At 51.1% G+C, this 57671-nt stretch carries 56 protein-coding genes (1 of these 56 running past the window's edge); 24 read left to right on the top strand and 32 right to left on the bottom strand.

Annotated features, from left to right (window positions below; all coding sequences use genetic code 11):
* The first annotated feature begins 153 nt into the window (after positions 1–153).
* A complete protein-coding gene (locus tag OGY18_RS01660; protein ID WP_286551419.1) occupies positions 154–1788 on the top strand; it encodes a DUF6056 family protein in 1635 nt (544 codons plus the stop codon).
* Between the two features lie 322 nt (positions 1789–2110).
* On the opposite strand, the gene OGY18_RS01665 is transcribed toward OGY18_RS01660, so the two are convergent.
* Positions 2111–2362: a site-specific integrase gene (locus OGY18_RS01665; RefSeq protein WP_286551420.1), complete on the bottom strand. Its 252-nt coding sequence runs from the start codon at positions 2360–2362 to the stop codon at positions 2111–2113.
* Between the two features lie 163 nt (positions 2363–2525).
* On the opposite strand from OGY18_RS01665, the gene yniD reads away from it, so the two are divergent.
* On the top strand, positions 2526–2633 hold the full coding sequence (yniD, locus tag OGY18_RS01670; RefSeq protein WP_202580517.1) for a small membrane protein YniD: 108 nt from the start codon (positions 2526–2528) through the stop codon (positions 2631–2633).
* 163 nt (positions 2634–2796) lie between these two features.
* Here yniD and OGY18_RS01675 read toward each other — a convergent pair whose 3' ends face one another.
* The gene (locus tag OGY18_RS01675) at positions 2797–3555 is read right to left on the bottom strand and encodes a DUF481 domain-containing protein (RefSeq protein ID WP_003832568.1); all 759 of its coding nucleotides are present in this window, start codon (positions 3553–3555) and stop codon (positions 2797–2799) included.
* A 287-nt stretch (positions 3556–3842) separates the two neighbouring features.
* Here OGY18_RS01675 and pfkB point away from each other — a divergent pair, with 287 nt between their 5' ends.
* Positions 3843–4772, top strand: a complete 930-nt coding sequence (gene pfkB, locus OGY18_RS01680) for a 6-phosphofructokinase II (protein ID WP_003832567.1) — start codon at positions 3843–3845, stop codon at positions 4770–4772.
* 270 nt (positions 4773–5042) lie between these two features.
* A complete protein-coding gene (locus OGY18_RS01685) occupies positions 5043–5903 on the top strand; it encodes a fructosamine kinase family protein (RefSeq protein WP_164562895.1) in 861 nt (286 codons plus the stop codon).
* 64 nt (positions 5904–5967) lie between these two features.
* Here OGY18_RS01685 and OGY18_RS01690 read toward each other — a convergent pair whose 3' ends face one another.
* The gene (locus OGY18_RS01690; RefSeq protein ID WP_286551425.1) at positions 5968–6504 is read right to left on the bottom strand and encodes a YniB family protein; all 537 of its coding nucleotides are present in this window, start codon (positions 6502–6504) and stop codon (positions 5968–5970) included.
* Between the two features lie 166 nt (positions 6505–6670).
* On the opposite strand from OGY18_RS01690, the gene hxpB reads away from it, so the two are divergent.
* From hxpB to tcyP, 4 genes are all read left to right on the top strand, one after another.
* Positions 6671–7339: a hexitol phosphatase HxpB gene (gene hxpB / locus OGY18_RS01695; RefSeq protein ID WP_286551427.1), complete on the top strand. Its 669-nt coding sequence runs from the start codon at positions 6671–6673 to the stop codon at positions 7337–7339.
* Positions 7340–7493: 154 nt separating this feature from the next.
* Positions 7494–8255: a 2-dehydro-3-deoxy-D-gluconate 5-dehydrogenase KduD gene (gene kduD, locus OGY18_RS01700; protein ID WP_286551430.1), complete on the top strand. Its 762-nt coding sequence runs from the start codon at positions 7494–7496 to the stop codon at positions 8253–8255.
* An 83-nt stretch (positions 8256–8338) separates the two neighbouring features.
* Positions 8339–8938, top strand: coding sequence for a metal-dependent hydrolase (locus tag OGY18_RS01705; RefSeq protein WP_286551432.1), 600 nt, complete (start codon positions 8339–8341; stop codon positions 8936–8938).
* Positions 8939–9073: 135 nt separating this feature from the next.
* A complete protein-coding gene (gene tcyP, locus OGY18_RS01710) occupies positions 9074–10465 on the top strand; it encodes a cystine/sulfocysteine:cation symporter (protein ID WP_003832558.1) in 1392 nt (463 codons plus the stop codon).
* Between the two features lie 65 nt (positions 10466–10530).
* On the opposite strand, the gene cedA is transcribed toward tcyP, so the two are convergent.
* The gene (gene cedA / locus OGY18_RS01715; RefSeq protein ID WP_072025560.1) at positions 10531–10794 is read right to left on the bottom strand and encodes a cell division activator CedA; all 264 of its coding nucleotides are present in this window, start codon (positions 10792–10794) and stop codon (positions 10531–10533) included.
* 192 nt (positions 10795–10986) lie between these two features.
* On the opposite strand from cedA, the gene katE reads away from it, so the two are divergent.
* Positions 10987–13245 carry a catalase HPII gene (katE, locus tag OGY18_RS01720; RefSeq protein ID WP_284961713.1) on the top strand — a complete coding sequence of 753 codons (2259 nt, stop codon included), beginning with the start codon at positions 10987–10989 and terminating at the stop codon, positions 13243–13245.
* 36 nt (positions 13246–13281) lie between these two features.
* On the opposite strand, the gene chbG is transcribed toward katE, so the two are convergent.
* The 7 genes from chbG to osmE all read right to left on the bottom strand — a co-directional run bounded on the left by chbG (position 13282) and on the right by osmE (position 19194).
* A complete protein-coding gene (gene chbG, locus OGY18_RS01725; protein ID WP_148362066.1) occupies positions 13282–14040 on the bottom strand; it encodes a chitin disaccharide deacetylase in 759 nt (252 codons plus the stop codon).
* A 12-nt stretch (positions 14041–14052) separates the two neighbouring features.
* A complete protein-coding gene (locus OGY18_RS01730; protein ID WP_032943151.1) occupies positions 14053–15408 on the bottom strand; it encodes a 6-phospho-beta-glucosidase in 1356 nt (451 codons plus the stop codon).
* Between the two features lie 124 nt (positions 15409–15532).
* Positions 15533–16375, bottom strand: coding sequence for a transcriptional regulator ChbR (gene chbR / locus OGY18_RS01735; RefSeq protein WP_085951046.1), 843 nt, complete (start codon positions 16373–16375; stop codon positions 15533–15535).
* A gap of 10 nt (positions 16376–16385) precedes the next feature.
* The gene (chbA, locus tag OGY18_RS01740; RefSeq protein ID WP_003832549.1) at positions 16386–16733 is read right to left on the bottom strand and encodes a PTS N,N'-diacetylchitobiose transporter subunit IIA; all 348 of its coding nucleotides are present in this window, start codon (positions 16731–16733) and stop codon (positions 16386–16388) included.
* A 54-nt stretch (positions 16734–16787) separates the two neighbouring features.
* On the bottom strand, positions 16788–18146 hold the full coding sequence (gene chbC, locus OGY18_RS01745) for a PTS N,N'-diacetylchitobiose transporter subunit IIC (RefSeq protein ID WP_003030619.1): 1359 nt from the start codon (positions 18144–18146) through the stop codon (positions 16788–16790).
* Positions 18147–18233: 87 nt separating this feature from the next.
* Positions 18234–18554 (bottom strand): PTS N,N'-diacetylchitobiose transporter subunit IIB, encoded by a 321-nt coding sequence (gene chbB, locus OGY18_RS01750; protein ID WP_003832547.1) that lies wholly within the window; start codon positions 18552–18554, stop codon positions 18234–18236.
* Between the two features lie 298 nt (positions 18555–18852).
* Positions 18853–19194 carry an osmotically-inducible lipoprotein OsmE gene (gene osmE / locus OGY18_RS01755; protein ID WP_003030621.1) on the bottom strand — a complete coding sequence of 114 codons (342 nt, stop codon included), beginning with the start codon at positions 19192–19194 and terminating at the stop codon, positions 18853–18855.
* A 210-nt stretch (positions 19195–19404) separates the two neighbouring features.
* Here osmE and nadE point away from each other — a divergent pair, with 210 nt between their 5' ends.
* Together nadE and cho are read left to right on the top strand one after the other, a co-directional pair.
* Positions 19405–20235 carry an NAD(+) synthase gene (nadE, locus tag OGY18_RS01760; RefSeq protein ID WP_286551441.1) on the top strand — a complete coding sequence of 277 codons (831 nt, stop codon included), beginning with the start codon at positions 19405–19407 and terminating at the stop codon, positions 20233–20235.
* A gap of 131 nt (positions 20236–20366) precedes the next feature.
* Positions 20367–21254: an excinuclease Cho gene (gene cho, locus OGY18_RS01765; RefSeq protein WP_149384634.1), complete on the top strand. Its 888-nt coding sequence runs from the start codon at positions 20367–20369 to the stop codon at positions 21252–21254.
* On the opposite strand, the gene ves is transcribed toward cho, so the two are convergent.
* The 7 genes from ves to astC all read right to left on the bottom strand — a co-directional run bounded on the left by ves (position 21214) and on the right by astC (position 29002).
* A complete protein-coding gene (ves, locus tag OGY18_RS01770) occupies positions 21214–21789 on the bottom strand; it encodes an environmental stress-induced protein Ves (protein ID WP_148362680.1) in 576 nt (191 codons plus the stop codon). The genes cho and ves overlap by 41 nt on opposite strands.
* Positions 21790–22142: 353 nt before the next feature.
* Positions 22143–22628 (bottom strand): ATP-independent periplasmic protein-refolding chaperone Spy, encoded by a 486-nt coding sequence (spy, locus tag OGY18_RS01775; RefSeq protein WP_003832537.1) that lies wholly within the window; start codon positions 22626–22628, stop codon positions 22143–22145.
* Positions 22629–22977: 349 nt separating this feature from the next.
* Positions 22978–23943, bottom strand: a complete 966-nt coding sequence (gene astE, locus OGY18_RS01780) for a succinylglutamate desuccinylase (protein WP_286551445.1) — start codon at positions 23941–23943, stop codon at positions 22978–22980.
* Positions 23936–25279 (bottom strand): N-succinylarginine dihydrolase, encoded by a 1344-nt coding sequence (gene astB, locus OGY18_RS01785; protein ID WP_149384632.1) that lies wholly within the window; start codon positions 25277–25279, stop codon positions 23936–23938. The genes astE and astB overlap by 8 nt, the downstream gene beginning before the upstream one ends.
* Positions 25276–26754 carry a succinylglutamate-semialdehyde dehydrogenase gene (gene astD, locus OGY18_RS01790; protein WP_286551449.1) on the bottom strand — a complete coding sequence of 493 codons (1479 nt, stop codon included), beginning with the start codon at positions 26752–26754 and terminating at the stop codon, positions 25276–25278. Before astD ends, astB begins: the two co-directional genes overlap by 4 nt.
* Complete coding sequence (astA, locus tag OGY18_RS01795; RefSeq protein WP_286551452.1) at positions 26751–27785, bottom strand: arginine N-succinyltransferase; 1035 nt, start codon at positions 27783–27785, stop codon at positions 26751–26753. Before astA ends, astD begins: the two co-directional genes overlap by 4 nt.
* Positions 27782–29002, bottom strand: coding sequence for a succinylornithine/acetylornithine transaminase (astC, locus tag OGY18_RS01800; protein WP_149280856.1), 1221 nt, complete (start codon positions 29000–29002; stop codon positions 27782–27784). The genes astA and astC overlap by 4 nt, the downstream gene beginning before the upstream one ends.
* 444 nt (positions 29003–29446) lie before the next feature.
* Between astC and xthA the strand changes: the two genes are divergently transcribed.
* The 7 genes from xthA to OGY18_RS01835 all read left to right on the top strand — a co-directional run bounded on the left by xthA (position 29447) and on the right by OGY18_RS01835 (position 36578).
* Positions 29447–30253 (top strand): exodeoxyribonuclease III, encoded by an 807-nt coding sequence (gene xthA, locus OGY18_RS01805; protein ID WP_003030642.1) that lies wholly within the window; start codon positions 29447–29449, stop codon positions 30251–30253.
* Positions 30254–30476: 223 nt separating this feature from the next.
* Positions 30477–31133, top strand: coding sequence for a TVP38/TMEM64 family protein (locus OGY18_RS01810; RefSeq protein WP_170974252.1), 657 nt, complete (start codon positions 30477–30479; stop codon positions 31131–31133).
* Positions 31130–31840: a TVP38/TMEM64 family protein gene (locus OGY18_RS01815; protein ID WP_286551454.1), complete on the top strand. Its 711-nt coding sequence runs from the start codon at positions 31130–31132 to the stop codon at positions 31838–31840. The genes OGY18_RS01810 and OGY18_RS01815 overlap by 4 nt, the downstream gene beginning before the upstream one ends.
* 32 nt (positions 31841–31872) lie before the next feature.
* Positions 31873–33042: an ABC transporter substrate-binding protein gene (locus OGY18_RS01820; protein ID WP_286551455.1), complete on the top strand. Its 1170-nt coding sequence runs from the start codon at positions 31873–31875 to the stop codon at positions 33040–33042.
* On the top strand, positions 33015–34550 hold the full coding sequence (locus tag OGY18_RS01825) for an ABC transporter permease family protein (protein ID WP_286551457.1): 1536 nt from the start codon (positions 33015–33017) through the stop codon (positions 34548–34550). The genes OGY18_RS01820 and OGY18_RS01825 overlap by 28 nt, the downstream gene beginning before the upstream one ends.
* Positions 34550–35182, top strand: coding sequence for an ATP-binding cassette domain-containing protein (locus tag OGY18_RS01830; RefSeq protein ID WP_286551459.1), 633 nt, complete (start codon positions 34550–34552; stop codon positions 35180–35182). The genes OGY18_RS01825 and OGY18_RS01830 overlap by 1 nt, the downstream gene beginning before the upstream one ends.
* An 88-nt stretch (positions 35183–35270) precedes the next feature.
* Positions 35271–36578 (top strand): sulfurtransferase, encoded by a 1308-nt coding sequence (locus OGY18_RS01835; protein WP_286551460.1) that lies wholly within the window; start codon positions 35271–35273, stop codon positions 36576–36578.
* Positions 36579–36678: 100 nt separating this feature from the next.
* Here OGY18_RS01835 and OGY18_RS01840 read toward each other — a convergent pair whose 3' ends face one another.
* Entirely contained in the window at positions 36679–37302 is a 624-nt protein-coding gene (locus OGY18_RS01840; RefSeq protein WP_286551478.1) for a CDP-alcohol phosphatidyltransferase family protein, read from the bottom strand.
* Positions 37295–37864 (bottom strand): carboxymuconolactone decarboxylase family protein, encoded by a 570-nt coding sequence (locus tag OGY18_RS01845; protein WP_003832506.1) that lies wholly within the window; start codon positions 37862–37864, stop codon positions 37295–37297. Before OGY18_RS01845 ends, OGY18_RS01840 begins: the two co-directional genes overlap by 8 nt.
* Before the next feature lie 79 nt (positions 37865–37943).
* On the opposite strand from OGY18_RS01845, the gene OGY18_RS01850 reads away from it, so the two are divergent.
* Positions 37944–38357, top strand: a complete 414-nt coding sequence (locus tag OGY18_RS01850; protein ID WP_126956334.1) for a pyrimidine (deoxy)nucleoside triphosphate diphosphatase — start codon at positions 37944–37946, stop codon at positions 38355–38357.
* Here OGY18_RS01850 and OGY18_RS01855 read toward each other — a convergent pair.
* On the bottom strand, positions 38317–38577 hold the full coding sequence (locus OGY18_RS01855) for a YnjH family protein (protein ID WP_197971219.1): 261 nt from the start codon (positions 38575–38577) through the stop codon (positions 38317–38319). The two genes, OGY18_RS01850 and OGY18_RS01855, sit on opposite strands and share 41 nt — an antisense overlap.
* Positions 38578–38829: 252 nt before the next feature.
* Here OGY18_RS01855 and gdhA point away from each other — a divergent pair, with 252 nt between their 5' ends.
* On the top strand, positions 38830–40173 hold the full coding sequence (gene gdhA / locus OGY18_RS01860) for an NADP-specific glutamate dehydrogenase (protein WP_148362077.1): 1344 nt from the start codon (positions 38830–38832) through the stop codon (positions 40171–40173).
* Positions 40174–40261: 88 nt separating this feature from the next.
* On the opposite strand, the gene topB is transcribed toward gdhA, so the two are convergent.
* The 3 genes from topB to OGY18_RS01875 all read right to left on the bottom strand — a co-directional run bounded on the left by topB (position 40262) and on the right by OGY18_RS01875 (position 43924).
* Positions 40262–42208 carry a DNA topoisomerase III gene (gene topB, locus OGY18_RS01865; RefSeq protein ID WP_191233334.1) on the bottom strand — a complete coding sequence of 649 codons (1947 nt, stop codon included), beginning with the start codon at positions 42206–42208 and terminating at the stop codon, positions 40262–40264.
* Between the two features lie 4 nt (positions 42209–42212).
* Positions 42213–43256 carry a selenide, water dikinase SelD gene (gene selD, locus OGY18_RS01870; RefSeq protein WP_003832497.1) on the bottom strand — a complete coding sequence of 348 codons (1044 nt, stop codon included), beginning with the start codon at positions 43254–43256 and terminating at the stop codon, positions 42213–42215.
* 116 nt (positions 43257–43372) lie between these two features.
* The gene (locus OGY18_RS01875) at positions 43373–43924 is read right to left on the bottom strand and encodes an NAD(P)H nitroreductase (protein WP_148362079.1); all 552 of its coding nucleotides are present in this window, start codon (positions 43922–43924) and stop codon (positions 43373–43375) included.
* Between the two features lie 175 nt (positions 43925–44099).
* On the opposite strand from OGY18_RS01875, the gene sppA reads away from it, so the two are divergent.
* The 3 genes from sppA to pncA are packed head-to-tail and all read left to right on the top strand — an operon-like array spanning position 44100 to position 47681.
* The gene (sppA, locus tag OGY18_RS01880; RefSeq protein WP_149384624.1) at positions 44100–45956 is read left to right on the top strand and encodes a signal peptide peptidase SppA; all 1857 of its coding nucleotides are present in this window, start codon (positions 44100–44102) and stop codon (positions 45954–45956) included.
* A gap of 55 nt (positions 45957–46011) precedes the next feature.
* Positions 46012–47028: an asparaginase gene (gene ansA, locus OGY18_RS01885; RefSeq protein WP_003832492.1), complete on the top strand. Its 1017-nt coding sequence runs from the start codon at positions 46012–46014 to the stop codon at positions 47026–47028.
* 14 nt (positions 47029–47042) lie between these two features.
* Positions 47043–47681 (top strand): bifunctional nicotinamidase/pyrazinamidase, encoded by a 639-nt coding sequence (gene pncA, locus OGY18_RS01890; RefSeq protein ID WP_148362081.1) that lies wholly within the window; start codon positions 47043–47045, stop codon positions 47679–47681.
* Positions 47682–47718: 37 nt separating this feature from the next.
* Here the strand turns inward: pncA and OGY18_RS01895 are convergent, their stop codons facing one another.
* The 8 genes from OGY18_RS01895 to OGY18_RS01930 form a co-directional block, all read right to left on the bottom strand.
* On the bottom strand, positions 47719–49077 hold the full coding sequence (locus OGY18_RS01895; RefSeq protein ID WP_063941481.1) for an MFS transporter: 1359 nt from the start codon (positions 49075–49077) through the stop codon (positions 47719–47721).
* A 140-nt stretch (positions 49078–49217) separates the two neighbouring features.
* On the bottom strand, positions 49218–49976 hold the full coding sequence (locus tag OGY18_RS01900; RefSeq protein WP_032943120.1) for a DeoR/GlpR family DNA-binding transcription regulator: 759 nt from the start codon (positions 49974–49976) through the stop codon (positions 49218–49220).
* A 136-nt stretch (positions 49977–50112) separates the two neighbouring features.
* Positions 50113–51096: an NADH-dependent methylglyoxal reductase gene (gene ydjG / locus OGY18_RS01905; protein ID WP_003832488.1), complete on the bottom strand. Its 984-nt coding sequence runs from the start codon at positions 51094–51096 to the stop codon at positions 50113–50115.
* 9 nt (positions 51097–51105) lie between these two features.
* Positions 51106–52053 (bottom strand): carbohydrate kinase family protein, encoded by a 948-nt coding sequence (locus OGY18_RS01910; protein ID WP_286551469.1) that lies wholly within the window; start codon positions 52051–52053, stop codon positions 51106–51108.
* A 4-nt stretch (positions 52054–52057) separates the two neighbouring features.
* Positions 52058–52894 carry a ketose-bisphosphate aldolase gene (locus tag OGY18_RS01915; protein WP_003832486.1) on the bottom strand — a complete coding sequence of 279 codons (837 nt, stop codon included), beginning with the start codon at positions 52892–52894 and terminating at the stop codon, positions 52058–52060.
* Positions 52895–52918: 24 nt separating this feature from the next.
* Positions 52919–53962, bottom strand: coding sequence for an NAD(P)-dependent alcohol dehydrogenase (locus tag OGY18_RS01920; RefSeq protein ID WP_286551472.1), 1044 nt, complete (start codon positions 53960–53962; stop codon positions 52919–52921).
* Positions 53963–53979: 17 nt separating this feature from the next.
* A complete protein-coding gene (locus OGY18_RS01925) occupies positions 53980–55359 on the bottom strand; it encodes an MFS transporter (protein WP_286551474.1) in 1380 nt (459 codons plus the stop codon).
* Between the two features lie 26 nt (positions 55360–55385).
* Entirely contained in the window at positions 55386–56462 is a 1077-nt protein-coding gene (locus tag OGY18_RS01930; RefSeq protein WP_003832481.1) for a zinc-binding dehydrogenase, read from the bottom strand.
* A gap of 296 nt (positions 56463–56758) precedes the next feature.
* Here OGY18_RS01930 and chiD point away from each other — a divergent pair, with 296 nt between their 5' ends.
* Positions 56759–57671, top strand: the 5' portion of a protein-coding gene (gene chiD, locus OGY18_RS01935) for a chitinase ChiD (protein WP_126318376.1). 341 nt of this gene lie beyond the right edge of the window; 913 of the gene's 1254 nt are visible here — the first part of the coding sequence; it begins with the start codon at positions 56759–56761; its stop codon lies off the right edge, out of view.

Genomic DNA, 57671 nt, shown 5'->3' on the forward strand with positions numbered 1-57671 from the left:
TGGCTCATGATGTCCCTCTGGGATGCGCTCCGGATGAATATGATGATCTCATATCAGGAACTTGTTCGCACCTTCCCTAGGTGAATATATTGGTAGGATTTATGTTGAATCAAAAAACAGACCACGATACTTTATAAAATCAAAGGAATTGAAATGAGTCGTAAAATTTATTGCTTACTTACATCTTTAGTAATATTTGTATTGGTATTAATACCAACTTTGCACACACCAATGTTATCTGATGATTATTACTACATATCAATTGCAAATTTGCATGATCAGATTGCTCACTACAAGGAATGGAGTGGTAGAATTTTAACAAATATGTTTAGTTCATACATGATGTATTATGTTCCCCATGCCTTGTATGAATTTTTAACTGCAATGGCGTTAGCTGCCACCCTTTGTTTTACTGCATGTATTCCGAATGCATTACTTAAAAACAAATTAAAATTCCATCCGTTATCTGCTTTAGGTTTATTTGTATTATACTGGATAGCAAACCCTTCGTTAGGGGAGACGACTTTTTGGTTTGTTGGTGCCGCAAACTATCTTTGGACAACGTTTTATGTTTCATTATTCATCCTAACAATAGCATTGCAAAAACCAAAATTAACATGGTGGAAATTGCCCTTTGCATTATTATTAGGTTTTGCAGCGGGCTGTTCAAATGAAAACACCAGTATTGTAACGCTATTGTTGACAATATCTTTTATTATATACAAGAAGAATCTGTCAGCTATTTACCCATACCTGACAGGGTTGATTATCGGTATTGGTGTGTTGCTGCTTGGCCCTGGGACCGCTAGCCGCTCCCTGTATTTTAGTGACTGGCACAATATGACATTGTTTGGAAAGGTTGAATTACAACTTTTCACTCGCATGCCTGAGTCAATGTCTGTATTTTGGCAGATTTACATTGTAATTATAATTTTTGCTTTATTGATAGGTTTAAATAGTGCATCTAGTAAGAAACATATTTCTTTTAGTGCTATTTTTTTCGTTTCAGCAATTCTGTGCAATGCAGCTTTTATTGCCTCTCCGTTCATGCCACCACGTGCATATAGCGGAGCATTATTTATGTTCTTAATATCTGTATCATTTTTGATAAATGCCGTCTTAGATAATAAGAAAACAATTTATGACTACATTGGGCTATCCATTATTGGAATATTCATCCTTGTATATTTCATACCTTCATATTACATAATGACTAACGCTATTATAGGCACATGGAATCAGGAAAAAATTAGATTATCTATGATTCATGAGCAAGTAAGTCGCGGAGTGAAAGAAATCTCTATTCCAGATCTATACATGCCCAAACTGATTAAATCCACCGATGCTTACCCTGCATATAAACATCCTGCAAGAAACGACTTTTTCCATGTAAACTCAATAAATGAAGAGCAAACGGGATTCGATTACTCATCAATTGATAAACAAAAAGCATTTATCGTCGATAGTTCTATTTATAAAGGAATAATACTTGATAAAGTTTACTTTTATACAGAACATTTATATGGCTCGGAAAAAATAGTCCTGAAACTATCTGGAGATATAAATAAAGAATTATCGAATGGGAAGGCAATATATATTCACTTGGTTATGAATGATGGTAGGTTCGTAAATAAAGACACCGCAATGAAAGCCATTCTTATAGGCGATAGTTATTATACATATACGAACACAACAGATATCGACTTTAGTAAAATAAAAAAAATAGAACTGGGGATGTATGATGCTAAAACTGGCTCACCATTCTCAAAGTCAGTAATTAAAATATAAAACTATATTTTAATGGAGTATATTTTTACGACAAACTGACGCACATAAGAAAATGTAGATGCATTATAGCCTGAAATAATGCATCTACTCAACGCTATATAAACACAACTAAATTTATTTAGTTAAAATCATGCTATCAAATTATATCTGAGTTGAAGATGTATTATTGCGCACCATTACAGTACCATCCATGTTCAAATAAACAGGAACATGATCGGGATTCCCCCACGCACAAAGCGTTTACGCATTTTCGAGCTCTCTTTCGGTATTACCTACTCCCTAGCCTTCAGGGCAAAGTCCCTCTTTCCTTGCCAGCCTCAGTTCAGCACCAGCGACTGTCGGTAAGCGCTACAATGCGGATCAGCATTTTGTTTTGCCATGACATCTTCGTTTTATCGATAGCATTCCAGAGCGCATCTATCTCGTCGTCATTCAGGAATCTCTCCTCGTCATCCGGGCAGATACCGATATCATTAATTTCGGCTAACATTAACGCATTTGAAGTTATAGGTTTTCGCCGCAATGCATAGCGGATCACCAGTTTCATCTTCACCAGAATGTTACCGACCTGCACCAGGAAACTACCTTTCGTTATGTGCAGGAATATCGGCTCCTCCTATGCTCAAACTATAGGGCAGGATCGTCTACCGGGGTGGGGTCAGTCCACTATAGGGCGGGAGCGTCTACCGAGGTGGGTTCAGTCCACAAAGTCATCTAACCTGAGCAGGAAAAAAACAATGCCCACAAATCGCTTTGCGAAGAAACACTGGAAGATGGTTGTGATTCTGCTCGTTATTTGTACGGCCATGTTGATGCTGCGCTGGGCTGCGATGATCTGGGGCTAAATGACGCTCACCCACTGTTCCGGTTTCGTTTATTTATCGATTAATCGAATTTGTCTGAAAATAGCGTGTTATGGCCAGGTAAAAAATAAAACGCAAATTAAATATTAAATAACCTTAACTTTAATAGATAAAAACCGGGCCAATTATTTGACCCGATTTGTCATTACATCCGGTAGCCGAGTGAAACAGTAGTACGACGATCGGTATGCTCCGGCGCTGTTGCCGGCGGTTCAGAGTTCCAGGTCACGTTGTAAGCCACCTTTAACCCAAAGTGCTCGTTGATGGCAACGTTCAGGGCAGTTTCAGAGTTGAGCGTGGTATCGTCAGCGCCGAATACCGACACACCCTGAGTAAACTTGGTGTTGTCCGTCATCTGCCATGCATAGGCCCCGGACGCATAGCCCAACGGCTGCGTTTCGGTGGTGCCATCCGTGTGCTCGTCATAGCGCACGCCAGGACCGAATTCGAAACGGAAGCTGTGCACAGGTCCGTTGAGGAACTGGCGACCATAACCCGCGGTCAGCACGTCACGCTCGCGGTAGCCGTTGTAGCGGTCGGTCAACCAGCTTGCCTGTCCAAAGAGATAGTCATAGTCGGTCATGTTGTAACGACTACGGCCACCTACGGCATATTTCTCCGATGAACGCTCATCATTTGAGGAGGTATTGCTGGCATTTCCCCACAGAGACCATGCGGTCGTTTGGCCGTACCAGGTCATGGTGGTATCTGCGGTTAAAGAAGAACTTTTCGTGTTGCCTGACTGGGCGAGATATCCCGCGTTCAGGTTACCTTCAAAGGGTTTTTTCGCGCTGGAAGGGTCATCCATGACAGTAAAAACGGAATCATCGGCTACAGCATGCATTGACGCAAGCAGGCCTCCCGTCAGCAGTAATGCTGCGGGCACTGTCTTCAAAAGCTTCATTTATTAAGAGTCCGTACAACAAAAAAAGAGACCATTACGGTCTCGGAAACTTTCATATGGATCAATGACAAAAGACCCCTGAAAGGTAACAAATTATAAAAAGACTCGAATAACATAGCAATAAATTCTTATTTCGTTTTTTGAATAAGAGCGTTCCTAAACCTTTATTTTATTTATATATCTTTATGACGATAATTTTAAATAAAGATATGAAAAATCATGTTGTTAATTACTTCACTTTCGGGAGGTTAAGTGCCAGACTGAGTTCAGCCTAACAGGAGGTAAAGATGGTACGTATCTATACGTTAACACTTGCGCCCTCTCTCGATAGCGCAACAATCACCCCGCAAATTTACCCGGAAGGTAAGCTTCGTTGTACCTCGCCGGTTTTTGAACCCGGCGGCGGCGGTATCAACGTCGCTCGCGCAATTGCCCATCTTGGCGGAACCGCAACGGCGATTTTCCCCGCGGGGGGTGCAACCGGAGAGCATCTTGTTGCATTGCTCGCCGACGAAAATGTTCCCGTATCTACCGTCGAAGCCAAAGACTGGACCCGACAAAATCTTCATGTCCACGTGGAGTCCAGCGGTGAACAATATCGTTTTGTCATGCCAGGCGCTGCGCTGACCGATGACGAGTTCTACCAACTTCAGGATCAGGTGCTGGAAATTGAGTCTGGTGCGCTGCTGGTCATCAGCGGCAGTTTGCCGCCCGGCGTACAGCTTGAGAAGTTGACCCGGCTCATTACCACCGCACAAAAACAGGGGATCCGCTGTATTGTCGACAGCTCAGGCGAAGCACTGACGGCGGCGTTAGCCATCGGCAATATCGAACTGGTCAAACCCAACCTCAAAGAACTGAGTGCGCTGGTAAACCGCGAACTCACTCAACCCGATGATGTGCGCAAGGCCGCGCAGGAAATCGTACAGAGTGGGAAAGCGCACCGCGTTGTGGTCTCGCTTGGGCCGCAAGGGGCGCTGGGCGTAGATCGCGATACCTGCGTTCAGATGGTTCCGCCACCGGTGAAAAGTCAAAGTACCGTAGGTGCAGGCGACAGTATGGTCGGGGCCATGACGCTTAAACTGGCAGAGAACGCGCCTTTTGAGGATATTGTCCGTTACGGTGTCGCCGCGGGCAGTGCAGCAACGCTGAATCAGGGTACTCGCCTGTGCTCTTTGGACGACACGCAAAAAATATATTCGTATCTCGCTCAGTAATGACACCGTCCCTCTTTTGAAGAAAAAGGGGGATTCTCGCGTAAAACTGTCAGCATGGGTGTTATGCGACTATGATAAAAAATCACGTGATTACAAAGAAGTGAATCATGTGCAGTCAGGTGTCTCCACAACGGTGCGAGGTGAAGAAGAACGACAAACATTAAGTGCCTTTCCAGCGATGACGCGTCCGTGGTGTGCGTCAGTTCGTGTTTTTTAACCGCATTCTTGCGCTAACCTTATGATCTGGCAGACAACATGGGGAGAGACATCATGTGGCAGGCTATCAGTCGTCTTTTAAGCGAGCAATTAGGTGAAGGCGAAATCGAACTGCGTAATGAACTGCCCGGCGGAGAGATCCACGCCGCATGGCATTTACGCTATGCGGGGCGAGATTTTTTCGTCAAATGCGATGAAAGAGAGCTGTTAACCGGCTTTACGGCAGAAGCCGATCAGCTGGAGCTACTTTCCCGCAGTCAAACTGTATCGGTACCGAAAGTCTGGGCAGTAGGTGCAGACAGAGATTACAGCTTTCTGGTGATGGATTTCCTCCCTCCCCGTCCGCTTGATGCGCATAACGCATTTATCCTCGGTCAACAGCTTGCGCATTTGCACGAATGGAGCGACCAGCCTCAGTTTGGTCTCGACTTCGATAACGCGCTCTCTACCACGCCGCAGCCAAATACCTGGCAACGTCGCTGGTCAACCTTTTTCGCCGAGCAGCGTATAGGCTGGCAGCTGGAACTCGCCGCTGAAAAAGGCATAGCGTTTGGCAATATTGACGCCATTGTCGAACATGTCCAGCAACGTCTCTCTTCTCATCAGCCGCAGCCGTCTCTCCTGCACGGTGATTTGTGGTCCGGTAACTGCGCCCTCGGTCCTGACGGTCCGTACATCTTTGACCCTGCCTGCTACTGGGGGGACAGAGAGTGTGACCTGGCAATGCTGCCGTTACATACCGATCAGCCGCCGCAAATTTATGACGGTTACCAGTCTGTCTCGCCACTACCGCTGGACTTTCTCGACAGGCAGCCAATCTACCAGCTCTATACGCTGCTGAATCGAGCAATTCTCTTCGGAGGACAGCATCTGGTTGTGGCGCAGAAAGCGCTGGATAGATTACTGGCGGCTTAACGACGTACCGCGTTGCTTATCAGGCCTGTCGTTTCGCAACGTGGCAGGCCCGATAGCGCGGCACTTACAAAAAGCCCAGCAATGAGAAGAAGAAGTAGCCGATCACCAGAACGATCACCGGCAAAATATAAAGCGGGAAAATTTGTAAGAAGATCGTATGGTGCGGTACCACAATTCGCGACTCAAGTTGCTCGCGAGATAACCCGTCACTGCCTTTCGCCTGTTCCAGAATCAGCTGATCCTCAACGCCTTCGCGTAAGAAACGCGCCTGGCGGCTCATTCTGGCGCCTGAATCCTGCAACGCCAGGCCGACAAAAATCAGAATAAAAATCAGCCAAAAAACGAGATTCAGTCCACTTTGAAAATCAGGCGTTGGCGAGTTATACCAGAACACGTTAAGAAAAGGTGTGTTCACCCGCATCATGTCGATCATCACATGAGCAAAATCGAGCATGACCGCGTTAATCCCTTCCTGCTTTTCGCTGTGCGCGTACATAAACTTCAGTACTGAAACCAGCGTTGAAATTAGCGCGGGAATGAAAACCACCCATCCCACCAGCCTTTTCAAGATGGCAATGCGTCCAGCTTGTTGATACGTCATGAGTTCCCCTTGATTAAGACGTGTCATTTTGGCCTAAGTTTACCCGTTGATTACCGTTTTCGCCTGATCTTTAAAGGCGGTATACTGCTGAATTAGCCGTAATGAACGCTCAGAGTCCGTCCAGGCTGGCTCTAATCCCTTTTATCACCGTAAAGGAGAGGTTGTAATGTCAACCCCGCGTCAAATTCTTGCTGCAATTTTCGATATGGATGGGTTACTGGTCGATTCTGAACCGCTTTGGGATCAGGCTGAACTGGATGTGATAGCAAGTTTAGGCGTTGATATCTCCCGCCGCCATGAACTTCCCGATACCCTTGGCTTACGCATCGACATGGTGGTTGATTTGTGGTTTGCGCAGCAACCCTGGAAAGGCCCCTCACGTCAGGAAGTCACCGAGCGCATCATTACCCGGGCTATTGCGTTGGTTGAAGAGACAAAACCGCTGCTGCCAGGCGTTCGTGAAGCTGTAGCACTGTGCAAATCTCAGGGAATCAAAGTAGGACTGGCATCCGCTTCTCCGCTGCATATGCTGGAAAAAGTGCTGACCATGTTTGATCTGCGCGATGACTTCGACGCACTGGCTTCTGCAGAAAAACTGCCTTACAGCAAACCGCACCCACAGGTTTACCTCGATTGTGCGGCAAAACTGGGCATTGACCCGTTAAACTGCGTAGCACTGGAAGACTCAGTGAACGGCATGATTGCCTCGAAAGCTGCTCGTATGCGTTCCATCGTCGTACCAGCGCATGAGAATCAGGACGATCCTCGCTTCGTGCTTGCCGACGTCAAACTAACCTCGCTCACCGAACTTACTGCCGCACATCTGCGCGGCTAATCCTGTAACGGGCAATGATCGTATTGCCCGCTTTTTCATTTTTCATCCTTGCATTTTTTAAAACGCTGTTTCATTTTAAATTGTATTTCTGTTTAACCTCTCCTATCCTTGCCCTATAGCGCAAGCGTTAATGACATAAATAGTTGAGGTAAACATGATTCAGGAAGCTTTTCGTCTCGAAGGTAAAGTCGCCATCGTCACTGGATGTGACACCGGCCTCGGGCAGGGTATGGCAGTGGCGCTGGCTGAAGCGGGCTGCGATGTAGTCGGCGTGAATCGTAAAATACCGCATGAAACCTCAGAGAAAATTAACGCCCTCGGTCGACGCTTTATGGCCATTCAGGCCGACCTCAGTCAACAAGATGCTCTCACCAGCATCGTGACAAAAACGGTGTCGGCGTTTGGCCGGGTCGATATTCTGGTCAACAATGCAGGAACTATACGCCGTCAGGATGCGCTGGACTTCAGTGAAAAAGATTGGGATGACGTGATGAATCTGAATCTCAAATCCGTTTTCTTTCTGTCGCAGGCTGTGGCGCGTCAGTTTCTGGCTCAGGGCAATGGCGGAAAAATCATTAACATTGCCTCGATGCTCTCTTTTCAGGGCGGTATCCGTGTACCTTCCTATACCGCATCAAAAAGCGGTGTTCTGGGCATCACCCGCCTGCTCGCCAATGAATGGGCGGCCAAGGGAATTAATGTCAACGCCATCGCGCCCGGCTATATGGCGACCAACAACACCCAGCAACTGCGCGCGGACAGCGAGCGCAATCAGGAGATTATCGATCGTATTCCCGCAGGACGCTGGGGCACGCCAAATGACCTGAAAGGCCCGGTCGTTTTCCTTGCAAGTCCCGCCTCTGACTATATTCATAGCTATACGCTGGCCGTGGATGGCGGTTGGTTGGCACGCTAAACCCGCACTTGTGACATAGGGTTACAACGTCACCTCTTCCGCCTACTGTATAAAACCCCTATACTGTATGAATTGACAGTTTATTGGGTTTTATCATGACGGCGGAAGGCCACCTTCTTTTTTCTATTGCCTGTGCGGTATTTGCCAAGAATGCCGAACTAACGCCCGTTCTTGCGCAGGGTGACTGGTGGCATATTGTTCCTTCAGCCATTTTAACGTGCCTGCTGCCGGATATCGATCATCCCAAATCTCTGCTGGGGCAGCGTCTGAAGTGGATATCAAAACCCATTGCCCGGGCATTTGGTCATCGCGGGTTTACACATAGCCTGCTGGCGGTTTTTGCCCTGCTGGCCACGTTCTACCTGAAAGTCCCGGATACCTGGATAATACCGGCCGATGCCTTACAAGGTATGGTACTCGGCTATCTTAGTCACATTCTGGCCGACATGCTGACCCCAGCAGGCGTTCCCCTGCTTTGGCCCTGCCGCTGGCGTTTTCGTCTGCCTATCCTCGTGCCGCAAAAAGGCAATCAACTGGAGCGGTTTCTGTGCATGGCACTGTTCGCATGGGCAATCTGGATGCCGCAAACCATACAAGAGAACAGCGCGGTACGCTGGTCTTCGCAGATGATTAATACGCTACAAATGCAGTTTAATCATTTCATAACGCATCAGATTGACTAATAAATCAGCCAAAAAGTCATTTTAGGTATAAACAATTCCATTTGAATATAAGAGGCAAGTCACAGTTCTGCTAATCTTGCGCCAACAGAATCACCTTTAAACGGTGATACGTATAATAAGATCAGGAGAACGGGGATGAACTTTCCATTAATCGCGAACATTATCGTGTTCGTAGTGCTGCTGTTCGTGCTGGCGCAAGCCCGTCACAAACAGTGGAGTCTGGCCAAAAAAGTACTGGTCGGTCTGGTCATGGGTGTCGTGTTCGGCCTTGCCCTGCACACCATTTATGGCTCCGACAGCCAGGTTCTTAAAGATTCCGTACAGTGGTTCAACATTGTCGGCAACGGTTATGTCCAACTGCTGCAGATGATTGTTATGCCGCTGGTATTTGCGTCTATTCTCAGCGCCGTTGCACGTCTGCATAACGCCTCTCAGTTAGGTAAAATCAGCTTCCTGACCATCGGAACGCTGCTGTTTACCACGCTGATTGCCGCGCTGGTAGGGGTTCTGGTGACCAACCTGTTCGGCCTGACCGCCGAAGGTCTGGTGCAAGGTGGTGCCGAAACCGCACGTCTGAACGCGATTGAAACCAACTATGTTGGCAAAGTGGCTGACCTCAGCGTTCCGCAACTGGTGCTGTCGTTTATTCCGAAAAACCCGTTTGCCGATCTGACTGGCGCGAACCCGACGTCGATTATCAGCGTGGTTATCTTCGCCGCATTCCTCGGTGTAGCCGCACTGAAACTGCTGAAAGATGATGCACCAAAAGGCGAGCGCGTTCTGGTCGCTATCGATACCCTGCAAAGCTGGGTGATGAAACTGGTTCGTCTGGTGATGCAGTTGACGCCGTACGGTGTTCTGGCGCTGATGACCAAAGTGGTTGCAGGTTCCAACCTGCAGGACATCATCAAGCTGGGTAGCTTCGTCGTGGCTTCTTATCTCGGTCTGGGCATTATGTTCGTGGTTCACGGGATCCTGCTGGGTATTAACGGCGTTAGCCCGCTGAAATACTTCCGCAAGGTGTGGCCGGTGCTGACTTTCGCCTTCACCAGCCGTTCCAGCGCAGCCTCAATTCCGCTGAACGTTGAAGCGCAGACCCGTCGTCTGGGCGTACCTGAATCCATCGCCTCATTTGCCGCCTCTTTTGGCGCCACAATTGGTCAGAACGGTTGTGCGGGCCTGTACCCGGCAATGCTGGCAGTAATGGTTGCACCGACCGTCGGTATCAATCCACTGGACCCAATGTGGATTGCCACGCTGGTTGGTATCGTGACCGTGAGCTCAGCAGGGGTTGCGGGTGTCGGTGGCGGTGCAACGTTTGCCGCGCTGATCGTCCTGCCTGCTATGGGTCTGCCGGTCACGCTGGTTGCGCTGCTGATCTCCGTTGAGCCGCTGATCGATATGGGTCGTACCGCGCTGAACGTAAGCGGTTCCATGACTGCCGGTACGCTGACCAGCCAATGGCTCAAGCAGACTGATAAAACGATTCTGGACAGCGACGATAACGCCGAACTGGCGCATCGCTAAGTCTGTCAGCTAAAAAAAACAAAAAACCGCCGGAGTGTCATGCTCCGGCGGTTTTTTTATATCCATTAATCGCTTAGTTCATTTTCCTGGCGAACCTGATTAGCCCAGCGTTGCGCTGATTCCGGGACCGTAAATGCAGGCGAACGTTGAAACGCCTCCCCCATTAAGACAAAAGCGACATATTTTCCGCGCAGTATCCATACGTCACGAAACGCATCCATTTTAACCGCATGCTCTGGTGGCGCGGGCTCCACGCGGGGAACATAGCTGATAACCGGACGATTTTGTTGGCGAAGAGGTTTCATAATCAGTTGCTTCACTAAAGACAAATTCTAAAAATCAGAAAACCGCTATCTTAGCCGATTTTGCCGCCTTGCGTCCTGCCTTGCGTGCGCTGTTTGCCTGGTTCATCGCGCTTTACGTCATCGGCCTGTACCTGCGCCGCTGAGTGAGTGGTCTATAGTTAAAGCTTTTGACAACAACAACGACCCTTTCAGCAATGAAACCAGGAGACGAGTTTAATGTCACAGAATGATAAGCATCCACTCCATCACTCAGCGCCGGTTCATGATGCCAGCGAATCCCAGCCAGGACTTGACTCACTGGCACCCACAGACGGTTCACATCGGTCAACACCTGAACCCACACCGCCAGGTATGCAGCCCACTACGTCCGGCAGTTTAAAAGCGCCAGATATCAAAAGTGACAAACTCAATGCACTGGACAGTTTTCGTAAAGGAAGCGAAGATTTTGCTCTGACAACTAATCAGGGTGTGCGAATCGCAGACGATCAAAACTCTCTGCGCGCAGGTAATCGCGGGCCAACCCTGCTGGAAGACTTTATCCTGCGGGAAAAGATTACCCATTTTGATCATGAACGCATCCCGGAGCGGATCGTACATGCCCGAGGTTCTGCCGCTCATGGTTACTTTCAGTCCTATGCCAACCTGAGTGCGACGACGAAAGCGGACTTTCTAAGTGATGAAAATAAAATCACCCCGGTTTTTGTCCGATTCTCTACCGTTCAGGGCGGCGCAGGCTCTGCGGATACGGTCAGGGATATACGGGGATTTGCGACCAAGTTTTACACTGAAGAGGGCATTTTCGACCTGGTGGGAAACAATACTCCCATCTTCTTTATTCAGGATGCCCATAAATTCCCGGATTTCGTCCATGCGGTTAAACCGGAGCCGCATTGGGCTATCCCGCAGGGCCAAAGCGCCCATGACACCTTCTGGGATTATGTCTCATTACAGCCTGAAACGTTGCACAACGTCATATGGGCAATGTCCGATCGGGCTATTCCGCGCAGCTATCGCACGATGGAAGGCTTCGGTATTCACACATTTCGGTTGATTAATGCGCAAGGGAAAGCCACCTTTGTCCGTTTCCACTGGAAACCGCTGGCAGGCAAAGCCTCGCTGGTATGGGATGAAGCGCAAAAACTTACCGGTCGGGATCCTGACTTTCATCGCCGCGATCTGTGGGAAGCTATCGAAGCGGGCGATTATCCGGAATATGAACTGGGACTACAGCTGATTCCCGAAGAAGATGAATTTAAGTTCGATTTTGACCTGCTCGACCCGACCAAGCTGATCCCGGAAGAGCTGGTTCCGGTGCAACGCGTCGGTAAAATGGTGCTGAACCGCAATCCTGATAATTTCTTCGCCGAAAATGAACAAGTCGCTTTTCATCCCGGACATATCGTCCCTGGCATCGATTTTACTAACGATCCCCTGCTGCAGGGTCGCTTGTTCTCCTATACCGATACCCAAATCAGTCGCCTGGGCGGGCCCAATTTCCATGAAATCCCGATTAATCGCCCGACCTGTCCGTACCATAATTTCCAGCGTGACGGCATGCATCGAATGGACATCGATACCAATCCAGCCAACTATGAACCGAATTCCATCAATGATAACTGGCCGCGTGAAACGCCGCCGGGGCCAAAACGCGGTGGATTTGAGTCGTATCAGGAACGGATTGAAGGAAACAAAATCCGCGAACGTAGCCCCTCTTTTGGCGAATACTATGCGCACCCTCGCCTGTTCTGGCTAAGTCAGACGCCAATTGAACAGCAGCATATTATCGGCGGATTCAGTTTCGAACTCAGTAAGGTTACGCGCCCCTATATTCGGGAAAGAGTGGTCGAACAGTTAGCTCATATTGATACTGCCCTCGCCGAGGCGGTTGCCGATAAACTCGGTTTTAAGCTAACCAAGGAACAGGCCAGCATTGCGCCACCGCCCAACGTCAACGGTTTGAAAAATGCACCGTCACTCAGTTTATATGCAGGTGCGCAAGGTGAGATTAAGGGCCGCGTGGTCGCCATCCTACTTAATGACCAGGTGAAATCGAGCGACCTGCTCGCCATCATGCAAGCCCTACAGGCCAAAGGCGTTCATGCCAAATTGCTCTATTCCCGAATGGGTAAGGTAGTTGCCGATGATGGATCTGCCCTGACGATCGCCGGTACTTTTGCGGGTTCGCCATCCCTGACGGTCGATGCGGTTATCGTTCCATGCGGTAATCTCGCGGACATCATTAAGAACGGTGATGCCCGATATTATTTACTCGAAGCGTATAAGCACTTAAAACCTATCGCCCTGGCCGGCGATGCTCGTCAGTTTAAAGCAACGTTGAATATCAAAAATGAAGGAGAAGAAGGTGTGGTGGAAGCGGACAGTGCAGACGCACAGTTTATGGATACCCTGTTGACGCTGATGACCGCACACCGCGTCTGGTCACGTGCCGGAAAAATAGAAACGATTCCCGCCTAAAAAAATGCGGCGCATTAAGCGCCGCAAACTCAGGAATTACACGTTCAGAAAACTGCCAAGACGATAACCGCGCTCCGCAATTGCATATTTCAGTGACGAAGACGTCAGCACGTCGAGCTCAGTTAAGCGGGGGTAACAGTAGGCACTTTGACGAATAATGTCATCGATAAAGGCCGGATGACACATCACTTCCAGCGAAGACTCTCCCCGGTCGACTGACGCATCCAGCGTCTGTAAAAACAGAGCCTCGGAAATCGCTTCGCCGTAAAACTCGCTGCTGAATCCCTGGGAGGTACGTAACGTTTCCGGAAAATCAGACGCCTGAAACACGGTCTGACGATCGATACGCAATGCAATCCCCTTCTGGGCAGCAAACCCGGCTACGATAGGGAAAATCTGCGGGAACATATGCACATGGTGATGGCTATCCAGATGCGTCGGCTCCCGCCCGAACAGGTCAATAAAACGCTGATACTGCGCGGCCAGTTCCTGAGAAATTTCATCCAGCGGCAAAGTATCCTCCTCTGCCATCTGCCAGATCCATTTCCCCAGTAATCCGTCACGGGTAAGGCCCGGCATTGCCGTCAACGGCCTACCCAGCGTCAGAACAAAATGCATTCCGACGGCGAGTGCAGGTATGTCGCGACTCAGCTGTACCGCATGGTCAATCGCCGCACCGTTAACCAATGCCGTTGTCGAGGTGACAACGCCATTACGACAGGCTTCAACAATGCCGTAGTTTTGTCCTTTACTCAGGCCAAAATCATCCGCATTCACAATCAGTACGCGTTCCATAGCCGACCTCAGTTAGTGTTGTTCGCTTTTGAGTTTCTCAATGCACCCGGCGAAGTTTGGCAACCATTTTTCATGCGCCAGGATTAGCTCACGCGCCAGAATCTCGGCATCGCTGTCAGAATGAACCAGCGGACTCAGGTTTAATGCCAGCAGCACATCATTCAGCTCGCCGCTCAATGCCGCATTGCTCGCCGCAACCTCAAAGCCTTTAATGGTGTAGATAAGGCCAAGCACTTTCTCGTCAAAATGGGTAATACGTGGGTGCGGCGTAGCACCGTTACGTCCCAGCGTGCAGGTCATCTCAACCGCCCAGTCCGCAGGAATGTTATCAACGTGTCCATGATGTGGAATGTTGACGTAGTGCTCGGTCTGTTTGTCGTTGTAGATGGCGTTGATCACTTCACAGGCCGCATCGGAGTAATACGCGCCACCGCGCTGCTCCAGCTCTTTCGGCTTAACGTTTAACTCAGGATTTTTGTAGAGGTCAAACAATTGTTTTTCTACTTTTTGTACTACCTGGGCACGTGCGCCGCCCTTATAGTACTCGCCCATTTCGATCGCCAGCATCTCTTTTGGCTTGAAGTAGTACAGCAAATACGAGCACGGCAGCAGCTTCAGCGAACGAATCAACCCTTCGCTGAACGGCAGGTCGAAAATGTTCTTCACGGTGGAAGCTTTCAGTTGTCCAGAAGCCACGCCGTCCAGCAGTTCATCAAAGCGCGATGTACCGTTCACCAGCACGTCTTTAATAAAGACCATGTGGTTCAGACCGAACAGATCGATGGATAAGTCATCACTCTCTTTCAGCGCCAACACATCGCTAATAAACATTTTCATGCCGACAGGAATATTACACACACCGATGAATTTCTTGAAATTCGTGTGACGATAGACCGCTTCAGTCACCATCCCTGCCGGGTTAGTAAAGTTAATCACCCAGGCATTCGGGCACAGTTCTTCCACATCTTTAATAATATCAAAGATAACCGGAATGGTACGCAGACCTTTGAACAGCCCACCCGCACCGTTGGTTTCCTGTCCCAGATAACCGTGGCTCAGCGGAATGCGTTCATCCTTTTCACGGGCTTTCAGTTGCCCTACGCGCAGTTGGGTGGTAACGAAATCAGCATCTTTCAGTGCTTCACGGCGGTCCAGCGTTTTAAACAACTTCATCGGTACGCCGGCTTTGTCGATCATGCGCTGGCAAAGGTCAAAAATAATGTCCAGCTTCTCTTTTCCACCGTCGACATCAACCAGCCACAACTCAGAAACCGGTAATTCATGATAGCGCTTAATAAAGCCTTCAAGTAATTCAGGGGTGTAGCTGCTCCCGCCACCGATAGTGACGACTTTTAATTTCTGGCTCATACTTTCTCCCTTCAGTGTAAAAACACTGACGTGTATTATGCTCAACCCGTTTGTCAGGTATAGCGTGGCTGTCCCGACGCTATTTTGGGCAAGCTATAAAAAATGTGTTATTGGCAAATAATATCTACTGATTAAATTCAGTTAATTTCTTACGGTAGCTATTCGGTGTAAACGACGTCAGCTTTTTAAACGTTTTAATAAACAGGCTTGGACTACTGTAGCCAGACTCGTAAGCAATATCCGTTACAGAATAGTTCGTCATTTCCAGCTGTTTTTTAGCAAAGTTAATGCGGATTTCATTAATAATCTGCATCGGCGTTTTGCTGTAATAACGCTGGGTAGCGCGGGTCAGATACTCCTGGGATTTCGCGGACAGGTGTACCATATTTTCCAGCGCATTCTCGCTAAACTGCCGTTTGTCGTGCATGGTCTCGACGGTGGTTTTAAGCCACTGCGGAATATCATCCAGCACCTGCTCTTCGCGATGATGGCGTAACCGATTTATAATATAGAAGGTGACCACTTCTACAAATTCATCCAGCCCGCTCTCACGAAAGTTCAGTGATGCAATAACCGTTTCAATGTAGGTAAGAAACGAGTTATTCGCCCGGTAGACCTGCGATGCAACGAAACAAAATGGCAGCAGCGGGTGATAGTGCTGTTCAAAAAAACGTTTACTGATGCCAACGTTAAGGATCCTTGTCGCACCAAAATCATAAAAACTCTGGTGGTGCGATCCCAACGGGATAAAAACAAAGTCTCCACGTTCGAGCAGGACGCGTTTACCGTTGATTTCCTGATAATAGCGCCCGGTTAAAACCAGGGTAAATTCATAGTAGTCATGCTGATGCAGCCCGCTGATGCTCTCAGTTTTGTTATAGATGAACACATGGAAATTTTTGCCATTAAACAGCTGCTGTTCATAAACGGTTTTGATTTCCGGTGCGTTAATCTGTAGCTGCATTATGCACTCCTCGCTATTTCAGCTTTTCGTGAAGCTCAATCAGTTCAGTCACCAGCTCACGCGCCAGCATTGATGTCATCAGGTGGTCCTGTGCGTGGACCAGCACCAGGCTAACTTTCATTTTACCTTCGCCCTGATCGCCTTCAATCAATTTCGTTTGCACGAGGTGCGCTTCGTTCAGCGCCAGACGAGACTGGTCCATCATGGTCTTAGCTGACTCGAAATCACCCTGCTTGGCCATTTTGAGTGCGCCGTACGCCAGGCTACGCGCCTGACCGGAGTTGATGATGAGGCCCATCACCACTTCTTCAAGTTCTTCTGCTTCTGACTGCGTGTCGACGATGTTCTCGATATCCAACATACTTTTTTCCTCTGGTTCAGTCCGGCATGACCGTAAAGCCATGCCGGATTAAATTTAGAATTTTAATGCGTTAGCGATATCTTCTTCGCTTTCTTCTTGGTCAATAACGTTCTGCGCTTTGTTGGCTACCACCACGAACGGCAGGTAAACCAGCGTTGCGATACCGAGGTTGAACAGCGCGACCAGCAGAGCAGCGACGCTACCGTTGGTGTTAAAGAACGCGCCCAAACCGGTTGGCATAGTCCACGGTGCAATGTTGGTAATCGGTGGAATAATGCCTGAGTAGTAAGCTGCCAGCGTAATCGCCGCCAGAATCGGTTGCACCAGAATGAACGGGATAAACATCACCGGGTTCATGATGATCGGCAGACCGAACAGGATAGGTTCGTTAATCTGGAACAGACCTGATGGCAGTGCCAGCTTAGCAACCTGACGATAGTCAGGACGACGCGATGCCAGGAAGATAGCGATAATCAGACCCAGCGTTGCCCCACTACCCCCAAGGAAAATATAGGAGTCGAGCATCGGCTTCGCCCAGACGTGGAACGTCTTACCGGCTTCCAGCGCGGCATCTACGGAACCAAACTGTTGGTAGATAGAGATGTTTTCCAGCGCCCATGGCGTCATGATACCGCTGTCCAGCGCAGTCAGCGCCAGTGAACCGTGAATACCGAAGAACCACAGCAGCGGAACAAAAATCACGTAGGCCCAGCCCACCACGCTACCCAACGACGCCAGCGGAGTTGAAATGGAATCCATAATGATCTGGTGGAAGTTCGTACCCCAGGTGTTCAATGCCCAGGCGATGATCCCCATAATGGAGAGGATAAGGAAGCCAGGAATCAGCGCAGAGAAAGAGCGCGATACGGATGTCGGTACGCTATCAGGTAATTTAATGACCCAATTGCGACGAACCACAAAGGTGAACATTTCCGCGACCGCAAGGCCGATAATAATACCGGAAATAATATTGGCACCGCCGAGCCAGTTTGCGCCAACGGCATAGGCTTCACCCACGCTATAAGGCGTTACGGTCATAAACGCGGCGACGGATAACAACCCGGCTGCCAGTGAGTCGACTTTACGTTCTTCTGCCAGCGCCATGCCGATAAAGAACGGTGCCATCAATGACATGATACCCAACGTACCGTTATAGACGTTTCCACCAATGCCTTTCAAGCTATTCAAAGTTTCAATAGTTGAAGCATCAAGTCGAATGCCCATTGAATAAAAAAACGACCCCTCCCCAAAGCTCAGGAAAACGTTATTGATTAATACAAACATGGCCCCTGCGAGGGTTAACGGCATTAAACGAATAAAACCGTTCTTGATTGCATTAACGTGCGGCTGCTTTCCAATTTTTACAGCAAAAGGAAGGAGTACCTTTTCAAGTGAAGCAATAGCGTTACTCATAGAAAAATACCCTTAAATACCGCAATTAATAATTGCGGTGAATGTTAATGAAATAACTCTTTGACGGGAAAAATTAAAATAAAATAATTAATTTGCTGCGGCTTTTTTAATTGCTGCAACAGCAGCCTTAAGCACGCCTAAACCATCGACTTTGCCATACAGCAGCGAGTCAATCACTTCCACAGGCTTGTTGGGTAACAAACGCTGAATTTCGGGCAACATATAAGCAATTTGTGGACCTAATAACACGACATCGGCGACAGGACCTTTTTCTCCGGCCAGCGTTTCAGGAAATGCTTCAATAATAACCGGTACTTCGTATTTTTCGGCCTGAGCACGCATCTTCGAAACCAACAATGAAGTCGACATGCCCGCAGAACAAAACAGATAAATGTGTTTCTTTTCCATTAAAACGATCCTCATGTGCGATTATCTGTCAACCAGACACTCCGCAAGCCATAACCTGCATCCATGCTCTGGGTAACTTGCGTCAGCTAAATTACTTTTTTAGGTGGCTGAAATGAGTATACGGGATTGCACCGGTGGATGGTATTTCCTTGACCAACTAAATTGTCTCTCCTTGACCTGTCGTTATGACCCCCCTCACATTTCGGGCAAATAATTCGCGGCAATAAATAAGATCGTTCGGCACAAAAAAACCGGCACAATGGCCGGTTCTTCTGAATGCTCAGGCAATAAGCAGTTGTTACTTCTTCGCCGCCTGCGGGTCAGTGTCGTACTCTGCGCAGGTCTGGTAACCGGAGTTAATCACATGTCCGGTGTCGTCTAAAGCAACAAAATAGGTTTCAGCTTTACCATCTCGTTGACCCAGGATGTAGGTCTGGCATGTCCCTCGCGCATGAATCATGCTGACTTCAGAAGAAGGTTTACCGGCAATCTGCGCCACCTGCGCCCGGCTCATCCCTTTCTTCACATCTTTCACCACGGGCTGAACAAATTGGTCTTTAGTACGATCGTAGGCCGTACACCCTGCCAGCATAGTCAAAACAGCCGCTGCACTCAGAATTCCTGTTAGGTTCTTGTTCATATTCCGTCCTCTTGTATTTCAGCGTGTTATATAAGCCTGGAGCACAACAACACATTTTTCAAGCAATCAGATGATACTTAGGTCGTTTCGGAAAATTCTATTAAAACAAAATGATGTTAGATCAGGCCTGCATCCCTTGTCGTTTGGGTCCCAACGCGTTAGCTTTAACACATCATTTTTTTGATCATTTCATTTTTCGGAGGGGGTTAAATGACTCTGCAGCAAGAGATAATCCAGGCGCTTGGCGCAAAACCGCAAATTAATGCAGAAGAGGAAATTCGCCGCAGCGTGGATTTCTTGAAATCCTACCTGCAAACGTACCCTTTTCTGAAATCACTGGTATTAGGGATAAGCGGCGGACAGGACTCAACGCTCGCGGGAAAACTTTGCCAGATGGCTATTTCCGAGCTTCGCGAAGAAACGGGGAATGACGCGTTGCAGTTTATTGCCGTACGTCTGCCGTATGGCGTTCAGGCTGATGAACAGGACTGCCAGGATGCCATCGCCTTTATCCAACCTGACCGCGTGCTCACAGTAAATATTAAGGGTGCGGTACTGGCCAGTGAACAGGCCCTGCGTGATGCGGGTATTGAACTGAGCGATTTTGTCCGTGGCAATGAAAAAGCCCGTGAACGTATGAAGGCCCAGTACAGTATCGCCGGAATGACCAGCGGTGTTGTCGTGGGTACCGATCATGCAGCAGAAGCCATCACCGGATTTTTCACCAAATACGGCGATGGCGGTACTGACATTAACCCTATTTTCCGTCTGAACAAGCGTCAGGGTAAGCAGCTGCTTGCCGCGCTGGGTTGCCCGGAGCATTTATATAAGAAAGCGCCAACCGCCGACCTCGAAGACGATCGCCCTTCTCTGCCGGATGAAGCCGCATTAGGCGTCACCTATGACAACATCGACGATTACCTCGAAGGAAAAACGCTGGCTGCCGACGTCGCGAAAAAAATTGAAGGCTGGTATCTGAAGACCGAGCACAAACGTCGCACACCGATTACGGTGTTTGATGACTTCTGGAAAAAAGCGTAATTCTTTTAGTCGCATATTGCCGGATAGCACTGGGATCACCGCTGTCCGGCCCCTCCTCCTGGCCTGATGCCGCTTTTTTAATCGGTTTCAAACTGCTATACTGGATGAATAACCAGCATCCGGAGTGAGAAGTGGTACGGCGTCAATCAGCCCCACGCCTGACATTTGAGGCAGCGGCAATCTATGAATATCCTGAACACCTGCGTCCATTTTTGAGTGCGCTTCCCACCGCACCAGGCGTCTATCTGTTTCACAGTGAAAGCGACACTATGCCGCTCTACATTGGTAAAAGTGTCAATATTCGCAGCCGCGTGCTGGCACACCTGCGTACCGCGGACGAAGCGGCAATGCTGCGTCAGGCCAAACGCATTAGCTGGATTTGTACGGCGGGAGAAATTGGTGCCCTGCTGCTGGAAGCGCGGTTGATCAAAGAACAACAGCCGTTGTTTAACAAACGACTGCGGCGCAATCGTCAGCTTTGCGCCTTGCAGCTTACCGACCGAACTGTTCAGGTTGTCTACGCACGAGATATTGATTTCTCCAATGCACCCAATCTGTTTGGCCTGTTTGCCAATCGTCGCGCAGCGCTACAAGCGTTGCAAAGCCTCGCGGATGAACAACAGCTGTGCTACGGCCTGTTGGGGCTGGAACCCCTGAGTCGCGGGCGCGCCTGTTTTCGCTCCGCGCTTAAACGCTGCGCCGGAGCGTGCTGCGGGAAAGAGAGTCATGAAGCCCATCATTTGCGTCTGTTAGCGGCGCTGGAAAGAGTGAGAGTGATTTGCTGGCCATGGAGCAATGCCATTGCGCTGCAGGAAACCGGCGCTGAAATGACACAGTACCATATCATCAACAACTGGCTGTGGCTGGGAGCTGTTTCAACGCTGGATGAAGCGACTACCCTGGCGCGTATGCCAGCAGGCTTTGACCATGATGGCTACAAAATTCTCTGCCGGCCTGTTCTGTCTGGTCAATATGACATTATTGAACTGCATCCGGAGAATGCCCCGGCATCCAGTTAATCTCGCTGAACAGCAATTTTCCCTCGCGTTCCAGCAGTCGTAATGTGTGTTTGCCGTCATGCCAGCTCGCACCCTGGTCGGCCGTCAGCAGTTTATCGCCCAGTTGCCATGCACCACTGATAACAAACACCACGCCGCCGCGTGAACCAAAGGTCGTAAAGGTGCGATCGGCCACTCTGACTTTTGCCTGGCAAACATCTCGTCGGGTCATGATATTAAAATCCATCGACATCTGCCCTTCCGTCAGCTTTGCTTTTACCACCTTGTCGCCGGCAAAGGTAAAAGGTTGATGCTGTTTCAGGGTATGCGAAAAGATGTTCGTTTCTTCCAGGGTCACTTCTCCACCTTCCAGCAGAGTAATCACACGTTCTACGCCGGGAAAAAGAGAAAACTCACCGTTTGCTGCAATGGAGGCGATACTCGCCCGCCAGTGAAAATCTCGTGTTGCTGGTGGAAAACAGCAAATCTCACGCGTTTCTCCCGCACCATTCCGCCAGAGGTTAACCGGCATTTTGCGGATATCAAAGTATTCCATCATCCCTCCAGAAAGGAGCAGCATGGCAGCCTGCCGTAAACAGACAGCCATAAATCATCATTATTATGTTCACCCTGCAGATTATTGTTATCGGCAGCAGAGTTGATTTGCCTTAGCGATGAACCCGGCATTTTGCAAAAAAGAATAACGCGCTGATCCAGGTAGAATTTTCGCGGGCTTCAGGAGAATAGCGTGTCGTGCGTCCGGTGCAATAGGCAGAAATGAAAAAACCGCCGATCCTGCCCACATCGTTATACGTGTTGTGGACAAGAGCGGCGGTCTTGAGTTTGGTTTCACACTGTGCGGCAATCAGCGCGACACAGTGTGAATGATTTAGTGTAGACGCTGATCGATTACTCGGCAGCTTCCGGCATTTTACCTTTCTGCGCTGCACGTTCTGTCAGACGCTTCTCAAAATTGGCATTAAACTGCTTTTTCTGTTCCGGGGTCAGAATGTTGTAAATTTTGTTCTGAGTTTCCATATGCGCCAGCATGTTGGCTTTGCGCTGTTCTTCCATCTTCGCAATCTGCGCTTCGGCTTTCGCTTTATCGAAGCTATCGCTGGCGATGATGTCGTGCATTGCACGGCGTTCTTCCAGCGGCGGACGTTTCATCTGATCGCGCTGGCCTTTCATGATTTCGCGGATCTGCTGTTTCTGCGCATCGGTCAGGTTCAGGTCTTTGAACATCATGTCGTGATGCGGGGCGAACTTGCCGTTGTGATGCATCATCGGTTTAGCATCCGCTGGTGCAGCGGTTGTAGTGTCAGCAGCATGAGCCAGGTTCGCAGCACCCAGCGCCAGAGTAGAGGCAACAAACAGAGCAGTCAGTTTACGCATAATTTCTATCCTTTCTTTCAGTTATTTTTACGACACTCATGCGACTCTTATGCAATGTGATGTCGTGTTGACGAGATTAACTTTACCGGCTTAAGCGTCAATTAATCAGAGCAACGGTAAAACAGTGAAAGTGTAAAAAACAAACTTTCATCAATTATGAAGAAAAAAAGAATAAATTGCGGAGAGTTGCAATAAAAAATTACAACAGGATGATTTTTAACGGATTATGAAGAACTATACCTGAACCCTGTTTATTAAGAAAGCAATTCACCAGGAATAATCCGTAATAAATAAAAACAGCACGCAAAAATAAGCCCTAAAGGATAATCCTGCAGGGCGAATATATTGATCACAACTTTTCGAGCATCAATCCGGCACGTAAACCACAGGCCACGTTAGGGTTGGGAAAGAGAACGTATTCAACATCATGGGTGACGATAAAACGTTCATCTCCGTCCTGCGCCAGCAAGGTGCCTTCTTTAAAGGGGGTAAAGTTTAGCGTCTGGTTATCCATGTGGAGAATGAAATCATCGCTACGACGCGTGATTTGCGACACCACGCGATAACGCAGCGGGGATATTTCTCTCGTCGACACCCGTTCACCCCGCAGCAGTTTCTTCAGTGCGTCTGCCGTTTGTGCAAACTGGGTGAGATCGTTTTGTCCAAACGGCAGCGCTTTACCCAGTTCCAACGTACAGGCCAACGCACCAAAATGTTCCCCGCTAAAATGGGTGAACGTGCCGCCAGGCGTCTGATGGAAAACCAGCGCTTCCAGTCCCGCGTCTCCCAGCCATTCAAGGAAATCCTCGTCCCAGGCAACGTTGCGTTGTGGCAATACGCCAAAGCGCAGATGTTGTGAACCGCGAATCGCGGTGTGCAGATCCAGATGCCAGCGCACAGGCTCCTTTGCGCGCGAATAAAAATCTTCCAGACACAGCTCAAGCCCATGGGCTCGGTGCGTTTCTTCACTTGCGGTAAAAATCTGCCACCGACCGCCAAACATACGATTCAGGTCGCTATGACAATATCGTTTTCCCGCAGCCAGCGCCTGCGGGTTTCCCAGAATCACCAGCAGCCGCCATGTCAGTGTCAGCTCGCCGCTAAACAGCCTGGAAAGCAATGAATCGAGTATCTCTACCGGCGCGGTTTCATTGCCATGGATCCCCGCAGACAGCACCAGAGAATGTTCAACGGGTGCAAGCGGCGTCAGTTCCAGAATTCCGTGACCGATCCACTGCCAGTCAAAACCATGAGTGGTTCCTTGCGTTTTCTCTGGAGTGGCGCCTGCGAGCGTGATCGCCAGAAAGTTATCCATGGCGCATCCCCTCCTGCTGGAAAGGATACACTGAGCCGAGGTTGAGCAATTGCGTCAGCGTATCCAGCGCTTCACGCCCCTCGCGCAACAGCTGTGGGTCGGCAAGGTCGGCAGCGGTAAGACGATCGCGATAGTAACGGTCAACCCAGTTATTCAACGTGTTAAACAGCGTGTCGTTCATGATAACCGCCGGATTCACCGCCTGCTGTTCCTGCGGGGTGAGCACCACTCTCAGGCGCAAGCATGCCGGACCACCGCCGTTGGACATACTTTCACGCAGATCGAATACCCGCAGGTCATCGATCGGATTATCTTCCTCGAGAAGCCGGTTCAAATACCGCCACACGCCAGCATGCTCCCGACACTCCTGCGGCAGGACCAGCATCATCGAACCGTCACTACGACTCAGCAACTGACTGTTAAACAGATAAGTGGTCACGGCATCCTGCACCGACACTTCCGCTGTCGGGACTTCCAGCGGGGTAAAACCTACCACCTGGCTGCGCAACTGCTCTAACAATGCCTGCTGTCTGACAAACGCCTGCTGATGACAAAACAGCACCTGGCGATTCGACACCGCAATCACATCGTTATGGAACACACCAAGATCGATAACGTCCGGGTTTTGCTGAGCAAAAATGCGCTGATGTGGGTTGACCTGATTCAGTCGCGCGACCGCCTCGCTGGCCTCACGGGATTGCCTTGCCGGATAGCGCTTCGGTTGGGATGCATTGCCTTCTTCACGACCGTAAACAAACAGCTGTACGCCGGGGTCACCGTAATCTCCACCCAGGCGGTTATGGTTTGCCGCCCCTTCATCGCCAAATAGCGCAACCTGGGGTAACGCACCGTGGACCGCAAAGCTATTCTCATCACGGAAAATCGCCCGTAACAATGCTTCGGTAGTAGGCGCTTCCAGTGAACGGTGGAACTTATTATTCAGATTCGCCACCGTCAGATGCACTTTCCCGTCCAGCGAGTCTGCCGAAGGGCAAACCGTCGCCGCATTCGCTACCCACATAGGCGATGCGGAGCTGGCACTGGAGAGCCAGTGAGGCGCCTGACGCGCCACTTTATCCAGCACCTGTTCGTCACTGCCGCTAAAACCCAACTGACGCAGAACCGGAATATAAGGCCGCTCGTGGGGCGGGATCACCGCCTGAGGAAATCCTGCATCCGCCAGTGCTTTCATCTTTAGCAGACCTTGCTTTGCCGCCAGACGCGGGTTCGACACCTGAAAACGATGTTTGGTTGAGGCCTCATTACCAAATGACAATCCAGCATAGTGGTGAGTTAGCCCCACCAGACCATCAAAATTTACCTCACGGACTTTCATAGCTTATCCTCGCGAGAAAAATCCAGTCCGGGGCTAAGCGCCGTTGGCAGCGTTAGGGCCGGGGATTCCAGACTTGCCATCGGCCAGGCGCAATAATCTGCGGCATACCACGCGCTGGCGCGATGGTTCCCGGAAGCGCCTACACCGCCAAACGGTGCGGTACTCGCAGCGCCGGTTAACGGCTTATTCCAGTTGACGATCCCTGCCCGCGCCTCCAACAGTAGCTGTTCGAACTGGCCGCGATCGGGCGAAACTAACCCACACGACAATCCAAAGCGAGTGTTGTTCGCCATACGAATCGCATCATCAAAGCTGTCATAACGCCAGACGCCGAGCAGCGGACCGAAAACCTCCTCATCAGGTACGTTCCCCGCCCCGGTCAGTTCGATGATTCCAGGGGTCAGCAGTGACGTTCCGGCATTTACCAGACGTGGCGCTAACAGCGTACGGCCGCCCAACGACGCCAGACGCTGCCAGGCATCATAGACGTGTTGCGCTGCTTGTTCGGAAATTAGTCCACCCATAAATGGCTGCGGTTGTGCATCCCAGTTGCCGGGCATTAAACGCTGACTAACCTCCACCAGACGCGTCAGGAACGCATCACCCTGCGCGCCTTTTTTTACGAGCAGGCGGCGGGCACAGGTACAGCGCTGTCCGGCGGTGACAAATGCGGACTGAATGGTCAGATGCACTGCGGCATCAATATCTTCCGGATTCTCAATAATCAGCGGGTTGTTGCCCCCCATCTCCAGGGCAAGGATTTTTTCCGGCTGGCCGGATAACTGCTTATGCAGCTGATAACCGGTATTCGCACTGCCGGTAAACAGCAGGCCATCGAGGTCTTCCAGCGCACTCAGCGCCTGCCCCGTTTCACGTCCGCCCTGCACCAGATTCAGCACGCCCGGCGGCAACCCCGCCTGCTCCCACAGTTTTGATACTGCTTCACCGGTCCACGGCGTCAACTCGCTGGGTTTGAAAATCAACGTATTGCCTGCCAGCAATGCCGGAACAATATGACCATTGGGTAAATGACCGGGGAAGTTATACGGACCAAAAACCGCCAGCACGCCGTGTGGGCGATGGCGCAACGTTGCCGCACCATCCGGTAGTTCACTGTGCTGCTCACCGGTACGGGCATGGTAAGCTTTGACGGAGATGGCGATTTTATTGATCATCGCCGTCAGTTCAGTCGCGGCTTCCCAATGAGGTTTTCCGGTTTCCTTGGCGATAATCTGAGTTAGCTCGGCTTTATTGCTTTCCAGCAATAAAGCAAACTTTTCAACAATAGTCTGGCGTGCGCTGAAAGGCTGTTTAGCCCAACCGGCAAAGGCTGCGCGTGCGGCCTGACACGCTTGCGTCACCTGCGTTGCATCTGCATCATTACCGTGCCACAGCACATCACCGCTTACCGGGTTGGTTTTCACCCGACGCTCGCCCAGCCCCGTCACCCAGTCACCGTTTATCCATAGTGTCATACTGTTTTCTCCTCTGCACAAAGACGTACAAAACGTACATGGTCGCCAGCGTGGCATTTCAGGGCGTCCAGTTGCGCCGCCGTCAGCACCAGACGTTGGGTATCCGGGTCTGCGCGAACCAGCATGACGCGGAAGTTTTGATAGTTTTCATTGGCAACCAGACAGGCCGGATAATCACCGGTTGCTGGCTGACCTTCCGCCACTTCCACCAGCCTGCTTTTACGAATAGCCCGAACCCGGTCGATATCGCATTCCAGCGTTGGCCCACCGTCGAAAATATCGACATAGTTGCGGTAGCGAAATCCTTCTTTCTCCAGCACCGCCCGCGCTGGGGCAGTTTGCGGATGCACCTGACCAATCACGCCTTGCGCTTCATCAGACAGAAAATGGGTATAAATAGGATGCTTGGGCATCAGTTCAGCAATAAAGGCTTTCTGCCCTGTCCCGCAGAGAAAATCCGCCCGGCTGAACTCCATTGAGAAAAAGCGTTTACCGAGGCTTTGCCAGAACGGCGAGTAACCGTGCTCATCAATCACGCCGCGCATTTCGGCCACGACTTTCTCATTAAATCGGTCGCGAAAGGCCGCCATAAACATAAAGCGCGATTTTGACAGCAAATAGCCGTTGCCTTCTTTTCGCCAGTCCGGATCGAGAAACAGAGTACAAAGCTCGCTGCTACCTGTGTGATCGTTACTCAGAAACAACGTCGGCAGCGCGTTATAGACATTCAGCTCTTTCGAGGCGTGGACAAGGGTACCAACCCGGTAGTTGTACCAGGGATCGTTAAGCCCTACCGCCACCTCAATGGCGCAAATCCCGGCCACGGTTCCGCTGGTACTGTCTTCAAGCACAAACACATATCCCTGCTCACTTTTTGGCAACTCACCGCGCCAGGTTTGGAGTGAACGTTCGATACGCGCCATCAGCGTAGCTTCATTCGCCGGTAGCGAGGTCAACCCGCCGCCGGTCTTACTGGCAAGCTGCATCAACGCGGTGATATCCGCGCGTTCAATGGGACGAATCACCATCATGATGAACCCCCTGCTTTAATGCGTTCGCAGGCCAGCGCAAAGCGATCCAGTCCGGTGGCGACTTCTTCTTCGCTGACGTTGAGCGCTGGCGCAAAACGCACCACGTTAGCGCCAGCGATCAGTACCATCACCCCGGCAACAGCCGCTTCTTGCGAGATGAGTTTCGCTTTCCCGGCAAATTCCGCGTTCAGCACGCAGCCGATCAGCAGTCCGAGTCCACGAATTTCACTAAACAGTCCAAAACGTTCGTTAATGGCGTTTATACGCTCCACAAACCAGTCGTGGCGCTGTTTTACTCCGTTGAGCACTTCTGGTGTATTCACAATTTCCAGCAATTTACCTGCCACCGCCGTCGCCAGCGGGTTTCCGCCGTACGTTGTACCATGTGTACCAACCGTCATCACACTGGCGCAACGCTCTGTCGCCAGCAGTGCGCCGATGGGGAAACCACCGCCCAGCGCTTTTGCTGTCGTCAGCAGATCCGGCGTCACGCCGTAGTGCATATAGGCATACAGCTCCCCGGTACGGCCAACGCCGGTCTGAACTTCATCAAAAATCAGCAGCGCATTATGGCGATCGCATAACTCACGTAGCCCCTGCAAAAAGGCTTTTGTTGCCGGTACCACACCGCCTTCACCCTGCACAGGCTCCACGATAACCGCACAAGTAGTGTCATCAATCAGTTGGCTGGCAGAATCGAGATCGTTGTATACGGCATGACGGATATCCGGCGGCAGCGGCGCGAAATCCTGTGAGTAGGCAGGTTGTCCTCCGGCGCTGACGGTAAACAGCGTGCGGCCATGGAAAGCATTTTTAAACGCTACAATCCCGCTCTTCTGGCTGCCAAAACGATCGTGGGCATATTTACGCGCCAGTTTTAGTGCCGCTTCGTTGGCTTCTGCGCCGGAGTTACAGAAGAAAATGCGCTCGGCGAAGGTGGCGTCAATCAGCTTTTTCGCCAGACGCAGTACCGGCTCGTTGGTGTAGCCATTTCCCGTATGCCAGAATTTGCTCGCCTGGTCGTTTAATGCCTCGCGCAATGCCGGGTGGGCGTGACCCAGCGCGTTAACCGCAATGCCTCCCGCGAAATCGATATACTCTTTACCCTGTTGATCCCACAGACGTGAACCTTCACCCCGCACCGGAATAAAAGGGGCCGGAGCATATACGGGCATCATCCATTCATCAAATTTTTCACGCGTAATTGACAGAGACATAGCGACCTCAACGGTAAATAAAAGGTTATTTATATGTTAATAAATATAGTGTTTGCGGTGTAAATGTAGATTGCAGGGTTCGTGCCAGCCAGCGAAAAAAGTGCATAAACGGAGGTCGATGACGGAATATCAACAGGTTACAACGTGGCGATATTCACTGCATGTGCATATAAAGTGAATATGTTTGCGCATCAGGCGACTAAACAGAGGAAAAAACGCAGTTTTATTCAGTCGCCAAATATAATTCTGGAATTGTGATCGTATACGAAATTTTTCGGAAATTATTGCTCCATTCCGACGCGCTTCGCGCCAAAACGGTGCAGTTTTTGCTCCATCGTTAACACCATTAGCAATCATTGTTGGAATCAGGTGACAAGAAGCAGTCAGCCTGCAGAAATTCTGCTACCATCCTTGCACTATTCATCTTGCAAAGTGGCAGCGACTATGAAATTTGTCTCTTTTAATATCAACGGCCTGCGTGCCCGTCCCCATCAACTGGCAGCCATTGTCGAAAAACACCAACCGGATGTTATTGGCTTACAGGAGACAAAAGTCCACGACGATATGTTCCCTCTCGAAGAGGTAGCAAAGCTCGGTTACAACGTCTTTTATCACGGCCAGAAAGGTCATTACGGCGTGGCGCTGTTAACGAAAGAAACGCCAATTGCGGTACGTCGTGGCTTCCCGGGCGATGACGAAGAAGCGCAGCGTCGTATCATCATGGCAGAAATTCCGTCCCCTCTGGGCAGCATCACGGTGATCAACGGCTATTTCCCGCAGGGCGAAAGCCGTGACCATGAAACCAAATTCCCGGCCAAAGCCGCGTTTTATCAGAACCTGCAAAACTATCTGGAGACTGAACTGAAGCGCGACAATCCGGTATTGATCATGGGCGATATGAATATTAGCCCAACCGATCTCGATATCGGCATTGGCGAAGAAAACCGTAAACGCTGGCTGCGTACCGGTAAATGTTCCTTCCTGCCGGAGGAGCGTGAGTGGATGGAACGCCTGCTGGGCTGGGGTCTGGTGGATACTTACCGTCACGCAAATCCTGAAAAGAATGACCAGTTCTCGTGGTTCGACTATCGCTCAAAAGGCTTTGACGATAACCGTGGCCTGCGTATCGATCTGCTGCTGGCGAGCAACCCATTGGCGGAACGCTGCGAAGAAACCGGCATCGACTATGAAATTCGCAGCATGGAAAAACCGTCCGACCATGCGCCTGTATGGGCTAAATTCCGCGTCTGACCTTCTGCGTCTTTTTACTCTCCAGGCCCGGTCTGGAGAGTCTGTTTATTCTGTGCAAAATCAATAAAGTGACGGTAATACATTGTTACGGCCGGGAATTTATTATATCTTCGCGCGCGCTTTTCGCTGATGAAAATGCTCCATTGCACTCGGTTTTACAGGAGACCCCCCATGAAAAAGAAGTTCGCATAAAGCAGAATACCGGCTGCTGATTGTCGCGGTCCTGTTCTGCGTTCTGGCGGGAGTTTTCCATCATTATGGTCTGACCGACCTGATAACCAATTTCCATCATTTACAAGACGTCATCCGCCAAAGCGGTATGTTCGGCTATACGCTTTATATCCTGCTGTTTATTGTTGCTGCGCTGTGTCTGATCCCAGGCAGCATCCTGGTGATCGTCGGCGGTGTGCTGTTTGGCCCCGTGGCTGGGACGCTTATCTCGTTAGTGGCAGCAACCGTGGCCTCGGCGCTGTCGTTTTTGCTGGCTCGCTGGCTTGGACGGGATCTACTACTGAAATATGTTGGGCACACGGCGACGTTTCAGGCTATCGAAAAAGGCATTGCCCATAGCGGAGTAGACTTTCTGATCCTGACCCGGCTCGTGCCGCTGTTCCCCTATAATATTCAAAATTACGCCTATGGGCTGACGGCCATTCCGTTCTGGTCATTTACCGTAATATCGGCACTTACCACCTTACCCGGCATCTTTATCTATACGCTGATGTCGCATGAACTCGCCAGCGAAGGCATTACCCTGGTATTCATCGGTAAGCTCAGCGTAGCAGGGCTGGCGTTATTCGCCCTCGTTCAGGCAGCCAAAGCCTGGGCCCGATATAAGCATATCGATCCGTCAGCCAACCATGAGTGTACAGGTAAATGATAAAACGGAATAAAGCGCGGCTGGCTCGCTATTACCGGGTGGGTTTGATTGCTCTGCTACTGCTCGGGCTAATGGCATGGGCATGGATACCTGGCGTGAGTGATTTTCTCCACGGCAGCCTGGCAGCATTTACCACACTCGATCAGCATGCTCTGGAAAACTTTATTCGTTCTTATGGAACCCAGGCGGCGGTGGTGTCGTTCTTCCTGATGATCTTACAGGCCATCGTTGCACCGCTTCCTGCGTTTGTGATCACGTTTGCCAATGCCTCGCTGTTTGGCGCATTTTGGGGCGGCGTACTATCCTGGAGCAGCGCAATGGCAGGTGCGGCGCTGTGCTTTTTTATTGCCCGCATTTTAGGTCGCGGTGCGGTAGAAAAGCTGACCGGAAAAACGGTGCTGAACAATATGGACGCTTTTTTCGAGCGCTATGGTAAGCACACTATTCTGGTCTGCCGCCTGTTACCTTTTGTGCCGTTCGACCCGGTAAGCTACGCGGCAGGCCTGACCTCAATTCGTTTTCGCCATTTTTTCATCGCCACCGGCATCGGACAGTTACCCGCCACTATCGTCTACTCATGGGCGGGAAGCCTGTTAACCGGCGGCACATTTTGGTTTGTGACGGGTCTGTTTGTCCTGTTTGCCCTAAGCGTGGTGATATCGGTGACGAGAAGCCTTTATCTTGAGCGCCAACGGAAAAAAAGCTGAGACCTTCCCCCATTTTTAACCATGGAGATATTATGCGTTACTGCTTATTGTGTCTGAGTTTGTTGCTCTGCCCGCTGGCGACGTTTGCCCAGGACGCCAGCTGGCAACAAATCAAAAATGACGCCCGTGGTCAAACGGTGTGGTTCAACGCCTGGGGTGGCGACAATGCAGTTAACCAGTATCTCGACTGGGTTAGCGGCGAGATGAAAACGCACTACGACATTAACCTGAAAATCGTGCGCCTGGCAGACGCTGCCGATGCCGTAAAACGCATCCAGACGGAAGCGGCATCCGGGCGAAAAACCGGCGGCTCTGTCGATTTACTGTGGGTTAACGGCGAAAACTTCCGTACGCTAAAAGAAGCCGGGCTACTGCAAACCCAGTGGGCGCAAACGCTGCCTAACTGGCGCTATGTTGATACACAAAAACCGGTGACCGAAGATTTCTCCGTTCAAACAGAGGGGGCTGAATCACCGTGGGGCGGTGCCCAACTCACTTTTATTGCCCGGCGCGATCTTACCGCGCAGCCGCCACAATCTCCGCAGGCACTGTTTAAATTCGCGCAGGCGCACCCTGGCACGGTGACCTATCCACGCCCGCCCGACTTTACTGGAACGGCTTTTCTTGAGCAGTTGCTAATTTCGCTCACCACCAAACCACAGGCATTGAAAGTTGCGCCAGATACAGCGATATTCGCCGAAGTTACCGCGCCATTGTGGCAGTATCTTGATACTTTGCATCCTGTACTTTGGCGTGAAGGCAAAGATTTTCCGCCCACGCCAGCACGAATGGATGCACTGCTCAATAGCGGTACCCTGCGTTTATCATTGACCTTTAACCCGGCCCACGCGCAGCAAAAAGTGGCGAGCGGCGAATTGCCTAAAAGCAGCTACAGTTTTGGTTTCTCACAGGGCATGCTCGGCAACGTGCACTTTGTTGCCATTCCGGCGAATGCCCACGCCAGTGCCGGAGCAAAAGTCGTGGCAAACTTCCTGCTTTCTCCTGAAGCACAACTGCGCAAAGCTGACCCGGCTGTCTGGGGAGATCCTTCGGTGCTTGATCCACAAAAATTGCCTGACGAACAGCGTGATGCGCTGCTGGCGCGGATCCCACAGGGGCTCCCTGCCGTGTTGCCAGAACCGCATGCAGCCTGGGTAAACGCTCTGGAACAAGAATGGTTACGCCGCTACGGTACGCATTAATTCTGCTACTCTGGGCCATCATGGCGGCAGTTTATCTGCCGTTGGCGCCAGCGGCATGGTCTCTGATAACACCGGCGCTTAGTACCACACACTGGCTGGCGCTCTTTGCCGATCCTCAACTCCCGCAGGCGTTACTGGCAACACTGGTTTCCGTCGGCCTCGCGGCTGGGGGCGCGCTGATCATCGCGCTGCTGGCGATCCTCGCCGTGTGGCCCGGCGCAGGCTGGGTACGTCTGTATACGCGTCTTCCTTGGCTGCTGGCAATTCCGCACGTTGCCTTCGCCACCAGCGTGCTGTTGGTTTTTGCTGAAGGCGGCATACTTTGGCAATGGCTCCCGTTCCTCAGCCCACAGCCGGACCGCTACGGCATTGGACTTGGCGTAACGCTGGCGGTGAAAGAGAGCGCTTTTTTGTTATGGATTCTCTCGGCCCTACTGAGTGAGAAACAACTTTCTCAGCAGGTTATCGTATTGGATTCGCTGGGTTACAGCCGACTGCAATGCCTGAACTGGCTGGTTCTGCCCGCTATCGGCCCGGCATTAGGTAAAGCTATGCTGGCGATTGTTGCCTGGTCACTCTCCGTTGTTGATGTGGCAATCGTTCTTGGCCCCGGCAATCCGCCAACGCTTGCCGTATTGAGCTGGCAGTGGCTCAGTCAGGGCGACGTCGAACAGCAGGCGAAAGGCGCACTTGCCAGTCTGTTACTGGTGCTGTTGCTCCTTGTTATCGCGCTGGTGGGTTATCTGCTCTGGCGTGCCTGGCGACATACTATTCCGGCAGTAAACGGTGAACGCCAGCATTTTTCATCTATGACAATCGCACGCCCGCTGGTACAGATTTTGCCCGTCAGCGGTGTGGTATGCGCGCTGGTACTGGCGCTTATCGCCAGCTATTCCTCGCTAAACAACGAGGCGCTCAGCAATAGCCTGCAACTGGGGCTCCTTTCCAGCGTGCTGGCGCTACTGATACTTTTTGCCTGGCTGGAATGGGGTCCACAAACCGGACACCGCTGGGTCTGGCTACCGCTCATTTTGCCTGCGCTACCGCTGGTAACCGGACAATATCTGCTGGCGTTAGATGCCGAACAAGATGGACTGATGACGACCATTATCTGGGGCCACCTGCTGTGGGTGATGCCCTGGATGCTATTTGTGCTTAAACCGGCTTGGCAGCGCATTGACCCACGATTAATTTTGATTGCGCAAACCCTGGGCTGGACGCGGGGGCGGATATTCTGGCTGGTGAAATGCCCGCAGCTGGCGCGCCCGGCATTGATTGCCTTCGCGGTTGGCTTCTCGGTCAGTATCGCCCAGTATATGCCAACGCTGTGGCTAGGTGCCGGACGCTATTCCACGCTGACCACCGAAGCGGTGGCATTAAGCAGCGGCGGTAGCAGTGCGATTCTGGCAACACAAGCGTTGTGGCAGCTTCTTCTACCACTGCTCGTTTTCGCACTCACGGCGTTTCTTGCCGCGTGGATCGGCCGCTTTCGACAAGGACTCCGCTAATGCTTACCGTACGAGGCGTTTCGTTGTACCAGGGCGCGAAAGCGCTGGTGAAGGACGTTAATTTTCAGGTTAACAAAAGTGACATTGTCACTATTATGGGACCTTCCGGCAGCGGGAAGTCTTCGCTGTTTTCGTGGATGATCGGGGCGTTGTCTCCTCATTTTCAGGCCTCCGGCGAACTGTGGCTCAATGACCGACGCATCGACACGTTACCTACCGCGCAGCGCCAGATTGGCATTTTGTTCCAGGATGCGCTGCTGTTTGACCATTTCAGCGTTGGGCAGAATTTACTGCTGGCCCTACCCGCCAGCCTGCAAGGTCCCACCAGACGCCATGAGGTTGAATGCGCTCTCGCACGCGCTGACCTGGCAGGTTTTTATTCGCGCGATCCGGCGTCACTCTCCGGCGGACAACGCTCGCGTGTCGCCCTGCTCCGCGCGCTCCTGGCACAGCCCCAGACACTGTTACTTGATGAACCCTTTAGCAGGCTGGATGCGTCGCTACGCGATACCTTTCGCCAATGGGTCTTCACCGAGGTGCGTAAGCTGGGGATCCCGGTGGTACAGGTGACCCATGACGCGCAGGACGTCCCGCCAGCAGGCCGCGTATTTCAGATGGAAAACTGGGCGTGAATGTGGCGATATGCTGCGTTAACGCAAGGTTTTTACGTAACTGACGGCACAGAATGTCGTCTTCTTTTTTTCAACGTCGGGCTATTCGATGAAACGTGTTTCTCAAATGACCGCGCTGGCACTGGCTTTAGGGCTCGCTTGCGCTTCTTCCTGGGCTGCTGAAACAGCACAGACGCTCACCCTCAACCAGTTACAGCAAAAGCAAGGCGCGGCGATCGATACCCGTCAGAGCGCTTTTTACAACGGTTGGCCGCAATCGCTCAATGGTCCTTCAGGACACGAACCTTCCGCACTGAATCTGTCTGCCGCCTGGCTCGACAAGATGAATGATGAACAACTCAGCGCCTGGGTTAAGTCACATCAACTTAAGACCGACGCTCCGGTGGCGCTGTATGGCCGTGATAACGACATGCAGGCCGTTAAATCCCGTCTGCAAAAAGTTGGCTTTAACCATATCTCAACCCTCAGCGATGCGCTGACAGATCCTGTGCGTCTGCAACGTCTGCCGCACTTCGAACAGTTGGTTTACCCACAGTGGCTGCACGAACTTCAGCAGGGTAAAGACGTGACTGCCAAACCAGCGGGTAACTGGAAAGTGATTGAAGCCGCCTGGGGCGCGCCGAAGTTGTATCTGCTCAGCCACATCCCCGGCGCGGGTTACATTGATACCAATGAAGTTGAAAGCGAACCGCTGTGGAATAAGGTTTCCGATGAGCAGCTTAAAGCGATGCTGGCGAAACACGGTATCCGCCACGACACCACGGTAATTTTATACGGCCGCGATGTCTATGCCGCCGCACGCGTGGCACAAATTATGTTGTACGCAGGCGTGAAAGACGTTCGTCTGCTCGACGGCGGTTGGCAAACCTGGTCCGACTCAGGTTTACCGGTCGAACGCGGCACTCCGCCAACGGTGAAACCAGAACCTGATTTCGGCGTGAAAATCCCTGCCCAGCCGCAGCTGATGCTCGATATGGAACAGGCTCGCGGTCTGCTGCATCGCCAGGATGCGTCTTTAGTAAGCATTCGTTCATGGCCAGAATTTGTCGGTACTACCAGCGGCTACAGCTACATTAAGCCAAAAGGTGAGATCGCAGGCGCACGTTGGGGCCACGCGGGCAGCGACTCCACCCACATGGAAGATTTCCATAACCCGGATGGCACCATGCGCAGCGCGGATGACATCGCCGCCATGTGGAAGCAATGGAATATCCTGCCGAATCAACAGGTCTCTTTCTATTGTGGTACCGGCTGGCGTGCTTCAGAAACGTTTATGTATGCCCGCGCGATGGGCTGGAAAAACGTCTCTGTTTACGATGGTGGCTGGTACGAGTGGAGCAGCAATCCGAAAAACCCGGTAGCCAGCGGTGAACGGGGTCCGGACGCCAGCAAGTAAGACTGGCATTATTGCCGGATGCGGCGAGAACGCTTTACCCAGCCTGGATATATCATCGTTGTAGGCCGGATAAGCGAAGCGCATCCGGCAACGCATTACCTTACGCCTGACGCTGAACGGTTTTCAGCGTCAGATATCCGCTCCAGATCCGGGTGAACGTTGTCATCCAGCACAGCGCGCCAAAGACCCACGCCAGCACGGCAAAATAGTCCGGGAACAGACACCCCAACACAAACAGCAAAATTGTCTCAGTTCCTTCGGTCAGCCCGCCAAGATAATAAAACGATTTATGCGCGTAACCGGGGTTATCAATCTGATGTTTTGCTGCCAGTGCGGCGAAAGCCAGAAAGCTGCTACCGGTGCCAATAAACGCGAACAACAGCCAACTGCCTGCCAGCGCATTTTGCGCCGGAGCGGCAAGAATAAAACCAAACGGCACAAGGGCGTAAAACAAAAAATCGAGCGAGATATCGAGAAATCCGCCGGCGTCGGATAGTCCTCTGCGCCGCGCCAGCGCCCCATCCAGTCCGTCAAACAACCGATTGAGTAAAATGGCCACCAGCGCCGCCAGATACCAGCCTAACGCCAGAAATGGCAACGCCAGCACGCCAATGGCAAATCCGACCAGCGTAAGTCCGTCCGGGGTAATCGCCGGTTTATCAATAATACTTACGCACCGATGCAACAGCGGTTTTAATCGTGGATGAAGATGGCGGTCAAGCATGCGGGCGTCCTTTAAAACTGTCACACAGTCCCTGCGAGGGAATATCGAGAGCGGCATTAAAACGCGCCGAGAGATTTTGAAACGCAATCAGCGCGGTCATTTCCGTAATGGCAACATCGGTAAAATGCTGCTTCATCTGAGCTTTCAGCGCATCGTCAACCTGTGGAGGCGTTGCGGTAACCGCATCGGCATAGGCCAGCGCTACGCGTTCTTCAGCGCTAAACAGCGTCGAATCTTGCCAGTTGACAACCTGCATGACTTTATCCAGCGCGCCACAGCGTTCTGCCAGCCGTAAACTATTCGCATCAACACAGAAAGCACAGTGGCAGACCTGAGAAACGCGGGTCATCAACAGCGCGCGCATCACCGGCGTTAAGCGCGCCTTTTTACGCTCCAGAAACCCGACAAACAGCGCCACCAGCCAGAACAGAAACGGCATCCGCCCCCACCAGCGCGTGGGATGCAGCACATCGCCATAATGTTTTTTCTGCGTGGCAACGAGCGGTTTTAAACTGGAAGGGATACGCGTTAACGGCTTTACCCACGACTGAGGTTCGTTCAACGGTGACTCCTGAATACTTTAGATAAAACAAAGATAACGATAGTATGTCATTTTCTGCTGTTAGATCTTGATGAATATGATGAAAACCCTCGACGTGGTCGCCGCTATCATTGAACGTGATGGCAAAATTTTACTGGCTCAGCGTCCGCTTCATGCGGATCAGTCAGGCATGTGGGAGTTTGCCGGGGGTAAGGTTGAGCCGGGCGAAAGTCAGCCCGAGGCGCTGATCCGTGAATTGCGTGAAGAGTTGGGCATTGAGGCGGTCGTGGGGCGCTACATTGCCAGTCATCAACGCGAGGTTTCAGGCCGATTGATTCACCTACACGCCTGGCATGTGCCGTCTTTTCAGGGGGAATTGAGAGCATTTGAACATCAGGATATCGTCTGGTGCTCACCTGAAGAGGCGCTGCGTTATCCACTGGCGCCCGCCGATATCCCGTTGTTAGAGGCGTTTATCCTTTTACGCGCCGCCAGACCAGCGGATTCGTGCTGATCGTTTTATCATCTCGCTGGCACTGCAACAGAACGCCATCGGCTTTAATCACCGCCCCTTCAGAGTAGTTTTGATCCTGATAAATACAGCACTGGCTACAGGGCTGTGCCCGTTGACCGCTGGAACTGAACACTTCCGGCGGTACATTCACCTGCACATCCGGGCGATAAAGCTGATTTGCCATCGTCGCGCTGGACACCAGAACCAACGCTCCTGCCATGATTAAACGGCGCATTGTGTTTCCTTTTTAACTGACATTTATGCTCAGTATAACGGTATAAATCGGCAGAAACTTTAGTCCCTTCCATCATCGTTTTTGGTTATGACCCACGGCGCAATATTAATTTACTTAGCGGGGTTAATTTTTTCTTGCGTCACGTCACACTGCTGATGGTATAGTCAAAAACTGCACAACACATAACATAAATATCAAAAATATAACCATATCAATACATAAGAGGTTCTTATATCTATGGATCAGACATGTTCTCTGGAGTCATTTCTCAACCATGTGCAAAAGCGCGACCCGAATCAGACCGAGTTCGCGCAAGCCGTTCGTGAGGTAATGACGACGCTGTGGCCCTTTCTTGAGCAGAACCCGCGTTATCGTCAGATGTCGTTGCTGGAACGTCTGGTTGAACCGGAGCGCGTGATCCAGTTCCGCGTAGTTTGGCTGGACGATCGCAATCAGGTGCAGGTCAACCGCGCGTGGCGCGTACAGTTTAGCTCTGCCATTGGCCCGTACAAAGGCGGTATGCGTTTCCACCCTTCCGTGAACCTGTCTATCCTGAAATTCCTGGGTTTCGAGCAGACCTTTAAGAACGCCCTCACCACGCTGCCAATGGGCGGTGGTAAAGGCGGGAGCGATTTCGATCCGAAAGGTAAAAGCGAAGGCGAAATCATGCGTTTCTGCCAGGCACTGATGACCGAACTGTTCCGCCATTTAGGTCCTGATACCGACGTCCCGGCGGGCGATATCGGCGTGGGTGGTCGTGAAGTCGGCTTTATGGCCGGGATGATGAAAAAACTGTCCAACAACAGCGCCTGCGTCTTTACCGGTAAAGGTCTCTCTTTTGGCGGCAGCCTGATCCGCCCGGAAGCCACCGGCTACGGTCTGGTGTACTTCACCGAAGCAATGCTCAAACGCCATGGTCTGGGCTTTGAAGGCATGCGCGTGGCGGTTTCTGGCTCCGGCAACGTGGCGCAATTCGCCATTGAGAAAGCCATGGAGTTTGGCGCGCGGGTAGTTACCGCCTCTGATTCCAGCGGTACCGTGGTTGACGAAAGCGGATTTACTAAAGAAAAACTGGCGCGTCTGTGTGCGATCAAAGACAGCCGTGACGGTCGCGTGGCGGATTACGCCCGTGAGTTTGGTCTGACCTATCTGGAAGGCAAACAACCGTGGTCGGTTCCGGTCGACATCGCCCTGCCGTGCGCCACTCAGAACGAACTGGATGTCGATGCAGCGCGCGTACTGATCGCCAACGGCGTGAAAGCTGTCGCCGAAGGGGCAAACATGCCGACCACTATCGAGGCCACAGATCTGTTCCTCGAAGCGGGCGTACTGTTCGCACCGGGTAAAGCCGCAAACGCCGGTGGCGTAGCGACATCCGGTCTGGAAATGGCGCAAAACGCCGCTCGTCTGGGCTGGAAAGCGGAGAAAGTGGATGCGCGCCTGCACCACATCATGCTGGATATTCACCATGCCTGCGTTGAATACGGCGGCGAAAGCAAGCATACCAACTACGTACGTGGCGCCAACATCGCGGGCTTCGTGAAGGTTGCCGACGCGATGTTGGGTCAGGGCGTGATTTAATTCAGAACTGTTGTTTCCGTAGACCTGATAAGCGTCGCGCCATCAGGCATTGCCGGATGCGGCACACGTGCCTTATCCGGCCTACAAATTACACGCCTGCCTCTTCCGATGGCGGGCTTTTTTTCGCCGGACGTTTACGCGGCGCACTCTTTTTCTTATCGCTACCACTACCGCCAGGTGCAGTAATTCCGCGAAAGCGTCGTACCGGTGTGCTGCGCGCCTGATCGATAAGCTGATACAGCGTCCCCACCAGCGGCTGCATGAAATCCTGATAGCGGCACTGCTTTTCGCTGATTTGGGTCAGGATAGATTCCCAGTGCGCTGTCATGTCCGGGCGCGTCGCCATTTCTGGCAACGAGTGGAACAGCGCTTTTCCCGCGTCGGTCGAATGGATATAACGTCCTTTTTTCACCAGGAACCCACGCTTAAACAGCAGTTCGATAATACCGGCGCGCGTTGCTTCCGTACCTAAACCATCCGTTGCGCGCAGGATCTTTTTCAGATCTTTATCCTGCACGAATCGCGCAATCCCGGTCATCGCTGACAGCAGCGTGGCATCGGTAAAGTGACGTGGTGGTTGAGTCTGACGTTCTACCACTTCGCCTTTTTCGCACAGCAGTTCGTCATCTTTTGCCACCACCGGCAGCGGCGTCCCGTCATTATCTTCATCGCGCTCTTTGTTGCCGAGCAGCGTGCGCCATCCGGCTTCCGCCAGAAAACGCGCTTTAGCGACAAACTTACCTTTGGCGATATCCAGCTCAATAACGCACTTCCTGAATACCGCATCTGCGCAAAATTGCATCAGATACTGACGGGCAATCAGGTTGTAAATTTTCGCTTCGTTGTCATTCAGGTTGATGGACGAACTGCGCGCGGTAGGAATGATGGCGTGGTGCGCATCCACTTTTTTGTCGTCCCAACAGCGATTTCGCGTATCGGGATTGACCGCCGGCTGCGGGAGCAGATCCGGCGCATGGACGCTAATCGCGTTCAGTACCGCGTGACGCCCGGCAAAGTGTTCTTCCGGCAGATAACGGCTATCCGAACGCGGATAGGTAATCAACTTATGGGTTTCATACAGTTTCTGGCAGATATCCAGAACGTTTTGCGCACTTAAACCGAAGCGCTTCGCCGCTTCAATCTGCAACGCAGACAGCGAGAACGGCAACGGCGCGGATTCTGATTCCCGTTTATCGTTATAGCTGGTGACTATCGCCGGTTGACCGTTAATGCGGTTCACCACGTGTTCAGCCAGCGTGCGATTCAGCAAGCGCCCTTCTTCATCCTGATACGGCTCACACGCTTCGCTCGGCTGCCAGATAGCGGTAAACCGCTCATCGGCGGGCGTCACGATATGCGCTTTTACCTCGAAGAAATCTTTGGCGACGAAGTTTTCAATCTCTTCATCGCGACGCACAACCAGGCCCAGCACCGGCGTCTGTACGCGCCCGACCGAAAGTACGCCCTGATAGCCCGCGTTACGTCCAAGAATGGTGTAAGCGCGCGTCATATTGATACCGTACAGCCAGTCCGCACGCGCTCGCGCCAGTGCCGACACGCACAGCGGGATAAACTCACTGTTGGCGCGCAGCCGCTCAATAGCCCGCTCAACGGCCTGCGGGTTAAGGTCGTTAATCAGGCAACGCTGCACCTGCTGGCGCTTTTCAGGTGCCAGTTGCAGGTAATCCAGCACTTCATCCACCAGCAGTTGCCCTTCACGATCGGGGTCACCGGCGTGAATAACTTCGCTGGCTTCATGCAAAAAGCGCTTAATGACGTTGAGCTGTTTGGTCACCGAGGGGCGCGGTTGCAGTTGCCACTTTTCCGGGACAATCGGCAGATCGACCAGACTCCAGCGAGCATAACGACTGTCGTAGGCATCCGGCTGCGCCTGTTCAAGCAGGTGACCAATACACCAGGTCACCACTTGTCCATTTCCGCATTCGATAAAACCATCGCCTTTGCGATGCGGCTTCGGCAGCACATCGGCGATAGCACGCGCCAGACTTGGTTTTTCGGCAATAAACAACCGCATCGAGTTAACGAATCTCAACCATGGCGCGACCGCCACGAGCTTCCACTAACTCACCAATGGCGGTGAGATCGATACCGAACTGCGCCGCTGCCGCTTTCACTTCGGCTTCAGCTTCCGGCGTTACCGCCAGCAACAGGCCACCGGAAGTTTGCGGATCGCACAGCAGATCGCGTACCGATTGCGGCATTTCACCCATCAGGTGTCCGTAGCTGGCAAAGTTACGTTGGGTACCACCCGGCACCGCGCCCTGCGCGATGTATTCTTCAACGCCTGGCAGCTTAGGAATATCCTGGTAGACGATCTGCGCCTGAACGCCTGCACCCTGACACATCTCACTCAGATGCCCCAGCAGACCAAAACCGGTAACATCGGTCATGGCTTTCACGCCATCAATATCGGCGAATGCCGCACCGGCAATGTTCATCCGGCACATCACTTCTGTCGCCAGTCCTTTGTGTTCTTCTTTCAGCAGTGATTTTTTCTCAGCAGTTGTCAGAACGCCAATACCCAGAGGCTTGGTCAGGAACAACTTACACCCTGCTTCAGCGGTGCTGTTTTTCTTCACGCGTTCGGTCGGCACAACGCCGGTTACCGCAAGGCCGAAGATTGGCTCTGGGGCATCGATAGAGTGACCGCCCGCCAGCGCAATACCCGCCTGACGGCAGGCAAAGCGTCCGCCTTCGGTTACTTCGCGGGCGATTTCCGGTGCCAGCTTATCCAGCGGCCAGCCCAGAATAGCAATTGCCATAATCGGTTTGCCGCCCATAGCGAAAATATCGCTGATGGCGTTAGTCGCGGCGATGCGGCCAAAATCAAACGGATTATCGACAATCGGCATAAAGAAATCGGTGGTGCTGATAACGCTGGTGCCGTTTCCCAGATCGTATACGGCCGCGTCGTCGCGGGTTTCATTACCCACCAGTAAGTTCGGATCAACAAACTTCGCCTGCTCGCTGTGCAGGATGGTTTCCAGCACTTTTGGGGAAATTTTACAACCGCAACCGGCTCCGTGGCTGTATTGCGTTAAACGAATAGCTTGCTCGCTCATGGACATCTCCTGTCATTGCAATCCGGATATGGTAGCGCTCATTCCATGATGTGGTAAGAGTGACTGTCTGAATTCGGGTGTCTTTGCTCAGAATCCAGACAGTTTTGCCGTTGAGATCAGAAATAACGGACGAATGCGCCCGGATCGGCAAGGTTAATCGTCGTGGATGCTTTTAGCTGCGGTGTGCCCAGATAGAGGAAACCGACGATTTTATCTTGCGGGCGACAGTCGAATGCTTCGCGAACGACCGCACTTTCGGTTAATGCACCACTGCGCCAGATACCGCCAAAGCCCTGGGCAATTGCGGCCATCTGCATAGCCATCACCGCACAACCGGCAGACATTTCTTGTTCCCACAGAGGAACCTTGTCGTTTTCTTCACATTTCGCCACCACGGTAATAATTAGCGGCGCGCGAAACGGTGCGCTGCGGGCTTTGTCCTGGGCTTTCTCGTCACTGCCTGCGGCAATCGCCCCTTTTTCAAGCACCGCGCTAAAACGCTCACGCCCTTCGCCCTCAATGACAAAGAATTGCCACGGTTGCAGCGTTTTGTGGTCTGGCGCGCGCATACCCGCCCGCAGAATGTTTTGCAGTTGCTCTCCTGTCGGGGCCGGCTCGACGAGACGAGAGGCGCTACGACGGGTAATCAGTAATTCGAGTGCATCCATTTGCTTAACTCCAACAATGAGATTTGTTCACAAAATTAACACGTGAGCGGATTTTGTTACAGCACAGGCGGTGATTCCTGCTGACAAGTGCCTGTCGGGTCATTACGATAGCCTCATCTTATCGCCTTTCTCCGGAATTTCGGGGTGGCGTGTTGTTAATCGGTAGGGAGAATACATGCGAACCCTGTGGCGATTTATTGCCGGATTTTTTAAATGGACATGGCGATTACTGAATTTCGTCCGTGAATTTGTGCTTAACCTGTTCTTCATCTTGTTGGTGCTGGTGGGTGCGGGCATCTGGATGCAGGTCAGCAGCAGCAATACCAGTGAACACGCTGAGCGAGGCGCACTGCTGCTGGATATCTCGGGGGTGATTGTCGATAAGCCTTCGAGCACCAGTCGTTTAAGCGTTATTGGTCGTCAGCTGTTTGGCGCCAGTTCCGATCGTCTGCAGGAAAACTCCCTGTTCGATATCGTGAATACTATTCGCCAGGCAAAAGATGATCGCAACATCACCGGCATTGTGATGGATCTGAAAAATTTTGCCGGGGCCGACCAGCCTTCCATGCAGTATATCGGTAAAGCGCTGCGGGAATTCCGCGACAGCGGCAAACCGGTCTTTGCCGTGGGCGATAACTTCAGCCAGGGGCAGTACTACCTCGCCAGTTTCGCCAATAAAATTTATCTCTCTCCGCAGGGTTCCGTTGATCTGCACGGCTTTGCCACCAACGGTTTGTACTACAAGTCCCTGCTCGACAAGCTGAAAGTTTCCACACACGTATTCCGTGTCGGGACTTATAAGTCTGCCGTAGAACCGTTCATTCGTGATGATATGTCTCCTGCCGCGCGCGAGGCCGACAGCCGCTGGATCGGCGAGCTGTGGCAGAACTATCTCGACACAGTCGCTGCCAACCGCCAGATCCCTGCCCAGCAGGTGTTCCCGGGCGCACAGGCCATGCTGGACGGTTTGACAAAAGTCGATGGTGATACCGCGAAATATGCGCTCGACAACAAACTGGTGGATGCACTCGCTTCCAGCGCTGAAGTCGAAAAAATGCTGACCAAACAGTTTGGCTGGAGCAAAGCGGATAAAAATTATCGCGCCGTCAGCTATTACGATTATTCGCTGAAAACGCCAGCGGATACTGGGGACAGCATTGGCGTCGTCTTCGCGAATGGCGCAATTATGGACGGTGAAGAAACGCCGGGGAATGTGGGGGGTGACACCACAGCCGCTCAGATCCGCGAAGCGCGTCTTGATCCGAAAGTGAAAGCGATTGTGCTGCGCGTGAACAGCCCTGGCGGCAGCGTCAGCGCCTCCGAAGTCATTCGCGCTGAGCTGGCTGCGGCAAAAGCGGCAGGCAAACCGGTTGTCGTGTCCATGGGCGGCATGGCGGCATCCGGTGGGTACTGGATCTCCACCCCAGCAAGCTACATTGTGGCGAACCCCAGCACGCTGACCGGTTCAATCGGGATCTTTGGCGTGATCAACACTGTGGAAAACAGTCTAGATTCCATTGGTGTACACACCGACGGCGTGGCGACATCCCCACTGGCGGATATCTCCATCACCAAAGCGTTACCACCTGAAGTGCAGCAAATGATGCAACTGAGCATCGAGAACGGCTATAAGCGCTTTATCACGCTGGTCGCAGATGCGCGTAAGACAACGCCTGAGCAGATTGACAAAATCGCGCAGGGCCACGTCTGGACCGGCCAGGATGCGAAAGCCAATGGTCTGGTAGACAGTCTGGGTGATTTTGATGACGCCGTGGCGAAAGCGGCTGAGCTGGCCAAACTGAAGCAATGGCACATTGAATATTATCAGGACGAACCGACATTCGTTGATATTGTGATGGACAGCATGTCCGGTTCCGTTCGTGCCATGCTGCCTGAAGCGATCCAGGCGATGCTCCCGGCGCCGCTCGCTTCTGCGGCGAGTACGGTTAAAGCAGAAAGCGAAAAGCTGGCCGCGTTTAACGATCCGCAAAACCGCTATGCGTTTTGCCTGACCTGCGCCAACGTTCGCTAACTATTGACCCCTCTTCGGGATGAAGAGGGGTTTTCTTTGAGACAGAAGAAAAGTCATGCAAAAGAAATCGATTTACGTTGCCTATACCGGCGGTACCATTGGTATGCAGCGCTCAGAACAGGGTTATATTCCTGTTTCCGGTCATCTCCAGCGTCAGCTGGCACTGATGCCTGAATTCCACCGCCCAGAGATGCCAGACTTCACCATCCACGAATACGTCCCGCTGATGGATTCCTCCGACATGACGCCAGAAGACTGGCAGCATATTGCTGAAGACATTAAAGCGCACTACGACGATTACGATGGTTTTGTCATTCTGCACGGCACTGACACCATGGCGTTTACGGCTTCGGCACTCTCATTTATGCTGGAGAATCTGGGCAAGCCAGTCATTGTGACAGGGTCACAAATCCCATTAGCAGAGCTACGTTCTGACGGACAAATCAATTTGCTGAATGCGTTGTACGTTGCAGCAAATTATCCGATCAATGAAGTTACCCTGTTTTTCAACAATCGATTGTTTCGCGGCAACCGGACCACTAAAGCGCATGCTGATGGTTTTGACGCGTTTGCCTCACCCAACCTTGCACCACTGCTGGAAGCCGGAATCCACATTCGCCGGCTGGGAACACCGCCCGCACCTCACGGCACAGGTGAGTTGATTGTGCATCCTATCACTCCGCAACCGATTGGCGTGGTCACTATTTATCCTGGGATCTCCGCTGATGTAGTGCGCAACTTCCTGCGCCAGCCGGTAAAAGCATTAATTTTGCGCTCCTACGGCGTGGGCAATGCGCCGCAGAATAAAGAGTTCCTGAAAGAACTTGAAGATGCGAGCTCGCGTGGCATTGTGGTGGTGAACCTTACGCAGTGTATGTCCGGCAAGGTGAACATGGGGGGCTACGCGACAGGGAATGCGCTGGCACATGCTGGCGTGATTGGCGGCGCGGATATGACCGTCGAAGCCACTCTCACCAAACTGCACTATTTGCTGAGTCAGGGACTGGATACGCAGACAATTCGTGAAGCAATGACGCAAAATCTGCGTGGTGAGCTCACACCTGACGATTAAAGGAGTCTATGCCCATGGCCCGAGCCTTACTGTTGGTCGATTTACAAAATGACTTTTGTGCCGGTGGTGCCCTCGCGGTCCCACAAGGTGACAGCACAATCGATATCGCCAACCGCCTGATTGACTGGTGTGCCATACGCGGCGACACGGTCGTTGCCAGTCTGGACTGGCACCCGGCGAATCATGGTAGTTTTGCCAGCCAGCATCAGGTCGAGTCCTACAGCCAGGGACAACTCGATGGCCTGGCGCAGACGTTCTGGCCCGATCATTGCGTACAAAACAGCGAAGGTGCTGCCCTGCATCCGCTGCTGAACCAGCGTGCGATAACTCAAACGTTCACTAAAGGTGAGAACCCGCTGGTCGACAGCTACAGCGCGTTTTTTGATAATGGTCGTCGTCAGGCTACCGCGCTGAATGCATGGCTACTCGAACACCGCATTGCCGAGCTCATCATCATGGGTCTGGCTACCGACTATTGCGTTAAATTCACCGTTCTGGATGCGCTCGATCTTGGCTACACCGTCAGCGTTATAACCGACGGCTGCCGTGGCGTTAATATTCAACCCCAGGACAGTGCAAACGCCTTTATGGAAATGGCAACTGCGGGCGCAACGCTGTATACGTTGGACGACTGGCTGGAAACCCAGCCGTAAGCGATGCCGACAGGGTCTCTCCTGTCGGCGCGTTATCTCAGGCCAGCGCTGAAATCTCTTCCAGTGATACTTTGCGCGTTTCGATGCCGAAACAAAAAAGAATCAGCGCACATAGCACCAACATTACTCCTAGCACGATAAAGACCGTAACCGAGCCATAGCGGGTCAACAAAATAGCGACGCCATAAGGCGTAAACACAGCGACAATCCTCCCCACAGCATTCACAAAACCCGATCCTCTCAATCTAAGATGCGTGGGCCATAGTTCCGGGACATAAACTGCAGAGGCAAAGCAGACATACATATACAGAAAAAAAATCATCACCAGCCCGTAGCTCAGAATTGCCCACTCTTCAGTTTGAAGCGAATAGAAATACCCAAGCAAGGCGATAATAATCAACAAGAATGAGCCAAACAATCGCCGAGGAAAGTGATCGATAATTAACGCGGCAATAAATATCCCAACCGGCGCGCCAATCATAATTATCGCGGTCATAAATATGGATTTCGTTACATCGATTCCCGAATTAACAAATATCGTCGGGATCCATACCGTAATGGTATAGAGCGAAATATTCATTGCGATAAGCACCGTGATCGCCACCAGTGTACAGCGTAACATTGGCCCCTTAAACAAGAGCCAAAATGAACCACTTATCGTACTTAAATCCGCCGACGAGCATTCGCTCCGGCAGGATGGTAAAGTGATGTTTTTTTCTTTCTCAATTTGCGATTCCACCTGCATAAGATGTTTTTCAGCTTCGCTTCTCTGCCCTTTGCCAGCCAGCCAACGCGGGGATTCAATATAGTATTTTCCCGACAGATACCAGGCCAACAGCATTGCCATGCCGCCGAGCAGAAACATCACCCGCCAGCTTAAAAGTGCAATAATCACGACGCCAATTGCCGCAGATAGCATTGGTGCCCAGTTGCCGACAAATGACAGACGGGCAGACCATTTCCCACGAACCGCGGGTGGAATGAATTCTGTAAATGAGGCATAGCCCACCATAATTAGCGCCCCCATTCCAATCCCCATCAGACAGCGGAAGAAAATAAGCCAGTACATGTTGGGCACAAACGTTGCAGCGCAGGCTGAGGCCCCGACGATTAACAAATTGACGCGGAACGCTTTGCGTCGACCGAGATAATCACCAATAAACCCACCGGCTAGCGAACCGATAAAGTAACCAAACATCAGCGCTGAGGTAAACGCGGCATTTAGATAATTGTTTGACCAGCCTGTGCTGACTAGTTTTGCTAATACCACATTCCCGGAATAGCTGAGAAAACCAGTGATTAACAAACTAAAACTAATAATTCCAAAAATACGAAAATGAAATCGAGATAAAGGTAAGCGATCTAATCTTGCGCCGATAGGGTCACATTGTTCCATCTGGATGCCTCAAATTCAGCTAAATAGAAAGTATGGCGATCGCGGCAGAAAAATTTTGCCGCGCCATCCATCATCATTAGATTCTTATGGCATTTACCAGGTGCAAACTTAAAATAATATCGACACAACCCTCGTTATAGCTAATAAACGAGTTGAATATTATTCTCTTTGCAAAATGCAATCCACTCTGCACCCGGTGCCTTATTGGTTATTAGGTAATTAATATGGCTAAAGTCCACGAGCTGAACGAAAGCTTTACGGTCAAACTTTGAGTGATCAACTAACAGGGCCACCTCAGTCGCCTGGCGGATCATGGTTTTTTTGATTTCCGCTTCCGCTTCATTAGAATCAAGCGCCCCACTCTGCATATCCAAACCTTTGCAGCTCATCACCATGATATCAACATGATAACGGCTGATAATCTCCTTGGTGATTCTTCCCTGCAGCGACAGCGTATTCTTATTCAGCTCACCGCCGGTAGAAACCACGTTAATTTCTGACTGCGCCAACTCATGAAATGCTTCAGCCGAATTGGTAAGCAACGTCAGATCGTTTCTTTCCTTCAACAGCTTTAATAATTCCATCGCGGTACTGCTGGAGTCGGCAGCCATTGTGGTCTTATTTTTAATAAACGGTAAGGCATTACGGGCAATGATCTGCTTTTCTTCGAAGAAAGATTTTGCACGCTTATAAAAATGAATATTGTCGGACAACGCGGTGGTATTGAGCACTGCACCACCATATGTTCGGGTCAAAAAACCTTCATCTTCCAGTTTTTCAAGATCGCGGCGAATCGTTTCCTCAGTCACCTGAAAGATTGAACTTAAATTAGATACCGCCACTTTCTTATCGTTAGCCACCATTTGCTTAATGGCTTGAATCCTGTCTTTTGCCGCCACGATGACACCTCTGTTTCCTGCAAAGTAATAATAAGACCCTAGTATCTCACAGGCTATGTTTATTTTCAAAAGAACATGTCTGAATCACAGATTTCAATACTTTTTTACGCAGAAACAGAGGTCAATTCTATCCGACTTAATTTATATCCAACGCTTCCGCCATTCGCCTCATCAATAATGAATCATCATCTGTCAGGGGAATGGTTAACGCCTCGACGTTCTCGCGAACCTGTTCAGGTGCGGTTGCACCACTCAGTAAGGTGATCAAATCGCTTTGCTTTAAAATCCACGCCAGAGCTAATGCGGGGATTGTGCAGCGGTATTTTTCACACAGTGGCTGCCACTGCTCTAGCATATCAATCACCCGCAGCATATTTTCCCGCTGAAACCAAACCTTGTTAGCCCGTGCGCCGCCAGGAACATAATCTCGGGCGATAGTACCGGTCAACAACCCCTGCTCAAGCGGTGAATATACCTGCACGATGATGCCATTCTGCTGGCATAGCGGCAGCAGATCAGCTTCCAGCGCCCGGTCAAGAATGCTGTACTTGGCCTGGATGATATCCAGCTCACCGTGTTTGAGATACTCTTTGATATGCCCGGCATCGACGTTCGCCGCACCAATCGAACGGATTTTCCCCTCTTTTTTCAGTGCATTCAGCGTGTCTACGGTTTCCGCAATCGGCGTAAAACAGGGTTCGACCGACTGCCAGTGGGTCATATAGATATCAATACTGTCGATACCCAATCTTTGCAGGCTGGCATCAACCTCCTCACGAATAGACTCAGGCGTGAGGTTTTTATACAGCTGGCGATCGCCCACTTTGTTAAACAGGCTGCCTGTTCGCTCCCAGACGATGCCGCATTTGGTTTCAACAACTACCTCGCTGCGCTGCAGCTTTTTCAGCGCCTGACCGACAATCACTTCACTGTTGCCAAAGTTGTAGCCTGGCGCGGTATCAATCAGATTAATACCGCAGCGATGCGCCTCAACAATGGTATCAATACAAATCTGCAAATCGAGATCGCCATTCCATGCCGGACCGCCGCCAATGGCCCATGTACCTAATCCCATGCGGGAAAGCGTAATATCCGTACTGCCTAAAGGAATCATTTTCATCTGCCGCTATTACCCTTCGTATTCGTCAAGAAGTTGTTCAACCAGCTTTCTGTTCTTCACACCCGTCGTCGCACCCACGCTCAGTACCGATATTGCCGCCGTTGCATTAGCAAACAGCGCGCAGTCGCGAAGCGGCTTACCTTCAAGCAGCGCGGAGATAAATCCTGAAGCAAAGTTATCCCCCGCGCCGATGGTGTCGATGGCGGTAATCCCCGACACGGCCGGGACTACCATTTTCATATCGACACGTTTGATAAAGCAGCCTCTTTTGCCGGTCTTAATCACGACGGTTTTCACACCACAGTTCAGGAAACTGTCGGCAATCTCATCCAGCGTATCTTTCCCGGTGAGCAGTTTTGCCTCTTCAAAATTGGGAAACAGATAATCCACGTAGCTCAGCGCTTCACGGATGTCGTCCAGCGTTTCATTCAGTCGCGGTTTAATCATATCCGCGCAGATAATGAGCTTATGCGCTTTCGCCTGTGTGAAAATTGCCGTCAGTGCATCACCATCCAACAACGGGCTATTAAAAATACTCGCTAGCGACAGCAGCTTTGCCTGAGAAAAACGGTCGAAATCAACATCGTTTATATTCAGTTTCCATAAACTGCCGTTACGGCTAGTCACAAAGGTGCGTTCGCCATCAGCGGTGACTAAACCTACGTTAATGGAAGTATCAATATCAGCATCCTGCTTCAGGCTTTTAATATCAATATTCTCCCGATGGCAGTGGTCGACAATAAAATAACCGGCTGCATCATTACCTATCCGACTCATTAACGCCGTGCGATGGCCAAGGCGAGAAATAATCGTCGCCTCATTAATAGCGTCACCTCCCGTGGTCATTGCTATTCGTTCTAATGGATAAGAGTCAACATCAAAGATATTTTTACTCACTGGTTGCAAGGGAATATCAACAATTGCCGCCCCTATACAAATAACCTCGATATTATCCATATTGTCATTCCGCTTTACCGTCAGAGCCAAACAGTTTGATTTTCTCCAGCGCGCGCTCTTTTACCGCTTTGCGAACTTCACGCTCAACGTGCAGGAACGGCTGATTCTGGTTCTCCTGCACCGCCGCCATTGCCGCCTGGCACAGTTCGGTATGAATATTGATTTTCGAAATACCTAATGAAATGGCTTTTTTGATATCCGCATCGCTAATGCCGGACGCGCCGTGCAGCACCAGCGGAACGGATACCGCCTCGCGCACGCGTTTGACCACATCGAAATTCAGTTTCGGCTCAGAGGTATAAACGCCGTGCTGGTTCCCAATCGCCACCGCCAGAGAATCGCAGCCGGTACGCTCGACAAATTCCGCCGCCTGACTCGGGTCGGTATAGTGATAGCCCGCCAGCGCTTCTTCATAAACCGTTTCATTCCCCACGTGGCCCAGCTCCGCCTCAACCGGAATACCCAACGGATGGAAGAAGTCCACCGCCTCTTTAGTCAGGCGGATATTCTCTTCGAAATCAAAAGCGGAGGCATCGCGCATCAGTGAATTCATGCCGTGAGTCCAGGCGTTATGAATAATTTCCATGCTGCGCCCGTGATCCCAATGGGTAATAACCGGCACCGAGGCTTTTTTCGCCATCGAAACCATCATATGTGAAAAATCTTCAAACGAGGTATTACCCACAAAACCGGTGCCGAATGAGATAATCACCGGCGATTTAGACTCTTCCGCCGCATCCATCACCCCCATTAACATTTCCGCATTCCACACGTTAAAGTGGGCAATCGCATAATGTTTATTCTGGGCATCATTTTCCCAATATTTAATATCTGCCAGCATAGTTGTTTCTCCCTTTTCAATAAATTAATGGTTAACTTTAATAACGCCTTTGATAATTTCACGTTTGTTGTTAACTGACTCATCAAACGCGCGCTGAACATCTTCATAATCATAAATATGCGTCACCATCGACTTGACATCGAAACGCCCGGAGGAAATGGCTTCAATAGTGACCGGATAGCGGTTGGCGTAGCGGAAAACAGTCTGAATGGAGACTTCACGGTTAATTTTGAGGAAATTAATTGCCGAATCACCAGGAACCGTCCCAACGATCATGATTTTCCCACCGCGCATCACCAGGTACGGAGCCTGCTTAACGGTGATTGCCGAGCCGGCAGTTTCAAAAACAATGTCAGCCCCCATATCGCCGGAGAACTGCTGACAGCGGGCAACGGTGTCCTCTTTCGCCCCGTTGATCACAGTCGTCGCGCCAAGCTGCTCGGCCATGGCCAGACGCTTTTCCAGGACATCAACAATGGCGATGTCGGTAGCACCCAAACATTTACAGGCTTGCAGGGTCATTAAACCAATACAGCCCGCCCCCAAAATGACGATTTTCTTGCCCGGTTTAACGTCCGCCAGCATTGCGGCATGCATCCCTACCGCCGCAGGCTCTACCAGCGCGCCTTCCATGGTGTCCATGTTATCGGGCAGCTTGTAAGTGAAGCTCTCCGGATGGCACAGATAGTGGGTTAGCGCGCCGCGATAATTAGGCTGCGTGGCCATAAAGTCGACATCAGGACAGATGTTGTATTTGCCCTCCAGACAGTAGCGGCAGTGACCGCACGGCACGCCGGGTTCAATGTTCACCCGGTCGCCCGGTTTAAATTTACTGACGCGATTTCCTACCGCCACCACCGTACCGGCACATTCATGTCCGAGGCCAATTTCCTGGTTCGGGTCTTTTGGCGGAAAAAAGGGACCTGATTCGAAACCGTGAACATCTGAACCGCAAATACCTACGTATTCAATTTTGATCAGTACTTCATGCTCTTTGGGTACCGGGATATCGGCGGCAATAATTTTCATCTTGCCCGGCGTTTTTAATATCGCTTTTGAATTTTTCATTTTATTTCCCATCAATATTATTTGCTGGTAACTGCATCAATACCGAGACTTTCGACAGAGACGCCTTTGGTTTCAATTCCGATGGTAGCAATGGCGACAGCGACAATAATGGAGACCGCACCCAGCAGTACAAATACACCCGTCACTCCATAACCGTTAAGCAATACCGCGACCGCATAAGGCGCGGCGATACCGCTGATACGCCCTACCGCATTCGCCAGACCAGAACCGCGAAGTTTCGCTTCGGTCGGCCATATTTCCGGAACATAGACTGCCGAGGCGTAACAAACGTACATATAGACAAAAGTAATCAGGAAGAAACCAATTAGCGTAATCAGTAGCATGCTGGTTTGCAGTGAATAGATATATCCCAGCACGGCAATTAACACTAATAATCCCACACCCATTATCTTTCTGGGAATTTTATCCATTACCAGCATGGCGATAAAAATCCCAAACGGCGCGCCGAACATACTCATGGTATTTAAGACAATGGAGTCTTTAAGATTAATACCCTGAGTCATAAATATTGTCGGTAGCCAATTAATTAAGGTGTACTGGACGACGTTCATGGCAATCAGGACAAAGGAACCTAAAATAACGCGCTTCAGTAACACACCCGTTAATAAGGCCGAGTAAGGAACTGTGCGCGGGGCTTTGTCGTCATCTTCAAATACCACAGGCGGCAGTGGCTTGCCGGTCTGCTGAACAACCCCTTCTTCAATGGCCCGCATCACCTTTTCAGCTTCGGCGTAGCGTCCGCGGGATTCCAGCCAACGAGGCGACTCTGGGAAACTACGCCAGGCAATAACGGTCGCCACCAGCGACAGTACGGCCGGGATCAGCAACTGCACGCGCCAGTTCCATTCGGCGCTGATTAACGGCGTCAATCCCATCGCGATCAGCGAACAGAGCGGATAAGACCAGTTACCGATAAACGAGACCCGGCTTGACCAGGTGCCGCGATTTCTGCCTGGCATATATTCGGTGAACCCGGCAAACAGAGTCACCAACAGCGCGCCTAATCCAACTCCCATTACAAAACGGCAGGCGATCAGGAAAGTCATATTGGGTGAAAACGCGCCAACGATCATAGAAATAATATGAATCGCTTCATACAAAATAAATGCGTTTTTACGTCCGGTTTTATCGCCGATAATTCCCCCACCGAGCGCGCCGAGAAACATTCCCGCCGTCGTAATGGCAGAAAACGTGGCGGTGGTGGAATTATCGGTCCAACCAAGCTCTTTTAACTGCGCGAGAATTAATCCGCCAACGGCATTACTCCAACAAACCAGTAATCCAAAGGCAACCATCGCAAACATCGACGTGTGCCAACGGCAGTCAGGTAGCCTGTCCAGCCTGGCGCCGCAGTGCGGTTTTGCTATTTGTTCCATGCGATAACGTCCTTTTAATAAACATGTTATTCATCAAAGTCGTAAGTCATGATGACTTTAATCGCGGTTTTATCGACCATGGCGTCAAACCCTTCGCGCCATTGCGACAGGCCGATACGGTGAGTGATCATCGGTTTAACGTTGATTGCGCCGCTGGCCAGCAGGCGTATAGCATTGCGCCAGGATGTGGAATCGTAGGCCATATGGCCAATGATGCTTTTATTCCACGCGGTGATATCGTTGATGGAGAAATCGAGAGGTTTAAAGCCCATACCGACGCGAACGACTTCACCATTCGGGCGCAGCATTTCGATCGATTGTTTTAGGGCGATATTGGCACCAGAACATTCGATGACCAGCCCCAGATTGTCTTTACCGCAGATTTCCTGGCAGCGTGCAACCACATCTTCGGTCGAACCGTTAACGACAGCTGTCGCACCCAGCTCTTTGGCGATCGGGAAGCGTACGGCAACATCCTCTTCCAGCCCGACCATCACAATATTAACGGCCCCCATAATGCGCGCCATTTGAACGGAAAAGAGTCCTAATGGACCAGTACCAAAGACCACCACATCCTGGCCTGGAAGAAATTTGGATTGCTGAGCGATAGATTTGTAGGCATTGCATATAGGATCCAGTACAGCCGCCTCTTCATAATCTACCCCTGCCGGGATTTCCCACAGAGCATGGCGGTGAATTTTGAGTATTTCCCCAGGGACCAGACAATATTTAGAAAACCCACCGCCCCAGGTATTGTTGTCCAGACCTAAATTCACCTTTTCTGTACAACAAAGAAAATCGCCCTGTTCACAGGCCGGACAAACGCCGCAAACGTGCCCGCTGTTGTCAGACACAACTCGCTGTCCCACCTTCCAGTCCTTAACCTTGTCGCCAACCTGCACAATTTGACCCGCAAATTCATGACCACGAATCGAATTAAACTGCTCGGATCCACTGTCGACATTGTAGTGTTTCATGTCAGCGCCGCAGATAGCAGCAGCCTTAATTTCAATCACAACGTCATCCGGACCACATACCGGTTCCGGAACATCAATCATCTTGTAGCCGCCAAAGGCCTTGCCAAATCTTGCCAGTGCTTTCATGGAATTTTCCTTTGTGTTTAGTTTTGCATCAGTGACCATCATACTTATCCATATAATTTTTGAGGTCAACACCAAATCTTTAAAACACAGATTTTGATCTGTATTTCACAACCAAGATCACAAATAAATGCAAAGTTGAACTGAAACCCAAGTGAACGTGGCTGCCGCTTCGCTAAAATGGCGTGAACCCCTTCGCATTTTTCCTGTTATGAAACTGTTAACCTGTGGGTGCTGTTTTTTTCGCCACGCCATTTCCGTGGCGTGTTTGCTTGTTTAAATGTCAAAGAGGAACACCGATGAAACTATTGCCTTTGTTGGCAGCACTACCCCTGCTCTGCGCCAGCGTTGTTTCCGCCAGTTCACTGATGTCAGTTGGCTACTTTAATGGTGGCGGCGACGTCACTGCCGGTCCCGGTGGCGACATCAATAAACTGGATGTTCGCCAGATAACCCATCTCAACTATTCGTTTGGCCTTGTCTATAACAACGAAAAAGACGAGACCAATGACGCCTTAAAAGACGCCAGCAAACTGCATCAGATTTGGCTTTCACAGAAAGTGCAGGATGATTTGCTGAAAATTCCACAGCTGCGTAAACAAAATCCAAACCTGAAAGTTTTGCTTTCCGTCGGCGGTTGGGGAGCGCGTGGATTCTCTGGCGCGGCAGCAACGAAGGAAACACGCGCAGTGTTTATTCAGTCTGCGCAGGAGATAATTGCGAAATATGGTCTGGATGGCATCGATCTCGACTGGGAATATCCGGTTAACGGCGCCTGGGGACTGGTCGAAAGCCAACCGGCTGACCGCGCTAACTTCACCGCGCTATTAACAGAGCTGCGCGCCGCATTGGGGCATAAAAAACTGCTGACCATCGCCGTGGGCGCAAATGCAGAAAGTCCGAAAAGCTGGGTGGATGTCAAAGCCATTGCACCATCGCTCGACTACATCAACCTGATGACCTACGACATGGCTTACGGCACCCAATATTTCAACTCGAACCTGTATGATTCGACGCAATGGCCGACGGTCGCCGCAGCGGATAAGTACAGCGCCGATTTTGTGGTCAATAACTATCTCGCCGCCGGTCTGAAACCGAGTCAAATGAATCTGGGCATTGGCTTTTATGGCCGCGTACCAAAACGCGCCGTTGAGCCAGGTATTGACTGGAGCAAACCTGACGCGCAGAAAAACCCGGCTACCCAGCCCTATT

Origin of the sequence: Citrobacter sp. Cpo142 (assembly GCF_030332425.1) — a bacterium.
Classification (GTDB): Bacteria; Pseudomonadota; Gammaproteobacteria; order Enterobacterales; family Enterobacteriaceae; genus Citrobacter; species Citrobacter portucalensis.

Coding starts and splice junctions, on each gene's coding strand:
- OGY18_RS01660 (WP_286551419.1), top strand. CDS start 154: ATGAGTCGTAAAATTTATTGCTTACTTACATCTTTAGTAATATTTGTA.
- yniD (WP_202580517.1), top strand. CDS start 2,526: ATGCCCACAAATCGCTTTGCGAAGAAACACTGGAAGATGGTTGTGATT.
- OGY18_RS01675 (WP_003832568.1), bottom strand. CDS start 3,555: ATGAAGCTTTTGAAGACAGTGCCCGCAGCATTACTGCTGACGGGAGGC.
- pfkB (WP_003832567.1), top strand. CDS start 3,843: ATGGTACGTATCTATACGTTAACACTTGCGCCCTCTCTCGATAGCGCA.
- OGY18_RS01685 (WP_164562895.1), top strand. CDS start 5,043: ATGTGGCAGGCTATCAGTCGTCTTTTAAGCGAGCAATTAGGTGAAGGC.
- OGY18_RS01690 (WP_286551425.1), bottom strand. CDS start 6,504: ATGACGTATCAACAAGCTGGACGCATTGCCATCTTGAAAAGGCTGGTG.
- hxpB (WP_286551427.1), top strand. CDS start 6,671: ATGTCAACCCCGCGTCAAATTCTTGCTGCAATTTTCGATATGGATGGG.
- kduD (WP_286551430.1), top strand. CDS start 7,494: ATGATTCAGGAAGCTTTTCGTCTCGAAGGTAAAGTCGCCATCGTCACT.
- tcyP (WP_003832558.1), top strand. CDS start 9,074: ATGAACTTTCCATTAATCGCGAACATTATCGTGTTCGTAGTGCTGCTG.
- katE (WP_284961713.1), top strand. CDS start 10,987: ATGTCACAGAATGATAAGCATCCACTCCATCACTCAGCGCCGGTTCAT.
- chbG (WP_148362066.1), bottom strand. CDS start 14,040: ATGGAACGCGTACTGATTGTGAATGCGGATGATTTTGGCCTGAGTAAA.
- OGY18_RS01730 (WP_032943151.1), bottom strand. CDS start 15,408: ATGAGCCAGAAATTAAAAGTCGTCACTATCGGTGGCGGGAGCAGCTAC.
- chbA (WP_003832549.1), bottom strand. CDS start 16,733: ATGTTGGATATCGAGAACATCGTCGACACGCAGTCAGAAGCAGAAGAA.
- chbC (WP_003030619.1), bottom strand. CDS start 18,146: ATGAGTAACGCTATTGCTTCACTTGAAAAGGTACTCCTTCCTTTTGCT.
- chbB (WP_003832547.1), bottom strand. CDS start 18,554: ATGGAAAAGAAACACATTTATCTGTTTTGTTCTGCGGGCATGTCGACT.
- osmE (WP_003030621.1), bottom strand. CDS start 19,194: ATGAACAAGAACCTAACAGGAATTCTGAGTGCAGCGGCTGTTTTGACT.
- nadE (WP_286551441.1), top strand. CDS start 19,405: ATGACTCTGCAGCAAGAGATAATCCAGGCGCTTGGCGCAAAACCGCAA.
- ves (WP_148362680.1), bottom strand. CDS start 21,789: ATGGAATACTTTGATATCCGCAAAATGCCGGTTAACCTCTGGCGGAAT.
- spy (WP_003832537.1), bottom strand. CDS start 22,628: ATGCGTAAACTGACTGCTCTGTTTGTTGCCTCTACTCTGGCGCTGGGT.
- astE (WP_286551445.1), bottom strand. CDS start 23,943: ATGGATAACTTTCTGGCGATCACGCTCGCAGGCGCCACTCCAGAGAAA.
- astB (WP_149384632.1), bottom strand. CDS start 25,279: ATGAAAGTCCGTGAGGTAAATTTTGATGGTCTGGTGGGGCTAACTCAC.
- astD (WP_286551449.1), bottom strand. CDS start 26,754: ATGACACTATGGATAAACGGTGACTGGGTGACGGGGCTGGGCGAGCGT.
- astA (WP_286551452.1), bottom strand. CDS start 27,785: ATGATGGTGATTCGTCCCATTGAACGCGCGGATATCACCGCGTTGATG.
- astC (WP_149280856.1), bottom strand. CDS start 29,002: ATGTCTCTGTCAATTACGCGTGAAAAATTTGATGAATGGATGATGCCC.
- xthA (WP_003030642.1), top strand. CDS start 29,447: ATGAAATTTGTCTCTTTTAATATCAACGGCCTGCGTGCCCGTCCCCAT.
- OGY18_RS01815 (WP_286551454.1), top strand. CDS start 31,130: ATGATAAAACGGAATAAAGCGCGGCTGGCTCGCTATTACCGGGTGGGT.
- OGY18_RS01820 (WP_286551455.1), top strand. CDS start 31,873: ATGCGTTACTGCTTATTGTGTCTGAGTTTGTTGCTCTGCCCGCTGGCG.
- OGY18_RS01825 (WP_286551457.1), top strand. CDS start 33,015: ATGGTTACGCCGCTACGGTACGCATTAATTCTGCTACTCTGGGCCATC.
- OGY18_RS01830 (WP_286551459.1), top strand. CDS start 34,550: ATGCTTACCGTACGAGGCGTTTCGTTGTACCAGGGCGCGAAAGCGCTG.
- OGY18_RS01835 (WP_286551460.1), top strand. CDS start 35,271: ATGAAACGTGTTTCTCAAATGACCGCGCTGGCACTGGCTTTAGGGCTC.
- OGY18_RS01840 (WP_286551478.1), bottom strand. CDS start 37,302: ATGCTTGACCGCCATCTTCATCCACGATTAAAACCGCTGTTGCATCGG.
- OGY18_RS01850 (WP_126956334.1), top strand. CDS start 37,944: ATGAAAACCCTCGACGTGGTCGCCGCTATCATTGAACGTGATGGCAAA.
- OGY18_RS01855 (WP_197971219.1), bottom strand. CDS start 38,577: ATGGCAGGAGCGTTGGTTCTGGTGTCCAGCGCGACGATGGCAAATCAG.
- gdhA (WP_148362077.1), top strand. CDS start 38,830: ATGGATCAGACATGTTCTCTGGAGTCATTTCTCAACCATGTGCAAAAG.
- topB (WP_191233334.1), bottom strand. CDS start 42,208: ATGCGGTTGTTTATTGCCGAAAAACCAAGTCTGGCGCGTGCTATCGCC.
- selD (WP_003832497.1), bottom strand. CDS start 43,256: ATGAGCGAGCAAGCTATTCGTTTAACGCAATACAGCCACGGAGCCGGT.
- OGY18_RS01875 (WP_148362079.1), bottom strand. CDS start 43,924: ATGGATGCACTCGAATTACTGATTACCCGTCGTAGCGCCTCTCGTCTC.
- sppA (WP_149384624.1), top strand. CDS start 44,100: ATGCGAACCCTGTGGCGATTTATTGCCGGATTTTTTAAATGGACATGG.
- ansA (WP_003832492.1), top strand. CDS start 46,012: ATGCAAAAGAAATCGATTTACGTTGCCTATACCGGCGGTACCATTGGT.
- pncA (WP_148362081.1), top strand. CDS start 47,043: ATGGCCCGAGCCTTACTGTTGGTCGATTTACAAAATGACTTTTGTGCC.
- OGY18_RS01895 (WP_063941481.1), bottom strand. CDS start 49,077: ATGGAACAATGTGACCCTATCGGCGCAAGATTAGATCGCTTACCTTTA.
- ydjG (WP_003832488.1), bottom strand. CDS start 51,096: ATGAAAATGATTCCTTTAGGCAGTACGGATATTACGCTTTCCCGCATG.
- OGY18_RS01910 (WP_286551469.1), bottom strand. CDS start 52,053: ATGGATAATATCGAGGTTATTTGTATAGGGGCGGCAATTGTTGATATT.
- OGY18_RS01915 (WP_003832486.1), bottom strand. CDS start 52,894: ATGCTGGCAGATATTAAATATTGGGAAAATGATGCCCAGAATAAACAT.
- OGY18_RS01920 (WP_286551472.1), bottom strand. CDS start 53,962: ATGAAAAATTCAAAAGCGATATTAAAAACGCCGGGCAAGATGAAAATT.
- OGY18_RS01925 (WP_286551474.1), bottom strand. CDS start 55,359: ATGGAACAAATAGCAAAACCGCACTGCGGCGCCAGGCTGGACAGGCTA.
- OGY18_RS01930 (WP_003832481.1), bottom strand. CDS start 56,462: ATGAAAGCACTGGCAAGATTTGGCAAGGCCTTTGGCGGCTACAAGATG.